The organism is Shewanella schlegeliana (assembly GCF_016765635.1).
GTDB lineage: Bacteria > Pseudomonadota > Gammaproteobacteria > Enterobacterales > Shewanellaceae > Shewanella > Shewanella schlegeliana.
The window spans coordinates 1-57,671 of sequence record NZ_JAESVD010000015.1 but is presented as its reverse complement, the minus strand read 5'-3'; the positions used below and the strand labels follow the sequence as shown (position 1 = coordinate 57,671).

Annotated in this window: 53 protein-coding genes and 1 rRNA gene (1 of these 54 running past the window's edge); 23 read left to right on the top strand and 31 right to left on the bottom strand. The window is 44.3% G+C overall.

What is annotated here, in order from left to right; genetic code table 11:
* From atpB to mioC, 7 genes are all read right to left on the bottom strand, one after another.
* On the bottom strand, nucleotides 1-598 hold the 5' portion of the coding sequence (atpB, locus tag JMA39_RS19905) for a F0F1 ATP synthase subunit A (protein ID WP_202723646.1). 233 nt of this gene lie to the left of the window's left edge; 598 of the gene's 831 nt are visible here — the first part of the coding sequence; the start codon lies at nucleotides 596-598; its stop codon lies off the left edge, out of view.
* A 12-nt stretch (nucleotides 599-610) separates the two neighbouring features.
* Nucleotides 611-994 (bottom strand): ATP synthase subunit I, encoded by a 384-nt coding sequence (locus JMA39_RS19900; protein WP_202723645.1) that lies wholly within the window; start codon nucleotides 992-994, stop codon nucleotides 611-613.
* Nucleotides 995-1,217: 223 nt separating this feature from the next.
* Nucleotides 1,218-2,102 carry a ParB/RepB/Spo0J family partition protein gene (locus JMA39_RS19895; RefSeq protein WP_202723644.1) on the bottom strand — a complete coding sequence of 295 codons (885 nt, stop codon included), beginning with the start codon at nucleotides 2,100-2,102 and terminating at the stop codon, nucleotides 1,218-1,220.
* Nucleotides 2,103-2,111: 9 nt separating this feature from the next.
* Nucleotides 2,112-2,900, bottom strand: coding sequence for a ParA family protein (locus JMA39_RS19890; protein ID WP_202723643.1), 789 nt, complete (start codon nucleotides 2,898-2,900; stop codon nucleotides 2,112-2,114).
* Between the two features lie 223 nt (nucleotides 2,901-3,123).
* The gene (gene rsmG, locus JMA39_RS19885) at nucleotides 3,124-3,747 is read right to left on the bottom strand and encodes a 16S rRNA (guanine(527)-N(7))-methyltransferase RsmG (RefSeq protein WP_202723642.1); all 624 of its coding nucleotides are present in this window, start codon (nucleotides 3,745-3,747) and stop codon (nucleotides 3,124-3,126) included.
* A gap of 118 nt (nucleotides 3,748-3,865) precedes the next feature.
* A complete protein-coding gene (mnmG, locus tag JMA39_RS19880) occupies nucleotides 3,866-5,755 on the bottom strand; it encodes a tRNA uridine-5-carboxymethylaminomethyl(34) synthesis enzyme MnmG (RefSeq protein WP_202723641.1) in 1,890 nt (629 codons plus the stop codon).
* 457 nt (nucleotides 5,756-6,212) lie between these two features.
* Nucleotides 6,213-6,653, bottom strand: a complete 441-nt coding sequence (mioC, locus tag JMA39_RS19875; RefSeq protein WP_202723640.1) for an FMN-binding protein MioC — start codon at nucleotides 6,651-6,653, stop codon at nucleotides 6,213-6,215.
* A 386-nt stretch (nucleotides 6,654-7,039) separates the two neighbouring features.
* Between mioC and JMA39_RS19870 the strand changes: the two genes are divergently transcribed.
* Nucleotides 7,040-8,011, top strand: coding sequence for a nucleoside hydrolase (locus JMA39_RS19870; protein WP_202723639.1), 972 nt, complete (start codon nucleotides 7,040-7,042; stop codon nucleotides 8,009-8,011).
* A 240-nt stretch (nucleotides 8,012-8,251) separates the two neighbouring features.
* A complete protein-coding gene (locus tag JMA39_RS19865; protein ID WP_202723638.1) occupies nucleotides 8,252-8,548 on the top strand; it encodes a SemiSWEET transporter in 297 nt (98 codons plus the stop codon).
* On the opposite strand, the gene JMA39_RS19860 is transcribed toward JMA39_RS19865, so the two are convergent.
* The gene (locus JMA39_RS19860; protein ID WP_202723637.1) at nucleotides 8,545-9,189 is read right to left on the bottom strand and encodes a LysE family translocator; all 645 of its coding nucleotides are present in this window, start codon (nucleotides 9,187-9,189) and stop codon (nucleotides 8,545-8,547) included. The two genes, JMA39_RS19865 and JMA39_RS19860, sit on opposite strands and share 4 nt — an antisense overlap.
* Nucleotides 9,190-9,502: 313 nt before the next feature.
* On the opposite strand from JMA39_RS19860, the gene JMA39_RS19855 reads away from it, so the two are divergent.
* Complete coding sequence (locus tag JMA39_RS19855) at nucleotides 9,503-10,033, top strand: type II secretion system protein (protein WP_202723636.1); 531 nt, start codon at nucleotides 9,503-9,505, stop codon at nucleotides 10,031-10,033.
* 1,402 nt (nucleotides 10,034-11,435) lie between these two features.
* On the opposite strand, the gene mnmE is transcribed toward JMA39_RS19855, so the two are convergent.
* From mnmE to rpmH, 5 genes are all read right to left on the bottom strand, one after another.
* Entirely contained in the window at nucleotides 11,436-12,797 is a 1,362-nt protein-coding gene (gene mnmE, locus JMA39_RS19850; protein WP_202723635.1) for a tRNA uridine-5-carboxymethylaminomethyl(34) synthesis GTPase MnmE, read from the bottom strand.
* Nucleotides 12,798-12,912: 115 nt separating this feature from the next.
* Nucleotides 12,913-14,547: a membrane protein insertase YidC gene (gene yidC / locus JMA39_RS19845; protein ID WP_202723634.1), complete on the bottom strand. Its 1,635-nt coding sequence runs from the start codon at nucleotides 14,545-14,547 to the stop codon at nucleotides 12,913-12,915.
* A gap of 3 nt (nucleotides 14,548-14,550) precedes the next feature.
* Nucleotides 14,551-14,805: a membrane protein insertion efficiency factor YidD gene (gene yidD, locus JMA39_RS19840; RefSeq protein WP_202723633.1), complete on the bottom strand. Its 255-nt coding sequence runs from the start codon at nucleotides 14,803-14,805 to the stop codon at nucleotides 14,551-14,553.
* A complete protein-coding gene (gene rnpA, locus JMA39_RS19835) occupies nucleotides 14,772-15,128 on the bottom strand; it encodes a ribonuclease P protein component (RefSeq protein WP_202723632.1) in 357 nt (118 codons plus the stop codon). The genes yidD and rnpA overlap by 34 nt, the downstream gene beginning before the upstream one ends.
* 14 nt (nucleotides 15,129-15,142) lie before the next feature.
* Nucleotides 15,143-15,280, bottom strand: a complete 138-nt coding sequence (gene rpmH / locus JMA39_RS19830) for a 50S ribosomal protein L34 (protein WP_011867659.1) — start codon at nucleotides 15,278-15,280, stop codon at nucleotides 15,143-15,145.
* A 446-nt stretch (nucleotides 15,281-15,726) separates the two neighbouring features.
* Here rpmH and dnaA point away from each other — a divergent pair, with 446 nt between their 5' ends.
* The 5 genes from dnaA to JMA39_RS19805 all read left to right on the top strand — a co-directional run bounded on the left by dnaA (nucleotide 15,727) and on the right by JMA39_RS19805 (nucleotide 23,013).
* The gene (gene dnaA, locus JMA39_RS19825) at nucleotides 15,727-17,112 is read left to right on the top strand and encodes a chromosomal replication initiator protein DnaA (protein ID WP_202723631.1); all 1,386 of its coding nucleotides are present in this window, start codon (nucleotides 15,727-15,729) and stop codon (nucleotides 17,110-17,112) included.
* Nucleotides 17,113-17,131: 19 nt separating this feature from the next.
* Entirely contained in the window at nucleotides 17,132-18,232 is a 1,101-nt protein-coding gene (gene dnaN, locus JMA39_RS19820; protein ID WP_202723630.1) for a DNA polymerase III subunit beta, read from the top strand.
* Nucleotides 18,233-18,351: 119 nt separating this feature from the next.
* On the top strand, nucleotides 18,352-19,434 hold the full coding sequence (gene recF, locus JMA39_RS19815) for a DNA replication/repair protein RecF (RefSeq protein WP_202723629.1): 1,083 nt from the start codon (nucleotides 18,352-18,354) through the stop codon (nucleotides 19,432-19,434).
* Between the two features lie 16 nt (nucleotides 19,435-19,450).
* Nucleotides 19,451-21,868, top strand: coding sequence for a DNA topoisomerase (ATP-hydrolyzing) subunit B (gene gyrB, locus JMA39_RS19810; RefSeq protein ID WP_202723628.1), 2,418 nt, complete (start codon nucleotides 19,451-19,453; stop codon nucleotides 21,866-21,868).
* A 95-nt stretch (nucleotides 21,869-21,963) separates the two neighbouring features.
* Nucleotides 21,964-23,013, top strand: a complete 1,050-nt coding sequence (locus tag JMA39_RS19805) for an HDOD domain-containing protein (protein WP_373316359.1) — start codon at nucleotides 21,964-21,966, stop codon at nucleotides 23,011-23,013.
* A gap of 63 nt (nucleotides 23,014-23,076) precedes the next feature.
* Here JMA39_RS19805 and glyS read toward each other — a convergent pair whose 3' ends face one another.
* Nucleotides 23,077-25,146 (bottom strand): glycine--tRNA ligase subunit beta, encoded by a 2,070-nt coding sequence (glyS, locus tag JMA39_RS19800; protein WP_202723626.1) that lies wholly within the window; start codon nucleotides 25,144-25,146, stop codon nucleotides 23,077-23,079.
* An 11-nt stretch (nucleotides 25,147-25,157) separates the two neighbouring features.
* Entirely contained in the window at nucleotides 25,158-26,063 is a 906-nt protein-coding gene (gene glyQ / locus JMA39_RS19795) for a glycine--tRNA ligase subunit alpha (protein ID WP_202723625.1), read from the bottom strand.
* A gap of 117 nt (nucleotides 26,064-26,180) precedes the next feature.
* Here glyQ and JMA39_RS19790 point away from each other — a divergent pair, with 117 nt between their 5' ends.
* Entirely contained in the window at nucleotides 26,181-26,759 is a 579-nt protein-coding gene (locus JMA39_RS19790) for a DNA-3-methyladenine glycosylase I (protein WP_202723624.1), read from the top strand.
* 337 nt (nucleotides 26,760-27,096) lie between these two features.
* Here JMA39_RS19790 and JMA39_RS19785 read toward each other — a convergent pair whose 3' ends face one another.
* The 7 genes from JMA39_RS19785 to fadB all read right to left on the bottom strand — a co-directional run bounded on the left by JMA39_RS19785 (nucleotide 27,097) and on the right by fadB (nucleotide 35,901).
* The gene (locus JMA39_RS19785) at nucleotides 27,097-30,288 is read right to left on the bottom strand and encodes an amidohydrolase family protein (RefSeq protein ID WP_202723623.1); all 3,192 of its coding nucleotides are present in this window, start codon (nucleotides 30,286-30,288) and stop codon (nucleotides 27,097-27,099) included.
* A 272-nt stretch (nucleotides 30,289-30,560) separates the two neighbouring features.
* Nucleotides 30,561-31,001 carry an MOSC domain-containing protein gene (locus JMA39_RS19780; RefSeq protein WP_202723622.1) on the bottom strand — a complete coding sequence of 147 codons (441 nt, stop codon included), beginning with the start codon at nucleotides 30,999-31,001 and terminating at the stop codon, nucleotides 30,561-30,563.
* A 35-nt stretch (nucleotides 31,002-31,036) separates the two neighbouring features.
* Nucleotides 31,037-31,282, bottom strand: a complete 246-nt coding sequence (gene tusA, locus JMA39_RS19775) for a sulfurtransferase TusA (protein WP_202723621.1) — start codon at nucleotides 31,280-31,282, stop codon at nucleotides 31,037-31,039.
* Between the two features lie 146 nt (nucleotides 31,283-31,428).
* Complete coding sequence (gene ybaK / locus JMA39_RS19770; protein ID WP_202723620.1) at nucleotides 31,429-31,896, bottom strand: Cys-tRNA(Pro) deacylase; 468 nt, start codon at nucleotides 31,894-31,896, stop codon at nucleotides 31,429-31,431.
* A 38-nt stretch (nucleotides 31,897-31,934) separates the two neighbouring features.
* A complete protein-coding gene (locus JMA39_RS19765) occupies nucleotides 31,935-32,396 on the bottom strand; it encodes a GNAT family N-acetyltransferase (protein ID WP_202723619.1) in 462 nt (153 codons plus the stop codon).
* Between the two features lie 169 nt (nucleotides 32,397-32,565).
* Entirely contained in the window at nucleotides 32,566-33,729 is a 1,164-nt protein-coding gene (gene fadA / locus JMA39_RS19760; RefSeq protein WP_202723618.1) for an acetyl-CoA C-acyltransferase FadA, read from the bottom strand.
* A gap of 18 nt (nucleotides 33,730-33,747) precedes the next feature.
* Complete coding sequence (fadB, locus tag JMA39_RS19755; protein WP_202723617.1) at nucleotides 33,748-35,901, bottom strand: fatty acid oxidation complex subunit alpha FadB; 2,154 nt, start codon at nucleotides 35,899-35,901, stop codon at nucleotides 33,748-33,750.
* A gap of 364 nt (nucleotides 35,902-36,265) precedes the next feature.
* On the opposite strand from fadB, the gene pepQ reads away from it, so the two are divergent.
* From pepQ to hemG (JMA39_RS19735), 4 genes are all read left to right on the top strand, one after another.
* Nucleotides 36,266-37,588 (top strand): Xaa-Pro dipeptidase, encoded by a 1,323-nt coding sequence (gene pepQ / locus JMA39_RS19750; protein WP_202723616.1) that lies wholly within the window; start codon nucleotides 36,266-36,268, stop codon nucleotides 37,586-37,588.
* 18 nt (nucleotides 37,589-37,606) lie between these two features.
* On the top strand, nucleotides 37,607-38,221 hold the full coding sequence (locus JMA39_RS19745; protein WP_202723615.1) for a YigZ family protein: 615 nt from the start codon (nucleotides 37,607-37,609) through the stop codon (nucleotides 38,219-38,221).
* Nucleotides 38,222-38,384: 163 nt separating this feature from the next.
* Complete coding sequence (locus JMA39_RS19740; RefSeq protein ID WP_202723614.1) at nucleotides 38,385-39,842, top strand: TrkH family potassium uptake protein; 1,458 nt, start codon at nucleotides 38,385-38,387, stop codon at nucleotides 39,840-39,842.
* Between the two features lie 127 nt (nucleotides 39,843-39,969).
* Nucleotides 39,970-40,497, top strand: coding sequence for a menaquinone-dependent protoporphyrinogen IX dehydrogenase (gene hemG / locus JMA39_RS19735; protein ID WP_202723613.1), 528 nt, complete (start codon nucleotides 39,970-39,972; stop codon nucleotides 40,495-40,497).
* 72 nt (nucleotides 40,498-40,569) lie between these two features.
* Here hemG (JMA39_RS19735) and JMA39_RS19730 read toward each other — a convergent pair whose 3' ends face one another.
* Nucleotides 40,570-40,878 (bottom strand): ArsR/SmtB family transcription factor, encoded by a 309-nt coding sequence (locus JMA39_RS19730; protein ID WP_202723612.1) that lies wholly within the window; start codon nucleotides 40,876-40,878, stop codon nucleotides 40,570-40,572.
* Nucleotides 40,879-41,077: 199 nt separating this feature from the next.
* Here JMA39_RS19730 and hemG (JMA39_RS19725) point away from each other — a divergent pair, with 199 nt between their 5' ends.
* Nucleotides 41,078-41,617 (top strand): menaquinone-dependent protoporphyrinogen IX dehydrogenase, encoded by a 540-nt coding sequence (hemG, locus tag JMA39_RS19725; protein ID WP_202723611.1) that lies wholly within the window; start codon nucleotides 41,078-41,080, stop codon nucleotides 41,615-41,617.
* A 58-nt stretch (nucleotides 41,618-41,675) separates the two neighbouring features.
* On the opposite strand, the gene JMA39_RS19720 is transcribed toward hemG (JMA39_RS19725), so the two are convergent.
* Genes JMA39_RS19720 through def form a run of 5 tightly spaced genes read right to left on the bottom strand, consistent with a single transcriptional unit; the run spans nucleotide 41,676 to nucleotide 47,325 of the window.
* Nucleotides 41,676-43,118 (bottom strand): TrkH family potassium uptake protein, encoded by a 1,443-nt coding sequence (locus JMA39_RS19720; RefSeq protein ID WP_202723610.1) that lies wholly within the window; start codon nucleotides 43,116-43,118, stop codon nucleotides 41,676-41,678.
* 20 nt (nucleotides 43,119-43,138) lie between these two features.
* Nucleotides 43,139-44,548, bottom strand: a complete 1,410-nt coding sequence (gene trkA / locus JMA39_RS19715) for a Trk system potassium transporter TrkA (protein ID WP_202723609.1) — start codon at nucleotides 44,546-44,548, stop codon at nucleotides 43,139-43,141.
* A gap of 7 nt (nucleotides 44,549-44,555) precedes the next feature.
* On the bottom strand, nucleotides 44,556-45,836 hold the full coding sequence (gene rsmB / locus JMA39_RS19710; protein ID WP_202723608.1) for a 16S rRNA (cytosine(967)-C(5))-methyltransferase RsmB: 1,281 nt from the start codon (nucleotides 45,834-45,836) through the stop codon (nucleotides 44,556-44,558).
* Between the two features lie 6 nt (nucleotides 45,837-45,842).
* Nucleotides 45,843-46,808 carry a methionyl-tRNA formyltransferase gene (gene fmt, locus JMA39_RS19705; RefSeq protein WP_202723607.1) on the bottom strand — a complete coding sequence of 322 codons (966 nt, stop codon included), beginning with the start codon at nucleotides 46,806-46,808 and terminating at the stop codon, nucleotides 45,843-45,845.
* Nucleotides 46,809-46,812: 4 nt separating this feature from the next.
* On the bottom strand, nucleotides 46,813-47,325 hold the full coding sequence (gene def / locus JMA39_RS19700; protein WP_202723606.1) for a peptide deformylase: 513 nt from the start codon (nucleotides 47,323-47,325) through the stop codon (nucleotides 46,813-46,815).
* Between the two features lie 137 nt (nucleotides 47,326-47,462).
* Between def and JMA39_RS19695 the strand changes: the two genes are divergently transcribed.
* The 3 genes from JMA39_RS19695 (at nucleotide 47,463) to JMA39_RS19685 (ending at nucleotide 50,214) form a co-directional block, all read left to right on the top strand.
* Entirely contained in the window at nucleotides 47,463-48,563 is a 1,101-nt protein-coding gene (locus tag JMA39_RS19695) for a LysM peptidoglycan-binding domain-containing protein (protein ID WP_202723605.1), read from the top strand.
* A 155-nt stretch (nucleotides 48,564-48,718) separates the two neighbouring features.
* Entirely contained in the window at nucleotides 48,719-49,738 is a 1,020-nt protein-coding gene (dprA, locus tag JMA39_RS19690; protein WP_202723604.1) for a DNA-processing protein DprA, read from the top strand.
* 2 nt (nucleotides 49,739-49,740) lie between these two features.
* Nucleotides 49,741-50,214: a DUF494 family protein gene (locus JMA39_RS19685; RefSeq protein ID WP_202723603.1), complete on the top strand. Its 474-nt coding sequence runs from the start codon at nucleotides 49,741-49,743 to the stop codon at nucleotides 50,212-50,214.
* A 301-nt stretch (nucleotides 50,215-50,515) separates the two neighbouring features.
* On the opposite strand, the gene JMA39_RS19680 is transcribed toward JMA39_RS19685, so the two are convergent.
* On the bottom strand, nucleotides 50,516-52,288 hold the full coding sequence (locus JMA39_RS19680; protein WP_202723602.1) for a collagenase: 1,773 nt from the start codon (nucleotides 52,286-52,288) through the stop codon (nucleotides 50,516-50,518).
* Between the two features lie 136 nt (nucleotides 52,289-52,424).
* Between JMA39_RS19680 and JMA39_RS19675 the strand changes: the two genes are divergently transcribed.
* The 3 genes from JMA39_RS19675 (at nucleotide 52,425) to hemF (ending at nucleotide 54,578) form a co-directional block, all read left to right on the top strand.
* Complete coding sequence (locus JMA39_RS19675) at nucleotides 52,425-52,988, top strand: DNA topoisomerase family protein (protein ID WP_202723601.1); 564 nt, start codon at nucleotides 52,425-52,427, stop codon at nucleotides 52,986-52,988.
* Between the two features lie 88 nt (nucleotides 52,989-53,076).
* Nucleotides 53,077-53,640, top strand: a complete 564-nt coding sequence (locus JMA39_RS19670; protein ID WP_202723600.1) for an L-threonylcarbamoyladenylate synthase — start codon at nucleotides 53,077-53,079, stop codon at nucleotides 53,638-53,640.
* Nucleotides 53,641-53,663: 23 nt separating this feature from the next.
* The gene (gene hemF / locus JMA39_RS19665) at nucleotides 53,664-54,578 is read left to right on the top strand and encodes an oxygen-dependent coproporphyrinogen oxidase (RefSeq protein WP_202723599.1); all 915 of its coding nucleotides are present in this window, start codon (nucleotides 53,664-53,666) and stop codon (nucleotides 54,576-54,578) included.
* 54 nt (nucleotides 54,579-54,632) lie between these two features.
* Here hemF and JMA39_RS19660 read toward each other — a convergent pair whose 3' ends face one another.
* Nucleotides 54,633-55,067 (bottom strand): group II truncated hemoglobin, encoded by a 435-nt coding sequence (locus tag JMA39_RS19660; RefSeq protein ID WP_202723598.1) that lies wholly within the window; start codon nucleotides 55,065-55,067, stop codon nucleotides 54,633-54,635.
* Between the two features lie 179 nt (nucleotides 55,068-55,246).
* Here JMA39_RS19660 and aroE point away from each other — a divergent pair, with 179 nt between their 5' ends.
* Both aroE and JMA39_RS19650 read left to right on the top strand, forming a co-directional pair.
* Entirely contained in the window at nucleotides 55,247-56,062 is an 816-nt protein-coding gene (gene aroE, locus JMA39_RS19655) for a shikimate dehydrogenase (protein ID WP_202723597.1), read from the top strand.
* A gap of 23 nt (nucleotides 56,063-56,085) precedes the next feature.
* Nucleotides 56,086-56,364 carry a DUF1488 family protein gene (locus tag JMA39_RS19650; RefSeq protein ID WP_202723596.1) on the top strand — a complete coding sequence of 93 codons (279 nt, stop codon included), beginning with the start codon at nucleotides 56,086-56,088 and terminating at the stop codon, nucleotides 56,362-56,364.
* 59 nt (nucleotides 56,365-56,423) lie between these two features.
* On the opposite strand, the gene JMA39_RS19645 is transcribed toward JMA39_RS19650, so the two are convergent.
* Nucleotides 56,424-56,981 (bottom strand): gamma carbonic anhydrase family protein, encoded by a 558-nt coding sequence (locus JMA39_RS19645; RefSeq protein WP_202723595.1) that lies wholly within the window; start codon nucleotides 56,979-56,981, stop codon nucleotides 56,424-56,426.
* Between the two features lie 574 nt (nucleotides 56,982-57,555).
* Here JMA39_RS19645 and JMA39_RS19640 point away from each other — a divergent pair.
* Nucleotides 57,556-57,671 (top strand): 16S ribosomal RNA (locus tag JMA39_RS19640); the annotation flags it as partial.

Here is a 57,671-nt window from a genome sequence, read left to right as displayed (position 1 = left end):
CAAAGTTGATTGGAATTAGTGCCCAATGATTGAAAGGCTGCATAGTAAGTTCTTTAGTGAACCCACCAATCCCCTTTACCTTGATACTGTAGAAAACAATTAACGCGAACACACTCAAAGCTAAGCCCAAAGTTACGTTCAAGTCAGTTGTAGGTACAATCTTTAGGTAAGGTACGCCTAATAATCTGTTTGCGGCCTCAGGTACAAAGTCAACAGGGATCAAGTCCATTAAGTTCATCAGGAAAACCCAGACGAAAATAGTTAGACCTAATGGTGCAATAACCGCGTTTTTCCCATGAAATGAGTCTTTAACGATTTTATCAACACCTTCCACGCACATTTCAACGAAACATTGAAGCTTGCCTGGAACGCCAATTGTTGCCTTTTGTCCTACTTTGTAGAATAACCACAAAAATAGAACCCCTAGACCAACTGAAAACAAAAGTGAGTCAATGTGCCAAGTCCAAAATCCCGCATCTTGACATGCATAGTTAAAAGCAATCCCACTATCCGTGGAACACATTTTCGCATTAGTCAGGTGATGCTGGATATAGTCGGAAGCCGTTATAGTTAACGTATCATCCCCAGTTGTCGCCATGATTAATCTCACTTAATTTTGTTTGAAGTATAAAGGGACTGTCCAAGGTACAATTAACACAAGTAAGTAACAGATGAATAACGGCATAAATGACGATTTCATCAAACCAAATGCAAGCGAAAATAATACAATGGTTAACAGCAACTTTACCGCTTCCCCCAGGAAAAACGATCTTACGACCTTTCCTGATGCTTGTGCCCCCGAATGGGAGAAAGCTAGGGTTGCGAACACAAAATTAGGGAATACAGCGATAGCACCACCTGCCAAGGCAGATATACCATACTGAACTCCCCACATAGCGAAAAAGAAAAGGGAAACACATCCAGCAACCGCCGCCTGCAGTAAAACTAATCTATAGGCTGACCGCCGGCCACGACGTGCTAAAACCTTGCTCAATTTACCTTCTCCGCATTATAACTTCTTGTTTCGATGACAGGATTACAAATATCCGTATAAACCCGAGGTACAAAAAGCTTGCGAAAGTATACCGTTTCAGGCTTTCAAAGCAAGTTTAAGAGGGATAAAAAGGGGACTTTTAGTGTGATCTACGCCAAAAGTCTAAAAGTGTAAGATTAACGAATGTCACAAAGTTACATAATATAGTGTTAACTTTGAGATTTTAGTGAATTTTGCTGATAATTCCCTCTAATTCAGCCAAATCTTGATAGTTTATTACCATTTTACCTTTCCCCTTTTTGTTATGCGTTAACGTAACCTTAGCACCTAGTCTTTCAATTAATTGGCTCTCTAAACGGACTACATCATGATCTTTAGCTGGCTTTTCGAGGATTTCAGTTTGATTTAAGGTTTTATTGACCAATCGTTCAGTTTCACGAACTGTTAATTCTTTAGCAACAACCAATCGAGCGAGATTCGTTTGCTCGTCTCCACTGATCGCCAACAACGCACGACCATGACCCATATCGATATCGCCATACTCAAGCATACGCTTAACAGGTTCATTTAAGCCATTAAGTCGTAACAAATTTGAGACCGTTGCACGAGATTTACCAACTGCGTCGGCTATCTGCTGGTGAGTTAGCTCAAATTCTTCAATTAAACGGTTTAGTGCAATCGCTTCTTCCATCGCATTTAAGTCTTCACGTTGGATATTTTCGATTAGCGCGATAGCGACAGCAGCTTCATCAGGAACCTGCTTAACAATACAAGGGATAGCAGCTAAGCCAGCTAATTGTGATGCGCGCCAACGACGTTCACCAGCGATGATCTCATAATTTTCAGGGGAAACTTTACGTACAACAATCGGTTGAATAATACCTTGAGCACGAATAGATTCAGCAAGCTCTTCAAGTGCCTCTGGAGCCATATCTTTACGCGGCTGGTACTTACCAGGTTGTAACCTATCGATATCTAACGTGATTAAATCATCGTTTTTAACCTTTTGCTCAACTTCTGCTGTAGGTGCAACACGCTGACTAGCCGCTTGACTGGTACTCAATAGTGCATCTAGGCCTTTACCCAAGCCTCTTTTTTTCAGTGTCATCTTTTATCCTTAAACTTGCTCAGCCTGGGTTAGCTGCTCTGCACGACGAATTATTTCGCCAGCCAATGCTAGATAGGCTTTAGCCCCTGCGCTCGATTTGTCGTAATACATAGCGGGCGCTCCAAAACTTGGCGCCTCGGCTAAGCGAACATTCCGTGGGATTACAGTACGGTAAACTTTATCACCGAAGTGTTGCTTTAACTGATCAGAAACATCGTTGGAGAGTCGATTACGTGGATCGTACATGGTACGCAAGATCCCTTCGATATGTAGACCTGAATTAACCATGGCTGCAAGTTTACTAATGGTATCCATCAAGGCTGTTAATCCTTCCAGCGCGTAGTACTCACACTGCATAGGAACCAGCACAGAGTCTGCTGCGGACATAGCATTAACTGTTAGCATGTTTAGTGAAGGTGGACAGTCGATGAAAATATAATCGTAATCATCTTTGATTGGGGCGAGGGCATTGCGCAAACGAACTTCACGAGCAAAAAACTCCATGAGTTTAATCTCAGCAGCCGTCACGTCACCATTGCCAGCGATAAGATCATACTTACCATTGGTATCTCGGCAAACAACCTCTTCGAATGGTTTCTCTTCAACCAGTAATTCATAGGCTGTATTCTCGACTTCATACTTGTCGATACCGCTGCCCATGGTCGCATTTCCCTGTGGATCAAGATCGATCAACAAAACACGACGTTTAGTCGCCGCTAAAGAGGCTGCTAAATTTACACAAGTTGTTGTTTTTCCGACGCCACCTTTCTGGTTGGCCACGGCAATCACTTTACCCACAATATCACCCTGTAAGTCGCCTGTATTATATTCCTAAGCTCGCGTTCACTTAAGAAATTAGCGCACTAAATCTAATGGTTATTAGTAACAAATTGCTTGAAGCGCTGAAAGAATGCAACTTTTCAGTGCGCTTTATAAGCTGTAGCTCACTTCATTAGGTCTTTATCTATCGCGACCCAAATAAAATTAGCTTGCGGGCACTCAAAAGAGCGCCCGCACAAAATTAATCTTGCTTGATAACTCTTAACAGATGACGCTGTTCTTCGAGTTTAGGTACGTTAAGTTCGATAGTATCGGTCACCACAAAGCCCTTAGGCATCTGTGACATCTCTTCTTCACTCAACTGTCCCTTAAGCGCGTAAAAGCAGCCATCAGCTTTAGGTAAATGCTGACACCAATGCAGCATATCTTGAATCGATGCGAATGCACGACTTAGTACGCCATCGAATAGTTCTTCAGGCTGGTAAGCCTCAACACGGCTTTCAATTGAAGAGATATTATTGATACCTAACTCAAACTGCACCTGCTTTTGAAAGCGAATACGCTTACCTAAGCTATCGAGCAGTACAAACTCTTTATCTGGATTTAAGATCGCAAGCGGGATCCCTGGTAAACCAGGGCCAGTACCAACATCGATAAAACGTTTTCCCTCAAGATGCGGTGAAACCACTAAGCTGTCCATGATATGGCGAATTAACATCTGCTCAGGATCGCGAACAGAAGTCAGGTTAAATGCCTTGTTCCACTTATTGAGCATGCCAACAAAGTCTACAAGCTGCTGTTTTTGCTGCTCGGTAGCAGTCAGGCCGACTTCGGCCAAATAATCATTTAATTGGGCAGATAACACAGTTTGTGTCCTCAAATAGAGCGAATTAAATATCAATCGGTATTATGAATCGCTGAAAAGATGAAAGGAAGCCTCAAGACTTCCCTTTATCATGTAAAACTACCGAATTAAGAGCGAACTAAGCGCTCTTTCTCAATAAACCACGTTTTTTTAGGTGAACCAGCAAAATAGAAATAGCCGCTGGTGTCATTCCTGAAATTCGTGAAGCTTGACCTATGGTTTCAGGCTTATGCTCATTCAACTTAGCAATCACCTCATTAGACAAGCCTGGAACTTCCTGATAATCAAGTTCAAGTGGTAGCAGGGTTGTTTCATGACGAATCGCTTTATCTATTTCACCTTGCTGACGCTGAATATAGCCAGAGTACTTAACCTGGATCTGCACTTGCTCAGCTGCACGTTGATCTTCAAGTCCAGGACCGAATCCATCGATAGACATCAGCTTTGGATAATCCATTTCTGGACGACGTAGCAGATCTTCAAACGTTGCTTCACGGGTAATCGGTGTATTCAAATGCGGATTCAACACATCAACCAAAGGTGAGTTAGGGTGGATCCACTGTCCACGTAAGCGCTGTAATTCAGTTTCGATCGACTCCATCTTCTCACTAAACAGTGCCCAACGATGATCATCAACCAAACCGAGTTCACGACCCTTTTCGGTTAAACGTAGATCGGCATTATCTTCGCGGAGCAATAAACGATATTCCGCTCGGCTAGTGAACATACGGTAGGGTTCTTTGGTACCCAATGTAGACAGATCGTCAACTAATACACCTAGATAGGCTTGATCGCGGCGTGGACACCAAGCTTCTTTGCCCTGAACTTGTAATGATGCGTTCATACCCGCTAATAGACCCTGTGCACCGGCTTCTTCGTAGCCAGTTGTACCGTTAATTTGTCCAGCAAAGAACAAACCACCGATCGTTTTAGTCTCTAGTGAATTTTTAAGATCGCGAGGATCAAAATAATCATACTCGATAGCATAACCTGGACGCATGATCTGTGCGTTTTCCATGCCTTTGATTGAACGAACTAAGTTCAATTGCACATCGAACGGTAAACTGGTTGAGATACCATTTGGATAGATCTCAGTCGTATTTAATCCCTCTGGTTCGATAAAGATCTGATGCGATGTTTTATCGGCAAAACGATTAATCTTATCTTCGATAGAAGGGCAGTAGCGTGGACCTATTCCTTCGATAATCCCTGAGTACATTGGGCTTCTGTCTAAACCTCCACGAATAATATCGTGAGTACGCTCGTTAGTATGCGTAATGTGACAAGAAACTTGCTCTGGATGATCGTTAACGTCACCGATAAATGACATCACAGGTAATGGATCATCACCTTTTTGTTCTGTCATCTGTGAAAAATCGATAGTATTTGCATCGATTCGTGGTGGTGTACCGGTTTTTAAGCGACCAACACGAATTGGTAACTCTCTAAGTCTATGAGCTAGGGCGATAGAGGGTGGATCACCCGCTCGACCACCACTGTAGTTTTCTAATCCAATATGGATCTTTCCACCAAGGAATGTACCAGCTGTTAAGACTACAGCTGGAGCCTCAAAGGCTAACCCCATCTGTGTAACAACACCAATAACTCTATCGTTTTCAACAACAAGATCGTCAACCGCTTGTTGAAAAATACGTAGATTAGTTTGGTGCTGCAGGATCTCTTGGATCTTATGACGATAAAGCGCTCTGTCGGCTTGTGCACGAGTAGCACGAACTGCAGGCCCTTTGCTTGAGTTCAATGTGCGAAATTGAATACCAGCAAAGTCAGTAGCTACAGCCATTGCTCCGCCTAGCGCATCAATTTCTTTGACTAAGTGTCCTTTACCTATGCCGCCGATAGCAGGGTTACAGGACATTTGTCCCAAAGTATCTATGTTATGGGTCAGCAAAAGTGTTTTTGATCCCATTCTGGCAGAAGCTAAAGCCGCTTCAGTACCAGCATGACCACCACCAACAACGATTACATCAAACCGTTCATGAAATTGCATTCGACAGCCTTCGATTAGTAAAAGGATAAATTGTTTCTGAGCAGAGCATTTTAGCATTTGCTTTGCTTAAGGTGAACGATCTATTTAGCTTGTTTTGATCAAGGGGGATCGCCTTAATAGATCTTAAGATCTTTATATAGATCTCTTATTATGTTTACTATTAGGATCGCACTTTTCGGTGGATAACTCTATTTTCTCTTTACATTCAAAGGTTAACGTTAAAACGATCTTGTGATCTGATCGCGATCTAACTGACTTAAGCTTGGGGATAGATCGGGTACTTATCCACAAGGTGGATCATTGAGCAGATCCGATGTGAATTAATGCAACAGTTGATCAGATCAAAATAATAGCTTATCCACATATTTATTAAATTAATAAGTTTTATGTGGATAAGTTAGATCTAATCTGTGAGTTGTTGGAACAATAGATCGGAAATGAGGTGGGGAATTAGATCTTAAAGTTGATCTTGCCAGACGCTAAGCCAAGCCAGTGCTGGTTCTTCAGGAATAGGATCGTATTGCACATCGATCTGGATCTTATCCACATAGACTTGTGCACCGCATTGAATAAGCTGATCCACCAGTTTTTCAGGGCCCTGACAAAAAGTGTCATAACTTGAATCGCCAATTGCACACAACGCGAATTTTACACCGCTTAGATCTGGTTTTTTACTTTGGATCTCGTCGAAAAATGGCACGATATTATCGGGAAGATCACCGGCTCCATGAGTTGAAGATACGATTAACCATAGAGAATCTTGATTTAATTCGTCTAGATTTGCAGCAAGATGGACAATAGTTTCATGACCTAAATCGCCTAATTGATCGGATATTTCATCCGCTACATATTCTGCACTACCCAGCGTGGTGCCTACTAAAATGTCTACTTTTGCCATGATCGATCCTAATAATTTCTGTCAAATAGGGGATATGTTGACTGCTAAAGCTTATATATAGGCATTATTTACAGCCAAGAATCTGTACGCATCATAAGGGAAATTGCATTTATGATCTCTAAGCTGGGTCTGTTTTGTCATGAATTCTGCATCATGTTTTCAGTAAGATTATCTTTCCATGGTCGATGTTTGGTTGACGTGAACTTAGTTTATTAGCCTAAAGATCGAGCTATAAGCTTTAGTTTGGTCTATTTTTGCCTGAATTAGCCACTTAGTTCGAAATAGTTTAATTGGCTTAAAATCTATATCACGTTAATCAATAGCTGATAAAGGTATCTTACGGCCACCTACACCAAATAGATTGTAATGATTAGGATCTGAATAAAATGACAAATAAAATAATTCTCGATACCGATCCGGGGATTGATGATGCGATGGCCATCCTGTTTGCTGAGGGCCATCCAGCAATTGAATTGAAAGGAATTACCACAGTTTATGGTAATGCTACTATCGAGAATGGTACTAATAATGCGCTGTTTTTAAAGCAGAAGTATGGATTTAGTGCTGATGTGGCTAAGGGAGCTGACAGACCTATTGTACGTGATCCTGTTGGGCCAACTGTAGTCGTTCATGGTGAAACTGGATTTGGTGATGTTCATGCGTCTACTGATTTAACGATAACTGCCGATCCTCGTCCTGCCTATCAATATATTATCGACTCGGTTAAAGCTGAGCCAGGTGAGATCACCTTGGTTGCCGTTGGGCCTTTAACTAACTTAGCTTTGGCATTAGAAGCGGCACCAGAGATCGCTGGCTTAGTAAAAGAAGTTGTTGTAATGGGTGGCGCGTTTGGTATGAACGATCACCGTGGTAACGTGACTCCTTATGCTGAGGCGAATATTCATGATGATCCCCATGCTGCAGATAAGGTGTTTACTGCACCTTGGCCGGTGGTGATTATCGGTTTAGACGTTACAGAGGAGAGCTTCTTTAGTAAAGATTACCTCGATCAGTTACGAGATGATGCCGGTGAAGTTGGACAGTTTATCTGGGATATTAGCCGTTATTATCTTAAGTTTTATTCTGAAAAAGTAGGCTTAGAGGGCTGCCATGTCCACGATCCATCAGCGATAGCCTATGTTATCGATCCGACTCTATTTACCCTGCGCGAAGGGCCTGTTCGTGTGGTGACAGATGGACCTGCTGAGGGCCTGACAATCCAGAAGTTTGATGATCGAAAGCATCAGCATGATGAGTGGGGAACTAATCCGGCTCAAAAGGTAGGGGTAGGGGTTAGAGATGAAGCATTATTAAAGCTTTATCGTGAAACAATTATTGAATATGGTCATAGAAGCTAGCTCACGCTAGATTTTTTAATGCGCTAACGACCTAAAAAGCGGGATACTTCCCGCTTTTTTATTATCTACTTTTTCCTAAATTTTTAGATAGTTAACACCAAGCTTATTCCGCTCAATTGCAGACATTTTGCTAGACGTAATTCTCCTTGTCCTTTTATCGGTGGAAAAATATAAATAATATTGTTTAAATTAAATACTTGAGCGATAAAAGAATAAGGTAATCGTTATAAGGAGCTAATAATGGTGTCAATCATTGAGCGTGTAGGTAAAGCGTTAGAGCCTCTTATGCTCGTCATGGGCCTAGTTAGCCCACTTGCCACTTTGCCGCAGCTATACAAACTTTTTTTCTCACACAGTGAACACGCCGCAGGTTTATCTCTAATTACTTGGGTGCTTTATGCCTTTATCGCACTATTGTGGACGACATATGGGCTATACCATAAAAATCCAACAATATGGGTCGGCAACTGCCTTGGTTTCATTATGTATGTTGGTATGGTGGTAGGGATTATCGTCCTAACTGGCGGGACTTTTTAACTGATATTTTGTACTTGGGAAGCCAGTAGCCAGATAGCTAAAACAAAGAAGATCACCCCCATAAACTTATTTTGATAAGTTCTGAATTTCTCATTTTTCAATAGTGGCTTACCAACTGTGCCCACCAAGGCCACCAGCAATAGATTAAAAGCCAACCCCATCACATTAAGTAACAAGCCTAGGGCTAACATCTGCTCTCCAGAGCTGGCGGTTAGTTGAGTAGATACAAACTGTGGTAAAAATAAGACAAAAAATATCAATGCTTTAGGGTTTAGTAGGTTACTGACCACCGCTCGACGATATAATAGTTTTGCTAGGTTATTCTGCTGCTCTATTTCAGGTGCTTCAGCTGCTGAGCTACGCATACAGTCCCATCCCATCTTTAATAGGTAGGCACCGCCTAGGATACGTAGTACTTCTAATGCCATCGGGTTCATAGCGATAATTGCCGATACGCCCATGGCTGCCAACAGGGTCAATATAAGTCCTGAAGTCGCATTACCAAAACTGGCGTAAACACCTACTTTTCGGCCATAACTTAAGCTTGAACTGGCTATTAATAGCATGTCTGGTCCGGGGATCAGCAGAAGGGCCACAACTGTGGTTAAATAAAGTGGCAACAGGGACAGATCGATCATCATAAATAAGCTATACAAAAGGTATGGATTCAAACAAGGCGCGGATTTTACCGTGATCTAAATGGAATGAAAGTGATACAGCTTGTAAAAGTCATCACTAAATTGGCAGGCTTTGTTTACGCTTGGGCTATTGAATCACTATATAGGTTTGAGGTTGTTAGCGACTATTCGTTTATCTGTTTGGTTCTACTTCGCTTTATAGCGGGGATTTCGATAAGAAGTTGTGTGAAATTCAAGCTTATAATAGTCAAGGGTAATGATTTTAAATTGTTCGATAATTCAATATAATAGTGTTCCTGTCTTGTAAAATATAACGATGAATTTAATGCTGAAAAATGGTTTTACTCTAATTGAGTTAGTGGTTGTTATTATTGTTCTCGCCATCCTCAGTGTTATTGCTGTCCCTCGTTTTATTGAACTTCAGTCTGACGCTAGAATATCTTCTTTGAAAGGCCTGCAGGCTGAGATGCACAGTGTGATGAGTGTGCTTTACCCTAAATCAGTGTTGCAAGGGTTACAGAACAAGCCACCACAGGATAATGATGATGTAACCGATGATGAAAATGTCATTATTATTGATGGCCAAAAAATTCATTTAGCCTACGGTTACCCAGCTGCAGACTCAAAGAAAGCCTGGAGTATGTTGATTATGGCTACTTTTACAGATTCAGTTTTCAATGCTGATGAACCAGCTGATTGGTACTTTCATAATAACGGCGGTGATAATTTCATTCGTTTTATGACTCAGACTAAGAAGTTTAGCGGGGATAACTGCTACCTCAAATACACACAGGCAACGAGTCCCACCACTCCCCCCGTATTTGAGATAGTCGATTCTGGTTGCTAGCATTTTTGGCTCTTAAAAACCGCTTTATTTAGATAATTCTACGAATCACGGCTAAGTCGTGTTTTTTGTTATGCGTCTGATTTAAAAAGTTTTATGTGGACTCATTGCTTGCAAATAGAAAATGTTTCACGTGGAACTAAGGTACTAGTTTGTAGAAGATTAATCACTATCAACCTAAACGGCAGGTTTAGAGCAAAAGGTCAAAACAGTTATTTCAAATCTACTCGCTAATACGAGCACTAATATCCTAGTTTTCTGATCGTTCCAGTTTAATTCCCTTTATTTGCAATAGAGTCGCAATTTATCCCTTCTGGGGGGCGTATCAGCTGATGTTGGTTGAAGTTATATCTGATGCTAGTCGTTATGGTGGGGAGCTCTGTATTGCTGAATTGAGCTTAGCTGCTCTTTAATTTAGTGTTGAATATCTGCCTAGGCGTACATAGGCGGTTACTATCTTTCAAGAGCTCAAGTTCTTCTCTGTCCAAACCATCAAAAGTATCACGTTGGTGGTTCTGATTAACCTTGTATCGAAAGGTAAGCGGGTTGATGGCAACGGCTAAAGTCGAGCTGCGTAGGAGTCGACTTTATTTGGTAAAACGAACTGATTTTAGCCCTTAAAAAAGGCCTTTTATTAAATAGGGATCATTGATATTTTTTTCTGAGTATAACTTATTGAGAAAGATCGATTAGTTTGGAGTAAATTCAGATTTAGATCTTAATTGTTTTTACTTAAATTTATTTATTATCAATCATTTATAGATATTGCTGTCAATCGGTTCATATTTGTCCACAGATCCTAGTTGCTTGTTGATATCTCTGTTGATACTTATATGAGCTTTAATGATCTTGATCATAGCTTTCAGTCGAAGTGGTTTATTTTGTGTGTCTCTCAGGAGGAATGTTCTTTTCTCCACATTACTCACCATAATTTATTTCAATATACACACAAAAAGGATCTTATTTATAGGTTGATCATGTTATGGATCTCAGCATATTTTTGGGGCATATCTAGTGGTTAAGGGATGAAGTGATTTTGGTGGTGAGACTTGTCAGTTATTGCGCTAGGAGCCGGTATTTAACAATCAGTACAGATAGGCTTGGGGCTTTACGTAAATTTGTTATGACCGGGAGTCTTTATATTGCTCCTATGAAGCGTGAGCTTATCGAGATAACTGAAGGCCTACTGAGTGACCATGATAGCCGTTCTGGTCACTTGTTTGATAATATTGGTTAATTGGGGATTTTACGTTTTGGTGTTAGCTCGTTCTAATAAAGACGCTACCAAAAGTAAAAAAGCCACTAGTTTCTCTAGTGGCTTCCAATTGTATTATTTACGTTGTTTATAGCATTAGTAACCTGCTCATTGCATGTTATTGCTATTAATATAATGGGAATTAAACTTTTACTTACCGATGCAAAATGAGCTAAAGATCTTACCAAGTAGATCATCTGAGGTGAACTTACCTGTGATCTCAGAGAGTGCCATCTGACACATGCGCAACTCTTCGGCGAGAAGCTCGCCCGCTTGATACACTTCTAGCTGCTCTTTACCCAGTAATAGGTGGCTGCTAGCCAAGTCTAACGCTTCTAAGTGGCGACGACGGGCAATAAAACCGCCTTCAAGGTTACTCTGGTAGCCCATTAATGATTTCAGATGCTGTTTTAGCTCTTCAACGCCTAAGCCCGTTTTGGCAGAGATCCGGTAGACGCTGTGTCCAGCTTCATGAGTCATCGCAAGATCTTCACCCGTTAGATCGGCTTTGTTGCGCACTACGGTAACACCTAAGTTATTTGGTAGGCGATCGATAAAGTCTGGCCAGATTTCGTGGGGATCAACTGCATTTGTGGTAGTGCCATCGACCATAAACAGCACGCGATCGGCTGTTTTTATCTCATCCCAAGCACGCTCAATACCAATTTTCTCCACCGTATCGGCGGTATCGCGCAGACCTGCAGTATCGATAATATGCAGTGGCATACCGTCTAAATGGATATGTTCACGTAGTACATCACGAGTGGTACCAGCAATTTCGGTGACAATAGCCGATTCTTTGCCTGCGAGAGCATTCAATAAACTCGATTTACCTGCATTAGGGCGACCAGCGATAACCACTTTCATGCCTTCGCGTATGATAGAGCCCTGCTTGGCACTGGCTTGAACTCCATCGAGTTTGCCTATAATGCCATTCAAAGAGGCGGCAATTTTACCATCAGATAGGAAGTCGACCTCTTCATCTGGAAAATCAATCGCAGCCTCGACGTATAGGCGTAGGTTTGTGACCTTTTCTACCAGATCATGTACCTGAGTTGAGAATTCACCCTGAAGTGAGTTTAGAGCGCTTTTAGCGGCCTGCTCGCTGGTAGCATCAATCAGGTCGGCAATTGCTTCAGCCTGAGTCAGGTCAAGCTTGTCATTCATGAAGGCCTGTTCGCTGAACTCACCCGGCTTTGCGATACGCAGTCCATCGACTTCCATCACGCGTTTAATCAGCATGTCCAGAACGATTTGGCCGCCGTGGCCTTGTAGCTCGAGTACATCTTCACCGGTAAAGGAGTTTGGACCCTTAAAGAATAGCGCAATGCCTTGGTCAATCACTTCACCTGAGTTGTCTTTAAAATCACAGTAATCGGCGTAGCGGGTTTTAGGGATATGTCCTAAAACGGCCATAGCAACATTACTCGCTAAGTCGCCAGATACGCGAATAATACCTACGCCACCACGCCCAGGAGCGGTCGCTTGTGCCACGATAGTATCTGTAGTCATTACTGTGTTTCCTAATCTGATTTCAGGTGTTGATAAAAATACTGCTTCTACATAGAAAGCAAAAAAGCGGTCAATACTCAGTATTAGACCGCTTTTTGTTAGTCAGAGCTAAAGGTTATTTTAACCCTTTTTTCTCCAGACCAGCATAGATAATTTTCTGCTGCGTAATCGCCACTAAGTTACCTACCAACCAGTATAGAACCAGACCTGCTGGGAACCATAGGAAGAATACGGTAAAGATCACTGGCATCCACTGCATCATCTTAACTTGCATTGGGTCCATTGTCGGTGCCATTGGCTGCATCTTCTGCATAATGAACATCGAGATACCCATTAGAATAGGTAGTACGTAGTATGGATCTTGTACTGACAAGTCAGTAATCCATAACATGAATGGCGCATGACGCAATTCAACACTTTCTAGTAGTACCCAGTATAGTGCGATGAAGATAGGCATCTGTAGCAAGATAGGAAGACAGCCACCCATAGGGTTTACTTTCTCTTTCTTGTACAGTTCCATCATAGCCTGACCCATCTTCTGACGGTCATCACCAAAACGCTCTTTCAGGTCGGCAAGCTTAGGCTGTAGATTACGCATTTTCGCCATAGAGGTGTATTGCGCTTTCGTTAGCGGATATAGCAAGCCACGAACAGTTAGCGTGATTAGGATAATAGCAACACCCCAGTTACCAACGATTGACTGGAAGAACATCAATAGTTTGTAGATAGGTACTGCTAACCACCATAGGAAACCATAATCAACTACTAGGTTTAGCGATGGAGATAGTGCTGATAGCGCTTTTTGATCTTTAGGGCCAACATAGAACTCAGCTGAAATAGTTTGTTCAGTACCCGGTGCGATATCTTGTAGCTCACCACGGAAACCAATATTCGCGAGTCCATTTTTTACGCTAGAGAAAATAATATTCTTTTCTGTTGCTGGTGGTACCCAAGCCGATACGAAGTAGTGCTGTAGCATTGCAACCCAGCCACCTAGAGTTGTGTCATCTAGGTTTTTATCAATCATATCGTCGAAGCTGTACTTCTCATAGCGAATGTCTGCAGTCGAGAATGCTGCGCCACGGTATGTAGGCATCATCATGCTGCTTTCGCTCTTCTTGATGCTGTGCTTAATCTGTCCATACATTTGAACTTGAAGCTGCGCATCTGAAGTGTTGTTAATTTTGTAATCAACAGCGATGTTGTATTTGCCACGAGTGAAGACAAATACTTTTGTGTAAGTAACACCTTTGTCACTAACGTAAGTCAAAGGCACGTTTAGTGTGTCTTGACCATCAGTCAATTTGTACTCACGTGAAGCACTGTCAAAGTGAGCTCGACCTTTTACGCTGCTATCGATACCATCACGACCAATAAGGCCACTCTGTGCGATGTAATAGATATCGTTTGTCTGCTCTAGAAGAACGAATGGGTCGTCTCCATTTTCCTCAAGCTTATGAGCTAATAGGGCTGAGTAAACAATATCGCCGCCAACTGGATCAATTTTGATCTCTAGTTGGTCAGTAATAACAGTGATTAGCTCTTTTGATGCGGTAACCGCTTCCGGTATAGCTGAATCGGCATCAGGTACGTCTGAGCTATGAGCGTCAGCAACCGTTGAAGCAGGGATTGAAGATTGAGTTTGAGCTGCTGCTACCGGTTGAGGAGCTTTATCTGCTTGCCACTGTTGCCACAGTAGAAAGCTGACAAACAGCAAACCGATCAGCAATATATTGCGTTGAGATTCCATAACCTATTTATCGCACCTATGTTTTTTGTTAGGGACGGGGTCTTCTCCGCCCGGATGTAAAGGGTGACATCTTAATATGCGTTTACCTGCAAACCAACACCCTTTCACCACTCCATGCAAACGAATTGCTTCGATTGCGTAATGTGAACACGTTGGATTGAACCTACAACGAGGCCCCAGCATGGGGCTTATGAGTAGTTGGTAACCACGAATAATCGTGGTTGCTAGCCATTGTAACGGCGACTGAGTTTTCGCCATAGCTTTTCTACTAATTTTTTAAGTTCTGCGTTTTCCATATCAAGCACGCCATTTCTTACAAGCACAACGATATCCACAGCGGGTAGATCATGCTGGTGTAAACGGAAATTATCTCTAATTATGCGTTTAATACGGTTACGTTGGTTTGCTTTTTTGACATAACGCTTGGCAACAGTTAGTCCTAAACGAGGATGTTGTTCAGAATTAGGAATTGCAAGTAAGGTTATTTCAGCGGAGGACGCTTTGATAGGTTTGGTAAATACAGATTTAAATTGCGCGGGAGTTAACAAACGTAACTCCCGCGTAAAGGTGTAGCTAGTCACTTGCATTTCTACGATTACGCAGAAAGACGAGCGCGACCTTTAGCACGGCGACGTGCGATGACCTTACGGCCACCTACTGTAGCCATACGAGCGCGGAAGCCGTGAGAACGCTTGCGCTTCAGGTTGCTAGGTTGAAAAGTACGTTTACTCATTATGGCAATCCGTCTTTGTTAGGTTAATAATCCTTACACTCTATAAAATAGAGCTAAGGGCAAAAAAGAGGCCGAATTGTAATCACTTTAGTTATCCTCGTCAACAAGGAAAGCACTCAAGTGATGAAATATTGGCATCTCTGAATATTCTTCGACGGTTTAACGCTACTATAATGTGTGGATAACTCTGTGAGTTACCACTACATCTTGTGGTTTAGCAGATCAAAAAGCAGATCGAAGGCAATCTATTATAGATCGATCTGGATCGCTTTATAAAGCTGGATTTGAAGCTTAGCTGAATATTTTTGATCTCAAGGGATCTTTTAAGATCGAGATCTTAATGATTAGTTGATCTATCTGGGGATAAATATATTTAAAGGATAGCGATCAGCGTGATCTCACTATAGAATAGACCTCTTTTGTATGATCTTCTGGGGATAACTACAGTGGCGGTTTCACTTTGGCAACAATGTATCGCAAGGCTGCAAGATGAGCTTTCTGCTCAGCAATTCAGTATGTGGATAAGACCGTTACAGGCAGAAATGGAAGGCGATACACTCGTCATCTATGCACCTAATCGTTTTGTGTTGGATTGGGTTAGGGATAAATACCTTAATATCATCAACCAATTTTTTACTGAACAAATGGGTAACGATGCGCCAAGTTTGCGTTTCGATATCGGTAGCCGTCCATCGGCTAAACCTGTTGTTCAGGCCACAGCAGCAGTAAGAACTAGCAGACCTGCGAGTAGAGAAGTTGCCAAACCTTCTTTTAATACTCCGCATGCCGAGCCAATGGCGAATGCTAATCACCGTAGTAACATTAATCCGACTTACCAGTTTGATAACTTCGTAGAAGGTAAATCAAACCAATTAGGTAAAGCGGCTGCTTTGCAGGTGGCTGAAAATCCTGGTGGTGCGTATAACCCGTTGTTCCTTTATGGTGGCACCGGTCTAGGTAAGACTCACCTATTGCACGCTGTTGGTAATGGCATTATTAAGAATAAGCCTGATGCAAAAGTGGTTTACATGCATTCTGAGCGCTTTGTGCAAGATATGGTTAAAGCATTACAAAATAATGCTATCGAAGAATTTAAACGTTACTACCGTAGCGTCGATGCACTGTTTATTGATGATATTCAGTTCTTTGCTAATAAAGACAGATCTCAAGAAGAGTTCTTCCATACCTTCAATGCGCTACTAGAAGGTAATCATCAGATCATTTTGACTTCGGATAAATACCCGAAAGAGATCGATGGTGTGGAAGATCGTCTAAAGTCTCGTTTTGGTTGGGGTCTAACGGTTGCGATTGAGCCACCAGAATTAGAAACCCGTGTGGCGATCTTGATGCGTAAAGCACAAGAGAGTGGCATCAACTTACCGGATGAAGTGGCATTCTTTATTGCTAAGCGTTTACGTTCAAACGTTCGTGAACTTGAAGGCGCATTAAACCGTGTTATTGCTAACGCTAACTTTACCGGCCGTCCGATCACTATCGATTTTGTACGTGAAGCACTGCGTGATCTATTGGCTCTACAAGAGAAGCTAGTCACTATCGATAATATCCAAAAGACGGTGGCGGAATACTACAAGATTAAGATGGCCGATATGCTGTCTAAGCGTCGTTCACGTAGCGTGGCGCGTCCAAGACAGATGGCTATGGCATTATCGAAAGAGTTAACTAACCAGAGCTTGCCAGAAATTGGCGATGCCTTTGGTGGGCGTGATCACACAACTGTTTTACATGCATGTCGTAAAATTGCGCAGTTGCGTGAAGAAAGTCATGACATTAAAGAAGATTATGCTAACTTGATAAGAACTTTATCTTCTTAAGATCAGGGATATTGAATCAATGAAATTCTCAATTGATAGGGATGCCTTATTAAAACCGCTTCAACTCGTTAGTGGTGCGGTAGAAAGGCGACACAACTTGCCTATACTGGCAAACCTTTTAGTTGAAGTGAGTAATCACTCACTAAAGTTGACCGGAACCGATTTAGAGGTCGAATTAGTTGGCGAAGTTCAGCTAGAAGGTGAGATCCTTGAGGGGCGTACAACTGTCCCAGCAAAGAAGTTTTTAGATATTGTTAAGTCACTACCGGATCAGGTAGAGCTTAAGATAGAACAGCAAGAAAATCGTCTGTTGTTACGTTCTGGCCGTAGTCGTTTTACTTTGGCTACTTTGCCGGCTGAAGAGTATCCCAATGTTGATGCCTTTGAGGCTGAGATTGAGTTTACTCTGAAGCAAGGCACCATGAAGTCGTTGATCGATGCGACACAGTTCTCCATGGCTAACCAAGACGTGCGTTATTATCTTAACGGTCTGTTATTGGAAACCGAAGGTAATGTGCTGCGTGCGATTGCGACAGACGGACACCGTTTGGCATTGAGTCATCGAATGATCGAAGCTTCACTGCCTGAAAAGCAGGTGATCGTGCCGCGCAAGGGCGTGTTAGAACTAATGCGCTCGTTTGAAGCTGATGATTTAGATGTGACCATTGCGATTGGCGATAATGCGATTAGAGCGACCACGGCTACAGCTGTATTTACCAGTAAGCTTGTAGATGGTCGTTTCCCAGATTACCGTCGCGTATTGCCAAAAGGCGGCGATAAAATCGTTATTGCTAGTCGTCAGCAGTTAAAGCAAGCGTTACTGCGTGCTTCTATTCTGTCGAATGAGAAGTTCCGTGGCGTACGTGTACAGCTGGAAAACAATTTAATTAAGATCACTGCTAACAACCCTGAACAGGAAGAAGCGGAAGAGATCTTAGATGTTGAATATGAAAATGCGCCATTAGAGATAGGTTTTAACGTCAGTTACTTACTCGATGTACTTAATAACCTACCTTCAGACGATGTACGCATTACTTTGATAGACGGTAACTCAAGTGCGCTGATTGACAACCACATAGAACAAGACTCTATGTATGTTGTTATGCCAATGCGTTTGTAGATCGGACCTTTCCTATCTCAACTTAAGGTTAACCAAGTAAAAGCGTCAAACACACTTTATCTGGTTAACCTAAGTGACTCAGTAATAGAACACTCCCCCGTTGTCATAAAAGGTCATCAATGAGTCTTAGCCGTCTCCATATCGAATCTTTTCGTAATATATCTTCTGCACAATTGCAGCCGGGTGACGGCCTGAACTTAATTTATGGCCACAATGGCAGTGGCAAAACCAGTATCCTCGAGGCGATTTACTTCCTCGGCATGGGGCGCTCCTTTCGCAGCCATCTTTCCCAGCGTGTCATTAAGAATGACGATGATGCTTTGACTCTGTTTGCCAATATGGAAAGCGGTGATGAGCAAAGTAAGATAGGTTTAAGGCGTTTTAGAAGCGGTGATATTGAAGTTAAAATCAATGGTGATAAAGTAAAGCGTTTATCGACGCTAGCGGAAACATTACCGATCCAAGTGATCACCCCTGAGAGTTTTTCATTGCTGTTCGAAGGTCCCAAATCGAGACGCCAGTTTATCGATTGGGGAGCATTTCATTCCGACCCACGTTTTTATGCTGCATGGGTGAATGTTCGTCGAATTTTAAAGCAGCGAAATCAATTGCTCAGAGATGGATCTCCCTATAGTTCGATTCAGTTTTGGGATAAAGAATTTATTCGTTATGCTGAACTGGTTACCGAGATACGAAAGCAATATGTAGACTCGTTAAATGGGTTACTTAAGGGTATAATCGGAGAGTTTTTACCTCAGGTTGATGTTAAGGTTTCTTTTACTCGAGGATGGGATAGTAAAACCGAGTATACGCAGCTACTTGAGACGCAGTATCCCAGAGATTTAGCCACAGGCTATACCGTCAGTGGACCACATAAAGCAGACTTACGTTTGCGGGTAGGAACCCTACCTGCACAAGATGCTCTATCTCGTGGCCAGTTGAAGTTATTAGTTTGTGCGTTGCGTATTGCACAGGGAAAGTTGCTTAAACAACAAATAGATAAAAAAAGTATTTATCTGGTGGATGACCTTCCATCGGAATTGGATGCACAGCATAGAAAACTATTGCTACAGCAATTAGCGGATACCGGGGCACAAGTTTTTGTCACGGCTATTGAGCCTGCAGCGATAGTGGATTCGTTAATCACGCCACCAAGTAAGATGTTCCATGTGGAACAGGGTCGTGTAACGGTAATTGAATAACCGACGAGAGAATAATATGTCAGAGAATAGTTATGATTCTTCGAGTATTAAGGTTTTAAAAGGCCTTGATGCGGTACGTAAGAGACCAGGTATGTACATCGGTGACACCGATGATGGCACAGGTCTACATCACATGGTATTCGAAGTAGTCGATAACTCTATCGATGAAGCGTTAGCGGGCCACTGTAATGACGTCATTATTACCATTCATGCCGATGGTTCTGTGTCGGTTCGAGATGATGGCCGTGGTATTCCTGTATCTATCCACGAAGAGGAAGGTATCTCTGCTGCTGAAGTTATTATGACCGTACTTCACGCCGGCGGTAAATTCGATGATAACTCTTATAAAGTATCGGGCGGTTTGCACGGTGTAGGTGTGTCGGTTGTAAACGCACTATCTTCTAAGCTGCAGATGACTATTCGTCGTGACGGCAAGGTATATGAGCAGTTTTATACCCACGGTGTACCTGATGCGCCAATTACCGCAATTGGTGAAGCGACTAAGACGGGTACTGAAATCCGTTTTTGGCCAAGCGCAGAGACCTTCTCTGATGTCTTGTTCCACTTCGATATCCTAGCTAAGCGTGTTCGTGAGCTGTCATTCCTAAACTCTGGTGTGGGTATTCGTCTTGTGGACGAACGTGATAACCGTGATGAGTTCTTTAAGTATGAAGGCGGTATCAGTGCATTTGTTGACTACTTAAACGTTAACAAGACGCCAGTAAACAAAGAAGTATTCCACTTTATCCAAGAACGAGAAGACGGTATTACCGTTGAAGTTGCGATGCAGTGGAACGATGGCTTCCAAGAAAATATCTTCTGCTTCACTAACAACATTCCACAGCGTGATGGTGGTACTCACTTAGCGGGCTTCCGTGGTGCGTTGACTCGTAACCTGAACAACTACATGGAGCGTGAAGGCTTTAACAAGAAGGGCAAGACGGCTGCTACGGGCGATGATGCTCGCGAAGGTTTAACTGCTGTTATCTCTGTTAAAGTGCCAGATCCTAAGTTCAGTTCACAGACTAAAGACAAGTTAGTTTCTAGCGAAGTTAAGTCTGCTGTAGAGCAAACTATGGGTGAGCAATTAGGTGATTACCTAATGGAGCATCCAAACGAAGCTAAGCTGATTGTTGGTAAGATTATCGATGCTGCTCGTGCTCGTGAAGCGGCGCGTAAAGCCCGTGAAATGACTCGTCGTAAAGGCGCATTAGATTTAGGTGGTTTGCCTGGTAAACTTGCTGACTGCCAAGAGAAGGACCCTGGTCTTTCTGAAATTTACATAGTGGAGGGTGATTCTGCGGGCGGTAGTGCTAAGCAGGGTCGTAACCGTAAGAATCAAGCGATTCTTCCACTTAAAGGTAAGATCCTAAACGTAGAAAAAGCGCGTTTTGACAAGATGCTATCTTCGCAAGAAGTGGCAACACTGATCACCGCACTAGGTTGTGGTATTGGTCGTGATGAATACAACCCAGACAAGACACGTTACCATAACATCGTTATCATGACCGATGCTGACGTCGACGGCTCGCACATTCGTACACTGCTGTTGACCTTCTTCTTCCGTCAAATGCCAGAGCTTATTGAGCGTGGTTATGTTTATATTGCACAGCCACCTTTGTACAAAGTGAAGAAAGGTAAGCAAGAGCAGTATCTGAAAGATGATCCTGCATTGACAGAATACCTAACAACTCAAGCACTAGATAATGCCAACATCTATCCGTCTCAAGGGGCACCAGGCATGTCTGGTCAGCCACTAGAGCGTTTAGTTAATCAATATCGTGAAGTTGAATCTGTCATTGCTCGTCTAGAGCAGCGTTACCCGAGTAATATTACTGACTTAATGCTATATCACCCAGCGCTTACAAATGAGATGTTGAGTGATGAAGCACAAGTTAAAGCATGGGCCGATGTGTTTGTTGCTGACTTAATTGAGAAAGAGACTGGCGGTATCTTATATAGTGCTGAACCAGTTCTGGATCCAGAGCGTCAATCTTACCTGCCTAAGATCACTATTCGTAAGCATGGTATCGATACGCACTATTTGTTCTCATATGACTTCTTCCAGTCTACTGATTACCAGCGCATCGTTAAGATGGGTAGCGAAATCAATGGTCTAATCGAAGAGGGTGGCTATGTTCAACGTGGCGAGCGAACTAAAGATGTCGTTAGTTTTGTTGAAGCATTAGATTGGTTGATGAATGAATCTAAGCGCGGCCTATACATTCAGCGTTATAAGGGACTGGGTGAGATGAACCCTGAGCAATTGTGGGAAACTACAATGGATCCAGAATCTCGCCGTATGTTGCAAGTAACGATTGAAGATGCGATTGCCGCCGACCAACTATTTACCTGTTTGATGGGTGATCAGGTTGAGCCGCGTCGTGATTTTATCGAAGCTAACGCTCTGAATGTAGCGAACCTAGACGTTTAAGTTTATTCTTACTCCTATAAACTTATAAGTTGATTAGAATCGGTGCTATATGCACCGATTTTTTTGTTAATAACTCGGTGTCCGGTCATAATAAATTGTTTAGTAAAGCATTAAAAAAACTGTTTAATATCAGAGAACAAGTTGTCATCGAAAAGCCAAAGAGCTTCAATGGTTCGATGGAACAGTTTCAACCTAGGCAAAGCCAACCTACATCAGCTAAGAGCGCCACGCAGCAACAAAGTTGTACACCAATAGTGGCAATCGATCTATCGGCTCTATTTTATAGCCTACTGTTTCCTAGCACACAGCTTAGTGGTACGGCAAACGAGTTAGAGAAGAATGTGTTTAGGCGAGTAGAGGCAGCACTAGCATCCCCCAAGGCCATTGCCGAAAGAGTATTAAAATTACCGACGCAAATCGCAGCATTAGATCAGCAACTCGCTGATGAGAACACAGACACTAAGGCACTGTTACTCTTAATCGAGAGAGATCCCGTATTGAGTGTTGAAGTATTAAAGCTATGTAACTCGCCTCTTTTTAGACGTAGCGATAAAGAAGTTACTAGTTTACAGCAGGCATTAGTGCAGCTCGGTCGTGAGCAGATGCGACGCTTTGTCACGACGGCTATGATGCGTAAAGTTATCGATATCCAACCCATCTATTTTCGTCGTTTCGGTAGCCAAGTTTGGCGCCACTCTATGCAGGTGGCTTACCTATCGAGTGAGCTTACTCAAGAGGATCCTGATACGGCCTTCCTGCTTGGATTACTACACGATGTAGGTAAAATTGCGATTTTCAAACTCTTGTTAGAGGCCTTTAAGCAAGCCGAACCCGGTGAGCAACCCTGTTCGAGTCTATTTAGGCAGGTCATGACGGCAAAGTCTTTAAGTTTAAGTGCGTTATTGGCTCGTTATTGGGAGTTACCATCACTATTTGAAGCTGAGCTTAGTCGTCTTGCGGTCGTGGACTCTAAGCCTGCTGGTGGCCTTGCTGAAGTGGTTTGGCGAGCAAATCTTATCAGTGAGTGTTCTATGTTATTTGAAGCGGGAAAACTACAGCCAGGACAGTTAGATAGATTGCTATTTGATGCTGCTATAGACCGTGAAACGTTTGAACAATTGCATCAGAAACTGGTGCTGTTTTAGACTGTAAGAGACATAAAAAAAACGCGCCTTTTGGCGCGTTTTTTTGTTTCATCAACTCAGTGATTACTGGAGTAGTGAAATATCTGCAGCGTGCAGGAACTGCTCACGTAGGCTAGAAAGTAGCGCTAAGCGGTTGTTCTTAAGCGCTTCATCATCAGCCATAACCATCACATCTTCAAAGAAGGTATCTACGCTTTCACGTAGGCTAGCAAGTAGTGCTAGGGCTTCTTGGTAGTTAGCTGCTGCAAATAGTGGTGCCAGCTGTGGTTGAAGTTCTGCAAGTTTAGCTGCAAGCGCCTTTTCTGCCTCTTCAACAAGTAGCTTGTTGTCGATAGCCGCTGGTAGCTCACCTTCAACTTTAGCCAAGATGTTTGAAACACGCTTGTTAGCTGCCGCTAGTGCAGAGGCTTGTTCAAGGGTTCTAAAGTGAGCAACGGCTTTAATGCGGCTTTCAAAATCAGCTGGTGCAGTAGGGCGACGAGCCAATACGGCTAGAATCACGTCTACACTGACACCTTGATCTTGATACCAAGCACGGAAACGGCCCATGAAGAACTCAAGTACTTGCTCTGCAACGTTTTCGTTAGTGAGGTTTTCACCGTGAAGCTCTTGTGCTTTGGCAATCAAATCAACAAGATCAAGCGGCAAGTTGTTCTCTAAACAGATGCGGAGTACACCAATAGCTGCACGACGTAGTGCAAATGGATCTGCTGCGCCTTTTGGAGCTTGGCCAATACCAAAAATACCGACTAGCGTGTCTAACTTTTCAGCTAATGCAACACAGATAGAGATTGGTGCTGTAGGCACTGTATCGCCAGAGAACTTAGGCTTGTACTGTTCAGCTAAGGCTACGGCAACCGCTTCTGTTTCACCGTTTAGGCGTGCGTAATGCATACCCATGGTGCCTTGAAGATCGGTAAACTCCATCACCATGTTAGTCATCAAGTCTGACTTAGATAGTAGGCCTGCGCGCGCAGCTTCTTCGCTATTAGCTTCGATGCTGGTGGCGATATAACCTGCCATAGCAGAGATGCGTTCTACGCGCTGCTTAATGGTGCCAAGTTGCTTTTGGAATACAACTGTTTCTAGGCTAGCAAGACGAGATTCAAGGCTGTTTTTCTTATCTGTTTCGAAGAAGAACTCAGCATCGGCAAGGCGTGGGCGAACCACTTTCTCGTTACCAGAAATAATCTGCTGTGGATCTTTCGACTCAATGTTAGTCACGAAGATAAAGTTAGGTAATAGCTGACCGGCATTATCAAATACTGGGAAGTACTTTTGGTCACCTTTCATGGTGTAAACCAAAGCTTCTGCTGGTACGTCTAAGAATTTCTCTTCGAAGCTTGCCGTTAGTACTACTGGCCATTCAACTAGAGAAGTCACTTCTTCAAGCAGGTCATCTTCAAGATCCGCTACGCCGCCAATTTTGGCTGCAGCAGCTTCAGCATCTGTTTTAATGATGGCTTTACGTGCTTCGTAATCCGCTAATACTTTACCTTTTTCTTTTAGTGCTACAAGGTAGTTGTCTGCGTGATCTAGCTCGAAGCTAGACTCACCCATAAAGCGGTGGCCACGAATAACGCGATCAGATTTAATGCCTAGTAGCTCGCCTTCAACAACTTCGCTACCCAGTAGCATAGTTACTGTGTGAACAGGACGGATAAATTGAGTGGTGTTGCTACCCCAACGCATAGGCTTAGGGATAGGTAACTTGTCTAGTGAGCGCTGCGCCATATCGGCGATAAGGCTCTTAGTTTCAACACCGACAACACGTGCTTGGTGTAGTAACCACTCACCTTTATCTGTCTTTAAACGTTCAGCTTGCTCAACAGTAATACCATTACCACGAGCCCAGCCCATAGCCGCTTTTGTTGGGTTGCCATCGGCATCGAAAGCTTGTGCTACTGCTGGACCACGTTTCTCAACCACTTTGTCAGCTTGAGCTAGTGCTAGTTGGTTGATACTGATAGCCAAGCGACGTGGCGCTGCGTGCCATACTGCCGATTCAAAGCTCAATTCTGCTTTGGTTAGCTCTTCGGTAAAGTTAGCTAGAAAAGATTCTGCTAATTTACGCAGTGATTTTGGTGGTAACTCTTCAGTGCCTACTTCAATCAGTAAGTTTTCAAAATTCATCTGTTATTCCTCTACTTACACATTGGGAAGCCAAGAGCTTCACGGGCCTGATAGTAAGATTCTGCAACACCTTTAGCCATGGTACGAACGCGTAAGATATAACGCTGGCGCTCAGTAACAGAGATGGCGTGGCGAGCATCAAGCAGGTTAAATGCATGAGAGGCTTTCATTACTTGCTCGTAAGCAGGTAATGGAAGTGGCTTTTCAAGCGCTAATAAACGCTGGCAAGCTTGCTCACAGTCGTCGAACATCTTGAATAGCACATCAACATCAGCATATTCAAAGTTGTAAGTTGATTGCTCAACCTCATTTTGATGGAAGATGTCGCCGTACATGACTTTGCCCATAGGGCCATCGGTCCAAACAAGATCGTAGACGCTATCTACTTCTTGAATGTACATTGCAAGGCGCTCAAGACCGTAAGTTATTTCACCAGTCACGGGCTTACACTCAAGGCCACCCACTTGCTGGAAGTAAGTAAACTGAGATACTTCCATACCGTTAAGCCAAACTTCCCAACCTAGACCCCAAGCACCCAGTGTTGGTGATTCCCAGTTGTCTTCTACGAAGCGAACGTCATGCACATTCATATCAACGCCTAGGGCTTCGAGTGAGCCTAGGTAAAGCTCCTGAATGTTGCTTGGTGATGGCTTAAGTACTACTTGGAATTGGTAGTAGTGCTGAAGACGGTTAGGGTTTTCACCGTAACGGCCATCAGTCGGACGGCGACATGGTTGGACATAGGCACTGCTCATCGGCTCTGGGCCTAATGAACGTAAGAATGTCATAGGGTGGAATGTACCAGCACCTACTTCCATGTCCAATGGTTGAACGATTGCGCAACCTTGCTGCGCCCAGTATTCCTGCAGGGTCATAATGAAGCCCTGGAATGTTTTCACATCGTGTTTCGTCGTCATATCCGCTTGTCTACTGCCTGGAAGCCTTAATAGAAAATGGTATCGATTATACCTTGTAGAATAACGCTTATGTAGGTTATTTTTTATCTGGTTGGTTAAAAATTTAGGAATCAAGCTATGAAAGTAACGCGTTGCGGCTGGGTTGGTAATGATCCCCTCTACCAGGAGTATCATGACAAGGTATGGGGAAGGCCGGTTTTTGATAGCCAGGAGCTATTTGCTAAGCTCTGCCTCGATGGCCAGCAGGCTGGCTTATCTTGGATTACAATTCTTAAAAAACAGCCAAATTATGAGGCGGCATTTGCTCACTTTGACCCTAAAATTATTGCCACATTTGATGATGAAAAAATTGAACAGTTGCTACAAAATCCAGGCATAGTGCGCAATCGTTTAAAGGTAAACTCGATCATCAGAAACGCCAAAGGCTATATCGCTTATATTGAGCAGGGTAATGATTTTTCTGAGTTTTTATGGAGTTTTGTCGGTGGTTCGCCAAAGGTCAATCACTTCACATCTATGGATGAATTACCCGCACAGACTCCAGAGTCAGAAGCCATGTCTAAGGCGTTAAAGAAGTTAGGCTTTAACTTTGTTGGTCCCACAATTTGCTACGCATTTATGCAAGCTGTGGGCATGGTTAATGACCATACTACAGACTGTTTTTGTTATGGTGAAGAAGGTACTAGGAAAAGCTAAGAAAGATCCTAGGGACTAGGAAAGGCAAAAGCAGAGGCGAACGCTTCGCTGACGAGTAACGGAACACTCGCAAGCTCACTCACGGGAAAGGCGAAAAGATTAGAGCATATAAAAATCCAAAACATAACAATAAAAATTAGAAATAAAGGCTAGGGGTGTTAGGTTGATATTAGAACCTAGAAATAAAAAAGGATGTTCCACGTGGAACATCCTTTTTATATGTAGAGGACAATATTAGCAATGTAGTCCTTTTCTGATTTTTTGAATCAAAAAATAATTTTCCTGAAATATTAAAACCTGAGCTGAGTTACTCAGATTTTAAATTTAAAAATAGACTTTATTTTTCAAAAAAGAAAGCTTCTCTCTGCTTGCCCTTGTTTTTTGAACCCCCATTGAGCTGGTCCATGGTTTCTGCATTGAACAGCTTGCCGTTAACCATAGTGTAGGTTACGCGATCGGTGACGCGAATATCTTCAAGTGGATTACCATCGATAACAATTAGGTCTGCTAACTTACCTTGCTTGATCGAACCGATTTGATGATCCATGGCAAAGTGCTTGGCCGGATTGATGGTTGCCGTTTTCAATACTTCAAGGTTAGTCATGCCACCTTGAGCAAACATCCACATCTCCCAGTGAGCCGCTAAACCTTCACGCTGACCGTGAGCACCGATGTTGGCTTTTATACCCACTTCATTTAATTCGTTGGCGACACGTGCCACATTGAAGTGATTGTAATGTTCATCGGGCGCAGTAGGTCGACGCATTGAGCGGGCATCCAAAATGTCCGATGGTACATACATAGACAGACGAGGGTGAGCCCAAACGTCGGTTTTGTCATACCAATAGTTTTCACCTGAGATACCACCATAGGCGACAACCAGTGTTGGGGTATAGCCAACATCAGTTTGTCCCCAGAACTGTTTTATGTCGTTATAAACATTAGCGGCAGGCAGTGAGTGCTCTATGCCTGTGTGACCATCGGCAATCATGGTTAGGTTATGCTGTAGTAAGCTGCCACCTTCCGGTACTACCATCATCTCTAATTCACGAGCGGCGGCGATAACTTGTTGGCGTTGGTTACGACGTGGTTGGTTATAACTCTTAACACTGAAAGCACCGACTTTCTTTAGACGCTCAAGATGGAATTTAGCATCGTCTAGAGAGTCGATATGTGAAGTGTAACCCGGTGCGTTGGCACCATACAAAATGGTACCGGTTGAGAAGATACGTGGGCCTGCTATATTACCTGCTTTCTGCTGCTCCGAAGCGGCGAAAATCTCGGTTGTGTCGTTCGATGGATCATGAATGGCTGTTACGCCTAAAGATAGGTTAGAGTATAGCTCCCAGTTCTGCTGGGGGATGATTTCGTTCTCACCTTGGGCGCCATGTGCATGGGCATCAAATAAGCCAGGCATCAAAGTTTTACCTTTGATATCGATGACCTTAGCGTCACTAGGAATATCGATAAAAGAAGCAGGGCCAACGCTGACAATATGGTTGTCTTTAACGATTACCGTACCGTTTTCGATAACTTCATCGTTTTCCATGGTAATGATGTTGCCACCAACAAAGGCGATTGTTCCACGTGGAACATCTGCTTTTTGAGTGAAACCAAGATCGGTAATTGTTGGTTTTACTTTGTTGTCGTCAGCTTGTTGTTGATATTGAGTATCGACTTTGACTTGATAAAGCTCTGGGCCAAGGGTCCAATAAAGTTGGTTACTATCAGTGTTCCAGCTAATACTTTCACCAGCTCTTACACTTAGCTGTTCAACGGGTAGGTTGCTTGCCTTAGGGCCAATCTGAATCGTTTCGCCATGCTTAGCAAACGGTGTGACAAACACCTTAAAGCGCTCGGCAAAGGCTAACTGCTTACCATCTGGAGAAACCCTAAACTCGGTTGCATGCTTACTGGTGTAATGTACGCGTTTCTCAAAACCGTTAAGACCTATAGAAGCGAGTTGTGGCGTTTCACCACTTTCCATAAAGTAGACGCGGTCGTTATCGGCGCCAAATTGCGGCTGATAACCAGTGGCTGTGATCTTGATATTTTTATCGCCATCGATATCGACTTGATAGAGACCTGTTTCTTGTGACCAAGTACGAGGAGTGATGTAACCGCCTTTAGCCTTACGGTAAACCACGGTTTCACCATCTGGTGAGAAGGTGGGTTCTACATACTTTCCCGGCTCGTTAGTGAGTACCTTTACTCGCTTATTGCGCACGGTTGCTAAGCTAACTGTGCCTTGCTTTTGGTCATCCCAAGTCGTGAAAACAATATGTTTACCGTCACGAGACCACTGCGGGAATAGCTCTCGTAGGTCACTATCGAGTTTAGTGAGTCGGGTCATCTTGCCATCGGGTAAACTCTTAATCCAGATTTTACCTAATGCTTCAAAAGCTACTTTCTTACCGTCAGGTGACACTTGTGCCATGCGTAGCATTTTCACATCGAAAACATCTTTATCGAGATCTTGCTGGAAACGAACCGCAGGTTGAACCGCACGCTCGGTCTTAACCGTAAATGGAATTTGTTCTACTGACTTAGACTCAACCTCAAGCTTATTGATTTTACCGTTAGCCCAAAACACGATCTCTTCGTTGTCGGCTGTCCAGCTCATGGTGGGATATACACCGTGAATAGCCCACGTTTCTTGCATGTCTCGGTCGAGGTCACCATATAGCTTTGTTGTTTCACCTGACTTCAGATCGAGTAGATAAAGTGAAGATTGAAAACCATCGCGCTTGATGTAGGCAAGCTTTTTACCATCAGGACTCGGTGTTGGCCTGATAGCGCCACCTGTACCTTGGATAAGTACTTCTATGTCACCAGTCTGGGTGTCGTAACGCTTAATCTTATAGATGCCTTTTACTGAGTCCTTTGAGTAATGGAAGGTTTTTCCTGGAGTGGCATCTTGGCTGAAGTAGATGTAGCGGCCATCAGGTGAGTATGCGGGCTCGCCTAAATCTTTCTGTTCGTTAGGGCGTTCGGTGAGCTTGACGCCATCACCACCAGCAACGTGATACATCCATACTTCACCCGCTCCTAAACTGCGACTACCGGTAAAGTGTTTGCGCGCAACTAGGTATTGGCCGTCAGGACTCCAAGCTGGGCTATTCAACAGGCGGAAAGTTTCTTTGGTGACTGGGCGAGGGTTATTACCATCGGCGTCCATTATCCAGATATTATCGCCGCCATCTTCATCTGAGGTGAAGGCAATGTGTTTACCATCTGGGCTGTAAACGGGCTGCATCTGCCATGCAATTCCCTTAGCTAATGGTTTTGCATCACCACCAGTGATAGGCATTTGGTAAATGTCACCTAAGAGGTCAAACACCACATGTTTGCCATCTGGACTCACACTGACATTCATCCAGGTGCCTTCATCTACTTCAATTTTTATCTGTTTAAGTGGGGCATTGGCTGGCGCGTTAACTTGCCATGATGGTGTTTCTTCAGCTAATGATGGCGCGCAGATACTCAGAGCAATAGCGGCATATAGGGGAGTTAATTTGTTCTTTAGCATGATAATCCTATGATTATTGTTATCGTTATAAAGGAGTAATTTTTAGTTCAACAATTGATTGTTAGTGCTAGCGTTTAATTGGAACTTAAATTGTGCAACAGTTATCGCACAATTTACTTAACAGTAAAACAAAAAATCTGTTTCAATTAGTTAAGCGGATTTAAGTTGAAAAAATATTGAAGAGTGGGGAAATAGACGAGTTGTAGCAGGGAATACTTTGTTTGTGTTAGTCGGCTTTTTGGGAAGGTTTATAGTTTAGCGTTTAAAGAGAGTTAATAAGTTAAGCTAACACTATTATTGAGCTGGATATGGGCACCTTGGATAACGCGGCAAGTGACACCGCCTCGCCAATCGGACTGTAGTGCTTTTTCGAGTCCGGGGTAAGCGAGATCCATCTTATTGCAGGGATCGGTTTCGCCAGTTATTTCCAACACTAGTTCACCAATGGCTAGCCGTTTGCCAAGATCTTGTTGAGAGAAGCTTAAACCATCGATGAGTAGGTTGGCACGGCGAGTTAGCCAAGAAAGGTGTTTATCGAGCTCCTCACAGGCTTGTTGCCACTGTTGACTGGATAGTAGGGTAACTTGACGATTGCCTGGGCGACCATAGATATCCTCTTCGACGCCTTTAGCTTGAGTGACCTCGGCTTGTGCTGCCGAGATCATTGCTCCATCTTTCTCGGTTTTAAATGCAATACCGATTAATGTTGCCATGATAATTCCCTTTATCTATCTTCGCCCGCTAACGACTACAGACCCTTTTTTATAAGGTACTGGTATGGCGTTGACTCTGTTTGGCTGGCGATCAAGGTGTGATCCATAAACTCACAAAAGCTTGGGATGTCACGAGTTGTTGCTGGATCGTCAGCAATAATCAATAGGGTTTCGCCTTCGTTCATGCGTCTTACTGACTTGCGTACCATCATCACAGGCTCTGGACAGCGTAGGCCTAAGGCGTCGAGTTGATGTTGTGCAGCACTAAATGGGTCGTTCATATTACCTCGGCAGAACGATTAAACAGAAGTGGCTAATATTACTCCAGCGTCTTAGTTTATCCAAGCCGCGAGCCATAATTTGTGAGCCTAAGATCATTTACTATCTATAGTGTTCCACGTGGAACACTATAGAGTCTGACATGGTTTTATGCCGTCAGCGGAGCAAAATCAGCCTTTAGCAGTTGCTTGATATCTTCTGGAGCTAAGGCTATATCCAATCCGCGGCGTCCGCCACTAACATACATCTGCTCTAGTTGAGATGCAGAGTCATCAATAACAGTAGTTAGTAATCGCTTTTGACCTAAGGGACTAACACCTCCAAGTACATAGCCACTACTGCGTTGCACCTCGGCAGCTTCAGCCATCACCGCTTTTTTGGCTTTCGCCGCTTTGGCGATAGCCTTCATACTAAGCTTTTCTGCAACAGGAATAATCGCTACCGCAAGTTGTTTACCATCCAACTTAACCACTAAGGTTTTAAAAACCAACTCAGGTGCAACGCCAATCTTTTCGGCAGCTTCTAAACCATAAGCTTGGCAAGCTGGGTCGTGGTGATATTCATGAACTTGATGGGCTATTTTGTGTTTAACGAGTAGGTCGATAGCGGGGGTCATTAGGTTACCTAGCTTATATGAGATTACGCTGTTTTCAATTATAGTGATTTTTCCATAACCAGCACTTTAATACCGTGATAAGTCACTTGTTCTACAGGTTGCCAGCCTAGCGTACTATACAGGCCGCCAGAAAGATCTTCGGTCTGTAAGTTAATGCTGTTAATCCCAAGCTCTTTAGCCTTATCGATAATGGCGCTTACCAATGCTTTGGCTATACCTTCGCCTCTATGCTCTAAGGCTACGTAAACACCACCGAGCCAATGTTCTCGTTCGGGGTAGATATCCATCTCATGGAAACGAAGTTGAGCGGCACCGAGCAGTTCATTGTCATCTTGAGCCAAGATGATCAAGGGGAGTTTGTCGTGATTAAGGTAATCTCTGAGTTTGAGTTCTAGGTCTTTAGTACTGCGCCCCTCACCAATATATCCCCACTCATCGCTATACCACTTGGCTATCTGTGGCAAAGCTGATTCGTTGTCGGCAAGAAATTGCAGTTTCATCGAGAGTCCTAATGAGTTAACTGATAGCTTCAGAGTAATGTACTGGCCGGCGTTAGGCTAGACGGTTTGGTTTTGAGTTACGTATGACTTCTTGTTTAGGATATTGTAGGTCGATGATAAAAAGAAAAAAGCCAGCTTACGCTGGCTTTCATTACTCGTAAATCGAGACTTATGGGCGTTCGAAGATGGTCGCGATTCCTTGGCCTAGGCCGATACACATGGTCGCAAGACCATACTTAGCATCTTTAGCTTCCATCAGGTTGATCAGCGTTGTTGAAATACGAGTGCCTGAGCAACCGAGTGGGTGACCCAGTGCAATCGCACCACCATTAAGGTTAACCTTCTCATCGACTACATCCATTAAACCTAGGTCTTTTACACAGGGTAAAGACTGGGCGGCAAAGGCTTCGTTAAGCTCGATTACATCTAAGTCATCAACGGTTAGGCCTGCACGCTTCAGGGCTTTTTGAGTCGCGGGAACTGGACCGTACCCCATAATGGCGGCATCGCAGCCGGCTATCGCCATAGAGCGAATACGAGCACGAATCGGAAGACCTAACTCTTTGGCCTTTTCCTCTTCCATCACTAGCATGGCAGATGCACCATCCGATAATGCAGAGGAGGTGCCTGCGGTAACGGTACCGTTTGCTGGGTCAAAAGCTGGGCGTAGACCCGATAGTGACTCCATAGAGGTTTCTGGGCGAATCACTTCATCGTGCTCGACTTTAATTAATGCGCCATCGGCATCATGACCTTCAATCGCTACGATTTCGTTAGCGAAGCGACCTTCAACGGTTGCTGCATGAGCGCGCTGATGTGAGCGTACGGCAAAGGCATCTTGTTGCTCACGGGTAATGCCATGCATCTTGCCTAGCATCTCAGCCGTTAGTCCCATCATGCCTGAGGCTTTAGCGACGTTGTTGGCAAGGCCTGGGTGAAAGTCGACGCCATGGTTCATTGGCACATGGCCCATATGCTCAACGCCACCAACGATAAAGGTATCGCCTTGACCTGTCATAATGGCACGTGCGGCTTGATGTAGCGCATCCATGGATGAGCCACACAAACGGTTAACAGTAACTGCACCAACTTGCTTTGGAATACCTGCAAGTAGGGCGGCATTACGAGCAATATTAAATCCTTGCTCTAATGTTTGCTGCACACAACCCCACATCACATCTTCGATGGTGTTTGGGTCAAGCTTAGGGTTACGCTCAAGCAGTGACTTCATTAGTTCTGCAGAAAGGGTTTCTGCACGTACATTTCTAAATACACCAGCCTTTGAGCGGCCCATTGGAGTACGAATGCAATCTACGATAACGGCATTTTTCATTGTTCTAATCCTTCCTGCTTAAGCCTGCTGGTAGTAGCTGCCATTGTTGGCGGCAAGTTCACGCATAGTATCGGTTACTTGGTATAGACCACCTAGGTGTGCGTATTTGTCGGCGAGTGCGACAAAGTTAGCGACCCCCATAGTATCTAGGTAGCGGAACACACCGCCTCTAAACGGTGGGAAACCAAGGCCATAAACTAAGCCCATATCCGCTTCAGCAGGCGAAGCGATAATACCTTCTTCAAGACAACGAACCGTCTCGATAATCATTGGGATCATAGTGCGAGCGATGATCTCATCAGCCTCAAATGTCTTTTGCTCACCAAACTCTGCCTGTAGTAACTCATAGCTAGCTGGATCTAAATCTTTCTTTGGTTTACCGCGGCGGTCTACCGAGTATTGATAGAAGCCTTTACTATTTTTCTGACCGAAACGCTCGGCTTCAAACATGATATCAATAGCATCTTTACCTGACTTACCCATGCGGTCAGGGAAGCCTTCAGCCATAACTGCCTGAGCATGATGACCCGTGTCTAGACCGACCACATCAAGTAGGTAAGCTGGGCCCATTGGCCAGCCAAACAGCTTTTCCATCACTTTGTCGATAGCGGCGAAATCAGCACCATCGGCAAGCAGACCGCTAAAGCCAGCAAAGTAGGGGAAGAGTACACGGTTAACAAAGAAACCTGGGCAGTCATTAACTACGATAGGCGTCTTGCCCATCTTGCTGGCGTAAGCCACAACAGAAGCAATGGTTTCATCTGAGCTGTGCTCACCGCGAATGACTTCTACCAATGGCATCTTGTGTACCGGATTGAAGAAGTGCATACCGCAGAAACGCTCAGGCTTTTTAAGGCTCTTGGCTAGCTGGTTAATTGAGATAGTCGAAGTGTTTGAGGTGATGATGGCATCTTCGCTAACGTGCTCTTCAACCTCAGCAAGTACCATAGATTTAACTTTTGGATGCTCAACAACAGCCTCTACTACTACATCTGCATCTTTTACTGGCGCGTAGTCGAGTGCGGGAGTGATGTTGTTGAGTACCGCAGCCATCTTGGCAGGTGTCGAACGGCCGCGCTTAACTTGGGCTGTTAGTAGCTTAGCGGCTTCACCTAGACCTAAATCCAGTGCTGGTTGAGCTATGTCCTTCATCACTATCGGTGTACCTTTGCTAGCACTTTGGTAAGCGATACCGCCACCCATAATACCTGCGCCTAGTACGGCTGCCGAGTCTACTTTCTTAGCCTGCTTTGAGGCTTTCTTTGCTTTACCTTTCACAAGCTGATCATTAAGGAAGATGCCAATCAGTGCTTGTGCGACTTCGGTTTTAGCTAGTTTTACAAAAGCTTGGTATTCAACCTGTAATGCACCTGTGCGATCACATTGCGCAGCTTGCTCAATAACACTAATGACAGCCATAGGAGCAGGGTAATGTTTACCTGCAACCTTAAATACCATGCCTTTAGCTGTTGCAAAAGACATCATGGCTTCAAGCTTTGGTAGTGTCAGTGGTGCTTGCTTCTTGGCGCGTCGAGACTGCCAATCTAACTTTTCTGCTAGGGCATCTTTTAGCATTTTGAGCGCAACAGATTTTAACTGTTCAGGAGCGACAACCGCATCGATTACACCGACCTTCAGCGCGGCGTCCGGGCGTTGATCTTTACCTGTAGTGATCCACTCTAGTGCGTTGTCGGCACCTATCAATCGGGGTAAACGTACTGTGCCACCAAAGCCAGGAATAATACCTAGCTTAGTTTCTGGTAGGCCTATACGGGCTGTTGTGTCTGCTATACGGAAGTCTGTAGCAAGAATCGTTTCGCAACCGCCACCGAGTGCAAAGCCGTTAATGGCTGAAAGCGTTGGGAAAGGAAGATCTTCAAGTTTATTGAAAACATCGTTGGCTTGTTCAATCCAAGAATGTAATACCGCATCGTCTTCAGCGAAGAGTCCTAAAAACTCTGTGATATCAGCGCCAACGATAAAAGCATCTTTTGCTGAGCTAAGCATCAATGCTTTGATACTTGAATCTTGTTTGATGCTGTCGAGTGCAGCATTTAACGAGTCGATGGTTTCTCTGTCTAATTTGTTAACCGAACCTTGCGCCTTAAAGCACAGGTGAGCGATGTTATCTTCGAGTAACTCAACCTCAATTGTAGGGCTTTGGTAGATCATTGCTTGCTTCCTTATAGCTTAAGTTCACGCTTCAGATCATTAGTGATTTTATTATCTGAATATGACTTTCTTTGTCACGGCAGCCTAGGCCATCATTTGACCAGTTACTGTTCAGTGTGCGACTAATCACAAAAAAATACAACACCCAATTTAAACGGTCGTTTGGTTTTTGTCGTTTGTGAAATTCTAATACCTAGAAATCAGCAGGTTATCTTTAATGTTGCTTGTGGTTTATTTTGAGTTTGTCGTCGAGAATATAGGCAAAAACGGCAATGATATGTTTGAAGAAAAAATTTATTTGGTGATGTGATAGACTGAGGCGATGTCGAAAATTTGGCTAAATAATAACAATAGGGTAACTCTCATGGAACAGTTAGCGCGCCTCTATCATGACCATCTTCGAGTGCTAAATCAGCGTGTCAGCGAAATCATCTCTCGTGAAAACCTATCGGGGCTCATCATCCATTCTGGTCAGCCTCATAGACAGTTTTTAGACGATATGGATTACCCTTTTAAGGTGAACCCTCACTTTAAGGCGTGGTTACCCGTTACCGATAACCCTAACTCTTGGTTAGTAATTAACGGTAGAGACAAACCGCAGTTGATTTTTTATCGCCCAGTGGACTTTTGGCATAAGGTTGCCGATGAACCAAGTGATTTTTGGGCTGAGCATGTTGATATTAAATTTCTAACTAAGGCTGACAAGGTCGCCGAATATCTTCCTGACAACATCGATGAATGGGCCTATATCGGTGAGCACTTAGATGTAGCCGATGTGTTAGGTTTTTCGCGGCGAAATCCCGATTCTGTTTTGAGTTATCTTAATTATCACCGAGCAACAAAGACCGAGTATGAGTTGGCTTGCATGCGTAAAGCTAACGAAATTGCGGTGACCGGGCATCAGGCTGCAAAAGCCGCATTCTATAATGGTGCTAGCGAATTTGAGATCCTGCAGGTCTATTTATCGGCCATTTCTCAAGGCGAAAATCAGGTGCCCTATAGTAGTATCGTTGCGCTTAATGAAAACTCGGCCATCTTACATTACACCGCTCTTGAACATGCGAGTCCCGCACAACGTCGCTCATTCCTAATCGATGCGGGGGCTAACTATAATGGTTATGCCTCGGACATTACCCGTAGTTATGCCTTTGAGAAGAATATTTTCGATGATCTGATAACCGCAATGGATAATATGCAGCTACAGATCATAAGTATGATGAAGCCTGGTGTGAGCTATGCTGAATTACACATACAAACTCATTATAAGCTAGCGCAGATCTTGTTGGATTTTGATATTGTCCGCGGCGATGTGCAGGGGCTTGTCGAGCAGGGAATAACCCGCGCCTTCTTTCCCCATGGATTAGGGCATATGCTGGGGATTCAGGTGCATGATATGGGAGGTTTCCTTAGTGATGAAAATGGGACCCATGTTGCAGCGCCAGAGGCACATCCATTCTTACGTTGTACCCGAGAGCTCGATATTAACCAAGTGCTGACGATAGAGCCGGGCGTTTATATTATCGATTCTCTGTTGGCCGAGTTAAAACAAGAGCGGTGTCAATCACAGGTCAACTGGAATATGGTTGATAGCTTACGGCCATTTGGTGGGATCCGTATTGAGGATAATGTGATTGTTCATGGCGATCGTATTGAAAATATGACCCGTAATTTAGGTCTGAGCCGTTAACCTAGTGAGAGAAATGTTTTGAGTGAGAGTTATCTCATCCCAGCAACAGACTTGCTGTTTGAAGAGGAGATAAAGCATAGCCGCTTTATCTCTTTTCTGTTTCACTGCCAGTCGGTAGAAGAGTTGAAGTGTGTACTTACCAACCTTAAGGTTGAATATCCAGGAGCCAACCATTACTGTTATGCCTTCGTTGGGGGCTCACCTACCGATAGTATCAATATTGGCTCAAGCGATGATGGTGAACCCTCGGGAAGTGCGGGACGACCCATGTTAGCTGCTTTACAGGGGGCGAATATCGGTGAAATTGGTGTGATAGTTGTCCGCTACTTTGGTGGCACAAAGCTGGGTGTAGGTGGTTTGGTTAGGGCATATAGCTCAGGTATTAAGCAGGCGATTCCTCAACTCGAAACCCAATTAAAGCAGATCCGTTATCCGGGTAAGCTAGTGTGTGAATATCACCAGTTAAAAGATGTTGAGCATCTATTAGCTCAATTAGATGTGTTGATTGAAGATAAGCAGTTTACAGATCATATCGAAATCCACTTTGCCATTCCTAAGGCTTTTAAAAAGCAGTTGAACCTTGATTTGGCGACCATGAGTAAAGGTTTGCTTAAAGCAGAGTTTGAAGAATAAAAGTTAACTTAGCTCTAGGTTAGGTTTGTTAAAAGCGATTGATACCCGCTGGGCGTTTTTATTGATGAGTAGCAAGAATCTTCAGCCTTGCTATTCGGTTGTGAACATTAATTAATAAGTGTGCGAGAATGCGCTATAGCATAAGCGCTAGTGATGGGAACCAATGCAATATCGAACAATAATAAGAATTACAGGCCTGTTGATGGGATTGTTTTCTTTATCTTTACTTCCACCAGCCCTAGTCGCTGTTATCTATAAAGATGGCGGTGGCATGGCCTTTATTCAGGCGTTTGTATTGTGCCTGATCTTAGGTTTTGGACTCTGGTATCCTAATCGCGCACACCATAAGGACTTACGTACCCGAGAAGGCTTCCTGTTGGTGGTGCTCTTCTGGGTGGTACTCGGTTCCATCGGTGCTGTGCCATTTATCTTCTCTGGCCAACCTTCTTTGAGTTTAACCGACAGTTTTTTTGAATCCTTCTCTGCGCTAACAACGACAGGGGCAACGGTTATCGTTGGCCTCGATAGTCTGCCTAAGGCGATTCTATTCTATCGACATCTACTGCAATGGCTCGGTGGTATGGGGATCATCGTTCTCGCGGTAGCCATTCTTCCAGTGCTCGGTGTTGGGGGGATGCAGCTGTATCGAGCTGAGATGCCTGGGCCGGTAAAAGACAGTAAGATGACGCCGAGGATTGCCGAAACCGCCAAGGCGCTGTGGTATATCTATTTGGCGCTAACGGTCGCCTGCGCCGTTGCATATTGGCTTGCAGGGATGGATGTTTTCGACGCTATCTGTCACTCATTCTCCACTATTGCTATTGGTGGATTCTCTACCCACGATGCCAGTATGGGATACTTCAACAGCCCTACTATCAACATGATCTGTGTGGTGTTTCTGCTCATTGCCGCACTGAACTTTAGCCTTCACTTTGCAGCATTCTCTCGTCGTGGCATTAACTTGCGAGTCTATTTCCGTGATGCAGAATTTAAGGTGTTGATAGCCATTCAGTTGGTACTAACAGCTATCTGTTTTGTTACCCTTTATGGCTCAGGGATCTATGATTCAGCAGAAGAAACTTTTGATTACGCGTTGTTTCAGGCGGTATCTATCTCTACTACGGCGGGCTTTGGCACAGAAAGCTTCCATGCTTGGCCACTGTTCTTACCAATCCTATTAATCTTCTCCAGTTTTATTGGCGGTAGTGGAGGCTCTACTGCAGGCGGCATTAAAGTGATCCGAGTGATCTTGCTGTTACTGCAAGGATCGCGTGAACTGAAGCGCTTAGTCCATCCTCGTGGCATGTTCTCAATTCGGATCAGTGGTAACGCGCTGCCGGATAGAGTCATCGATGCCGTGTGGGGCTTCTTCTCTGCTTATGCCCTGGTCTTCGTTATCTGTATGCTTATTCTGATGGCGCTAGGAATGGATGCTATTACCGCCTTTAGTGCTACAGCGGCCTGTTTGAATAACCTTGGCCCGGGATTAGGTGAGGTGGCGAGTAACTATGCCAGTATTGGTGATGGTGAGAAATGGGTGCTGCTGTTTGCGATGTTATTCGGTCGTTTAGAGGTATTCACCTTGCTGATCTTGTTTACCCCTACTTTCTGGAAGAACTAAATCAGCGCAACAATATCAGGGCATGAAAGACGCGGTTAGTGTTAATGATTGCTCCGTATACTGAACATAAGATCGGCCTTTGGCCATAGTTTGAAATCAGTTTGAACCGAAAAATAGTGAGGGGTCAATGAGCAACACACTAATCATTTATTCAACAGTCGATGGCCAAACCAAAGCGATTTGTGAGCAGATAAAGAAGATTAATCAAGAGCAAGGAGCCAAGGTAACACTGGCTTCTCTCGATGAGGCTGAAGCCCTAGGTTTAGCTCAGTTCGATAAGATCCTCGTTGCTGCAAGTATCCGTTATGGTAAGCATAGACCGGCACTTTATCAGTTCATTAATCGTCATCACGCGGTGCTGGATGCCAAGAAAAATGCATTTTTTACTGTCAATGTAGTGGCTCGCAAACCTGAGAAAAACACGCCAGAAACCAATCCTTATATGAAGAAGTTTTTGGCACTGTCATTGTGGCAGCCACAGCAGTTAGCCGTATTTGCCGGTAAGATTGATTACCCTAAATATCGTCTGTTCGATAAGGTGATGATCCGCTTTATTATGTGGATGACCAAAGGCCCAACCGACACCTGTGGCACCTTTGAGTTTACCGATTGGAATAAAGTCGATGATTTTGCCCGTGCCTTTTCCGAACGCTAGACTTCAGCGAACAAAAAAGCCTGCTAATTAGCAGGCTTTTCTCTATTTTAACTTGGCTCTAAAGGTGATCTCTTAGGCGGCGCAATACTTGCGATGCAGAATAGAAATAACTTCGGTGACCTGCTCATTCTTTAATGTGTAGTAGACCACTTGTGAGCTCTTGCGGGTTGCAACTAGGTCTTCTGAGCGCAGCACTGCTAAATGTTGTGATAGTGCTGATTGGCTAAGGGGAACTGTTTTATTTAATTCGGTTACGCTTAACTCTTTATCCAGTAACAAGCACAGAATCATTAACCGATATGGATTCGCGATAGCCTTAAGCCATTTTGCTGCGCTCTCGGCATTGGTGACCATTGCACTGGCATCGATTTCTTTTTGCATACGGTTACTTACTCCATCGCCTTTAATTAGTTTATTCTAATTGAGATGTCCTGATAAAACAATATACTCATGGTTTCTCATTATCACAATTTTTGATGCCGATAATATGAGCTACACCTAATTTGTGATCCATTATCCTTTAAAAACTGCGATTTGCTGTAACAATGGATTTAATAGCAAATCCTCAATTGGAATACAGATGAAATCAGTTCTGGTACTTTATTATTCACGTGGCGGCCATACTGCCAGAATCAGCCGTGCTATCGCCGACCACTTAGCTAGTCAAGGTCACCAGTGTGACATGATGCATATTAGTGAGGCGAAAGCTGAAGGTGTCGATTGGGCTAAGTATGATGTTGTTGCGCTTGGCGCATGCGTGCTTTACGGCAGTTATCATAAGTCGGTGTTTGAGTTCGTTGCTGCACATCAAGTCGAATTAAGCGCGAAAGCCTCAAGCTTCTTTAGTGTCAATGTAGTTGCACGTAACCCAGAAAAGCGCGTGCCTGAAAACAATAAATATCTACAGAAGTTCATTGAGCTATCAGCGTGGAAGCCAAACGATGTGAAGGTGATTGCTGGTAAGGTCGATTACCCCGCTTGGCGCTGGTACGACAGAATGATGATCCAATTGATCATGAAAATCACCAATGGGCCAACCGATCCAAAATCTGTTATCGATTACACCGACTGGGATGATGTGAAGGTCTATGCAGACCACTTGGTAAGCTTAGCTAAATAAGTATACGAATTAAAAAGCCGCATTTGATGCGGCTTTTTTGTATTTTAAAGTTGGTGATTTAGTACTTCCAGAAACTAGGGTGAAACAACACCGCGACGGTTAAGATCTCTAAGCGTCCCAGTAGCATGCCTATTGCTAGTGCCCATTTAGCGACATCGGGTAGCGATGAAAAGTTACCTGCTGGGCCTATGGTGTTACCTAATCCGGGGCCGACATTGGTAACGGCGGTGATTGCCCCAGTGAAGCTAGTGACAGGATCGAGCCCTGTGAGTACCAACACGATTGATAGCAGCACTATCACCAATACAAACAGCAGAATAAAAGTGACCAGCGAACGGACAATATCGCCTCTAATAATGTGGTTGTTATAACGCTCTTTGAAAACACCGTTTGGGTGAAACTGCTGCTTAAGTTGCTCACGCATAATTACGCCAGCGATTTGAAAACGGAAGATTTTAATGCCGCCAGAAGTAGAGCCTGAGCAGCTACCGACAAACATTAAAAACAGAAAGGCAATATTGGCTAATGCACCCCATGCTGAGTAATCAGTCAGTCCGTACCCGGTAGTTGTGACCACAGAGACCACATTAAAGCTGGCCAAGCGTAGGGCGTCGAGTGGGTTTATTTCTCTGGTGCTCCATAGCCATAAGGCCAGTGAGCAAGAAACAAAAACCACAAACTTTAAGAAACCTTTGACTTGGGCATCGTCCCACACGCCGACAGATCTGTGTTGCACCATGTGGACGAACATCAGCAAGGGCAATCCACCGGCAAGCATAAAGATGGTGCCAACCCAATGAGCCTGATTAGAAAACGCAGCCATAGATTTGTCTGAGGTGGAGTAGCCGCCTGTCGATAGCGTTGTCATGGCATGGTTGATGGCTTGAAACCAGTTCATTCCACTGCTGTGATAAGCCAATACGCATAGGAAGGTGAGTAGGCAATAAACGATAAACAGGTTCTTTGCCATATGCTGGGTGCGTGGGGTGGTTTTATCACTCCAGTCAGAAGACTCGGTTCTAAACAGTCGCATACCACCGACGTTTAAGAAGGGCAGCACGGCTACGGCCATTACGATAAAGCCTATTCCCCCTAGCCACTGTAGCAGTGAGCGCCAGATCAGAATACTGTGATCCATGGTATCGAGCCCTGATAACACGGTAGAGCCAGTTGTGGTTATGCCGGACATGGTTTCGAAAAAGGCATCGGTATAGTTGATACCGTGATACAGAGTAAAGGGCATTGCTGCAAACAGGCTTACGATAAGCCATGTGAGACAGGTCAAAAGGAACATATCTCGAATGTTGAGATGGAGTTTACGGCTCTGGCCTTGGTGCATACAAAAGCTGGCTGCGCTGCCCGCAACCAGTGAGGAGATCATAAATGCACCGACTGTTTCTTCGCCATAATAGAGAGCGAAGGCTCCGGGAATTAACATAAACGCGGTGAGCGTCGACAGGAAAACTCCCAGAATAAACAATAAAGGACGATAGTTCAGCAATATTACGCTCCTGAACGTTTTTAAAAGAAAAAAGCACTCGGTTGGAACAGCTTCTCAACTTCACCAATGAATTTCTTGTTTACTAAGAAGAGAATGACATGGTCGCCCTGTTCAATAACGGTTTTATCGTGGGCCATTAATACTTCTTCATCGCGCACGATAGCGCCAATGGTTGTGCCGGGTGGTAATTTGATTTCGCTGATCTGCTTACCCACAACCTTTGAGGTGTTGGAGTCTCCGTGAGCAATCGCTTCGATAGCTTCAGCTGCGCCACGGCGCAGTGAGTAAACGTTACAAATGTCACCTTGACGAATATGCGTCAGTAGGGCTGAAATGGTGGCTTGTTGTGGTGAGATGGCAATATCGATATTAGCTTCTTGTACGATATCAACATAGGCTTCACGCTGAATCAGCACCATGACTTTTTTGGCTCCCATGCGCTTAGCGAGTAAAGCTGCCATGATGTTGGCTTCATCATCGTTGGTAACCGCAATAAACACATCGGTTTGATCGATATGTTCTTCGAGTAGTAGCTCTTGATCCGATGCATCACCACAAAATACCGTGGTGTTTTCAAGCTTTTCTGATAACTCTTCGGCGCGCTCTTGTTTACGCTCAATCAGCTTGACCGAATGGTTACGTTGTAACTGCTTAGCCAAACCTAAACCGATATTACCGCCACCTGCAATCATGATGTTGCGGTAAGAGTTATCCAGTTTTTGCATCTCACTCATTACCGCACGCACATGGCGACTGTCGGCGACGAAGAATACTTCGTCGTCGGCTTCGATAATGGTGGTGCCGCGGGGCATGATTGGGCGACCTTGTCTAAAGATAGCCGCAACCCGGGTATCAATATTAGGCATATGCTCGCGCAGTGCGGCTAATGCGTTACCCACGAGTGGGCCGCCATAGTAGGCTCGCACAGCAACGAGACTGAGTCTGCCTTCGGCAAACTCAAGTACTTGTAGTGCCCCTGGGTATTCAACTAAGCGGCCAATATAGGCCGTAACTAGCTGCTCTGGCGCAATTAGCTCATCGATAATGAAACCACCACGAGGGCGATTGTCTGCGTGTTTAGTTTCGCTATCGATAAACAGTTTGTCACGAAGACCTAAATACTGCTCAGAACGAATACGGGCAATTTTAGTCGGCGTGCCATAGAGTGAATAGGCAATCTGGCAGGCGGCCATATTACATTCGTCGCTATTGGTGACCGCGATCAGCATATCTGCGTCTTCGGCCCCCGCCTCCTTTAACACACTTGGGTGAGCACCGTGACCCACCACTACCCTTAAGTCGTACTTATCTTGCAAGGTACGCAGGCGGTTTTTGTCGTTATCGACAATAGTGATGTCATTGTTTTCGCCAACTAAGTTTTCGGCTAATGTGCCGCCAACTTGTCCTGCACCCAAAATGATAATTTTCATTGCCGTACTAATCCTTCACTAGGCGAGCGTAATAAAAGCCGTCCATGTTGTCTTGGCCGGGAACAATCTGCCAACCGATATCGTCTGGGTTAGCTTGCTCTTCGATAGGCACTAAGGTCGCATCGGGTGTTCTGGCTAAGAAGGCACTGACTTGATCTTTATTTTCCTGTGGCAAAATCGAACATGTGGCATATAAGAGTGTGCCACCAGGCTTTAGCCACTTCCAGCAATGATCGAAAATTTGCGACTGTAACTGCGCTAACTCTTCGATGTCGTTGTTCTTTCTCAGCCACTTAATATCTGGATGGCGGCGGATAACCCCCGTTGCTGAGCAGGGCGCATCTAGCAGAATACGGTCAAATTTCTCACCATGCCACCATGAATCAATATTGGCGGCATCACCATGTACTAACTCAGCTTTGAGTGACAATCTATCTAGGTTTTGTTGTACACGCTCTAGACGCTTGGCATCAAAATCTACCGCTACTAGCTTGATGTTTGGTGCCAGTTCCAATAGATGACAGCTTTTACCGCCGGGAGCGGCACAAGCATCGAGTACTAGCTCATCACCTTGTGGTGCCAGCAATGTGGCTGCCCACTGGGCTGCGCCATCTTGCACAGATGCTGCGCCCGTTTCAAAACCCGGTAGCTGCATCACATCTCGTGGACTGCTTAATAGGATTGAGTCGGGGCTATTACCTGCTTGAGCCTCGATCTCCATACCTGCAAGTGCTTGTAGGTAGGTCTCTCTTGTTTGAGATTGCTGGTTGTTACGCAGCCACATAGGCGGGCGTTCATGGCTTTGCTCAATAACTGCTTGCCAGTTTTCTGGGTAAGCCTCTTTTAAGCGCTTAATGATCCAAGCTGGGGTGTTATAGGCCAAGGTGTCGTTTTCGGTCGATAAAGGCTTCTCTTGGCGCTGAATGTTACGTAAGACACCGTTGACAACCTTCACTAGGCCTTCGAATTTTAGCTGGCGACAGGCTTCGGCGGTTTCAGATATTGCCGCATGGCTAGGAATGCGGGTGAAGTAAAGCTGGTAGCAGCCTACAAGCAATAGCTGGTGGACGATGCGTTGCTTCCCCTTCATCTGCTTACTCATGCAATCACTGACTTGCTTGTCGAGTTGTGGCAAATGGCGCATCACACCGTAGCAAAGCTCGGCAAGTAGCGCCTTATCTTTTCCACTGTCTAAATGCTTCTGCTGTTCAGGCAGAGCCACTGAAAGTGACACACCTTTTTCTAGCACTTGGAAAATGACCTTAGCGGCCAAAGCTCTTAAATTCATTAGCGATTAAGCCTCTAGGTTATCTGTACCAGCAAGTAGGGTTCCCGGAGTAAACCAGTCGCCTCTTGCATTTAGGATGTCGGCAACGCTTAAAGGCTTCTTACCTGGAAGTTGCATCTGGGTGATGGTTAACACACCTTCGCCAGTTGCGATGCTAATGCCATTTTTGTCAGCAGATAGAATCGTTCCAGGCTGCTTTGAACTGGTTTCATCACTGACATGACTTTGCCATACCTTGATGGTGTTGCCTTCGTGATCGTAGTGGCTCACTGGCCACGGATTAAAGGCACGGATTTCACGCCATAGGGCTGTTGCCGATTTAGACCAATCTAAGCGTGCTTCCTCTTTTGATAGCTTCTCTGCATAGTTGGCTAGGCTTTCATCTTGCTTCTCTGCAGGTAAACGATCTTCTGCTATGCCAGCAAGTGCTTCAACTAAAGCGGTTGGGCCTTGCTCTGCAAGCTTTTCATAAAGGGTTGCGGATGTGTCACTGTCTTCAATTTTAAGCTGTGTTTTTAACAGCATATCGCCAGTATCTAGGCCGATATCCATCTGCATGATGGTGACGCCTGTTTCGCTGTCGCCAGCCCATAGCGCGCGTTGAATCGGCGCCGCACCACGCCAGCGTGGCAAGATTGAACCGTGCACATTGATGCAACCTAGGCGTGGAGTGTCGAGCACCACTTTTGGCAAGATAAGCCCGTAAGCCACAACAACCATAATGTCGGCGTTTAGCGAAGCAAGCTCGGCTTGCGCGTCTTCGTCACGTAGCGACTTTGGCTGAAAAACTGCGATGTCATTTTCAAGGGCTAACGCTTTGACTGGGCTTGCTTGTAATTTCTTACCACGGCCAGCGGGTCTATCTGGTTGGGTATATACTGCAATTACGTTGTGCTCTGAGTCGATTAGCGCTTGAAGATGGCGTGCAGCAAAGTCAGGTGTTCCTGCAAAAATGACATTTAATGGTTTCAAAGATTTATCCTTGTTTAGCTTCGAGGCGAGCCGCTTTTTCCAGCTTCTGTTTGATACGCTGGCGCTTGAGTGGTGACAAGTAGTCAACAAACAGCTTGCCTGCTAGATGATCTAATTCATGCTGTAAGCAGATAGCAAACAACCCATCGGCTTCCAAGGTAAACTCTTTGCCGTCACGATCGAGTGCCTTAATGGTAACAAATTCGGCACGGTCGACTTTGGCGTAAATACCTGGCACAGACAGGCAACCCTCTTCGTTCGAAAATTCACCACTTTTGGCTGTGATCTCTAGATTGATGAACACTTTTGGGCGTTCAACTTCATCTTGAAGGTCCATCACAATAAGTTGATGGTGATAATCGACCTGTGTTGCCGCAAGACCAATTCCCTTTTCTTCGTACATAGTTTCGAACATATTGTCGATCTGTGTTTGAAGTGCAGGGTTAAACTCTGTTATCGGCTTGGCAACAGTGCGTAATCTCTCATCTGGAAACTGTAAAACTTTTAATAAACTCATACCTAAACTCTTAACAAGTCTGTCAAATCTGAGTCAGTTGGTTATACTGACTTTGGCTAATGGCTCAATTTTAGTCGTTAGCGGCATTCAATAACAGCAAAAGCTCTACTTATTACTCTAATAAAAGAGCAAATAGCATGGATACCCAGATGAAACGGTTAATATTACTTGCTTCACTCATAATTGGTTGCACCTCCGTATTTGCCGATACGCTAACCTTGAAGTCGGGGCATCCCGATTCTTATGTGGTTAAGAAAGGCGATACCCTTTGGGATATTTCGGCGTCTTTCCTGAATGATCCTTGGCGCTGGCCTAAGCTTTGGGGGGCAAACCCACAAGTGGCTAATCCGCACCTTATTTATCCTGGTGACAGGCTCACTTTGGTCTTTATTGATGGTGAGCCTCGTCTGGTGGTTAAGCCCCATATTCGAAAGAGTCCTGAGGGACGTATTTCACCGAAAGATGGTGCTATCCCTGCAATCGATCTCTCCTTAATTCGTCCTTATCTATTACAAAATCGTGTGGTCGATGAACAGTGGTATGAGTCTCAGCCGAAAGTGATGGGAGGAGAAAGTCCCTCTCAGTTCCATGTGATTTCTGACATTATCTATGTCCAAGGTGAGCTTACTGTCGGTGATAAATTAGGTGTTTATACCGATGGCCGCACTTTTCAGAATAGCGATGGTGAAAATTTAGGTTTAGAGGTGATCTTGTCTGCCAGTGGTCGAGTGGTGGAGTCAGGATCTATCTCTAAAGTAGAGCTGCTCAGTAGCTTGCAGGAGACATCGGCAGGCTATCGGGTATTACCCATCGAAGATGACTCACTAATGTCAGCCTATTTTATGCCTAAGGCTGCAGAAATCGACGTACCAACGACAGTACTCGCCTCGGGTAAAGATATTCGTGAGATGGGTAAACGTGATGTGGTCTATTTAGACAGGGGAGCGACCGATGGGCTTGAGCCTGGGCATGTGTTTTCTATCTTTAAAGATGGCAAGGTCGTTGTTATAGACGGTGATGGTATACCTGTACAGCCTCACGAACGAAATCGTTATGAGAAGATGCTAGCTAATATCTCTTCCGACAGCGCTGTTAAGATGCCCGATCTTTATCGTGGCAAATTGATGGTATTTAAAGTGTTCGATAAAACCAGTATGGGGATTATCTTAGTCAATGAGCGGCCAGTACGAGTCGCCGACAAGCTGGCGATTCCCGATTCGCTGATCCGCAGTGAGTAGGCTAGAGTTAGTTATAGTGTTTCTTTCGATGCAACCTTAATGGTTGCATCGCACTTTTAAAGGGACGAACTATTAACGATACACTGGTCGATTGGCTAGTTGTTTCTGCAGTATCTGGGCTAGGACCGGCTCGGGTTAAACAACTGATAAATTACATGGATGTAGCCGAATTAAGGCAAAGATTGACGCATGAGCCACAAGCACTGCCTTTACCAGAGTCGTTACTACAATCTCACTTATCTCCAGATCATGCTTTAGTTGATGCGGCTTTGGGGTGGCAGCAAGCCGAAGACAATCATCACCTTATCTGTTTTGATGACCTCCATTATCCACCACTGTTGAAACAGATTAACGATCCGCCACCATTGCTTTTTTTAAAAGGTAACCGAGATGCCTTGCTGTTTCCCAGTCTTGCCATTGTCGGTAGTCGGCGGGCAACGCCTGGCGGCTTAAGAGTGACTTATCAATTAGCGACAGAGCTGGCGATAAATAGTATTGGCATAACCAGTGGGATGGCCTTAGGTATCGATGGTTCAGCCCATCAAGCAGCTATCGATATTGATAAGCCTAGTGTTGCCGTTCTGGGGACTGGAGTCGATGTTATCTACCCCAAGAGGCATCGTCACATTTATAATGATATTCAAAAAGATGGCTGTATTGTTAGTGAGTTTTGGCCCAACGTTAAACCATATTCTGGTAATTTTCCGAAACGAAATCGCATCATTAGCGGTCTAACTATAGGAACCTTGGTGGTTGAAGCAACCCTGAAAAGTGGCTCATTGATCACGGCTAGGTTGGCTAATGAACAAGGGAGAGAGGTATTTGCAGTTCCGGGAAGTGTGCTTAGTGAGCAGAGTGAGGGTTGTCATCAATTGTTGCGTGATGGCGCTAAGTTAGTCGAGTCTGTTAGTGATATTTTGGAAGAAGTTACCGCTTTATCGCATTTTCACCTTGAAGAACTTAAGGCTCGTCACCATATAGGGGGGGAGAACGCTTCTGATTTGCCATTTTCCTCGCTGTTAGCTAGTGTAGGCTATGAGGCTACAACAATAGATGATGTAGTCGAGCATAGTGGAAAAACCATAGAGCTAGTATTAGAGCAATTGCTTGAACTCGAGCTGCAGGGTTGGATTTCTGCAGTCCCTGGTGGTTACATAAGACTAAAGAGGAGCTAGCCATGTTTGATATCCTCATGTATTTATTTGAAAACTATGTTCATAGTGAAGTTGAACTATTGGTAGATGAAGACGAACTCACAAAAGAACTTACTCGCGCCGGATTTCACCAGAGCGAAATCATTAAAGCACTTTCTTGGTTGGAGCGTTTAGCTGAACTTCAAGAAGCAGGCACGCCTTATCTTTGTAACCATGATCAGCACTCATTCCGTATTTATACCGATGCCGAAATGGAAAAGATTGACGTCGAGAGTCGTGGTTTCTTACTATTTTTAGAGCAGATTAAAGTGCTTAGCGTTGAGACCCGTGAAATGGTGATCGACCGAGTTATGGAAATCGATGAGCCTACCCTGAATCTTGATGATCTGAAGTGGGTTATCTTAATGGTGCTATTTAATGCACCGGGTCATGAGTCTGCCTACGAGCAGATGGAAGATCTTATCTTTGAACAGCCCGACGGGCGCCTGCACTCGTAGTCTATAAAGAACCTAAAACAAAGGAGGCCTAAGCCTCCTTTTTTGTGTCTGGAACATTTATGCCTATTTGCCATGGATGGACACAAATAGGCGTTGTACATGGATGTACTTATCCCTGAACGCAAGGATTGCGTAAGAAGGGATTTGTGTCAGGCGATAAATGTTCCATCGGTAACTGCGTCCTGCGTTACTCTGACCTCCTGAATCCATTCAGTCGTACATTTATTCGCACTTCCTCTATCTCTAGAGGTCAGAACACTTATGCCAATTTGCCATGGATGGATACAAATTGGCTTTATGCCTAGAATTTCAGATGGTTTTCACCATGGGCTAAGTGCTGTGGCTGCAGGTAATCTCGGTAGTCGTAACGACCTTGCTTGCGCAGTCTTGGCTTCGCTTCCTCTTCGCTATCATTAAAGGCGTTAACCTGAGTGTTTAACCAGTCGGCGAATTGCGGTTGATGTGTGGTTAACGACGCCATCAGTTGCTCATAACCCTCAAAGTAGTCGGTTTTTAGGTATTTGCTTAGTTGTACAAAATCAGCATGATGATTTTCGACTAGGAAACGAATAGCCATATAGCTCCACTTATAGGTTCTGTCTTGGCCATCTTTATATTCAGTGGCAAAGATCTCCTCCAGTGTTGGCGCCTCTTCAATATCACGCTTGATAACTCTAAGGGCTGAAGGGTTATCATTGCCTTTAGAAACATACTCGGCTAAGCCTTCTGACCACCACACCATTTTAGATGGGAAGTGTCCAAAACCAGCATATTTTACAAAGTGACCATCGAGGTAGTGCACATATTCATGGTTGAGATTCCAGACTCTAAACTCGGGTTCAATCCACCATTGGCGGTAGGCAAAGAAGGTTGCCTGATTACCGGGTTTAGAAGGGGTGCCTTCGATGTACATGCCACCGTTATCTGTGTTGATATCAAAGATCAGCTGGCCATTGAGGTGGTATTGGCTCCAGTTCTTAAAGGCGACAACCCTAAGCGCGGTATTAAAGTCATTAGGTGTGGGTTTTAGCTCGGTCTCTAGTACGCTATGGAAGTCAGATTCTTGAGATGTCAGCTTAGTACAGCTCTCGGCTAACTCTTGCTCATTCAGATCTTGAGTAAGAATGAACAAACTATCGGAGCAGTGATGCTCAATGGGGAGAGCCGTTTTAAGCTCTGGAATACGACATATTTCGCTATTCTCTTCACACAGCTCCTGGCCACCAAATACGTTTACGTGAAAACCAGCGGTATAAGCATCTTTTGCTATATCACCACGTTGCGCGACATCGGCTTTTGCGATTGCAGCAACTGCGGCATCTACGGCAAGTTCTTGCTCGGTCTCTTCACCATCTTCTGATGATGGGAGGGCTAGGCGGTAGAGAGCAAGTGCCCAGTATGCATTGGTGCGCGGCCAGTCACTTTCGGCGCGAATACTTGCTGGGCTGGCTGCAAACTCCAATAGCGGTGTATTTAGATCGGCTGCTAGTAATATCTTGTTTAGCTCGCCATCAACATCTTTACGGCTTTTATTAAGTAAGAAACCATAGGCTTTGAGTGTTTCTAGTAAGCCGTAGTCGTTAGTTTTATTTGGTGTCGATGTTGCTAGTTGCTGTAGCTGGGTTTCTAGCTGAGGAAGTAGTGGTTCCAGGGCCGATGCGGCATCATTATTAGCGAAGTAGCGATATATCGTTACCGCATATTGTTCTTGCAGGCGGGCGTGATTGTTGAGTATGCCAGAGTCACTTAACTCCTCAAGTGCTAACGCTAAAGCAGAGATATCTGCAGCCTTAAGATCATCTACGGGGCCGTAATAGCTAAAGGCGCGGAAGAAGTAGAGTAGCTGATTAGCCGTATCGACATTTTGAGTTGTACTCAGAGCTGAGCTGGCTTGTAAAAAGGTATCTCGTGTTAAGAGTGAGCTTTGGGCGTTAAACAGAGCAGTTTCTGAGGCTGCAGCGATTTGGCTAATGGCTTGTGGGTTGGCAGCTTGCTGCTCGACACTGGCACAACCTGAGAGAGAAGTGAGCAGACCCGCTATAATAGTCATAGCGAACTTTGAGGATGTATTCATTTTTATTCCTTTATTTTTATCCCTTTTATTTATTGAATACAATATATCATTGCTTTTTACGAAATTCTAACACTGGAATATAAAACTTAATCGATTCCTTGGTAGAATAGCGGCATAGAGATGAATTGAGACGATCATGACCAAAATAGATCAGCAACTGTTTACTACGCATGAGCACGCTCTTGAGAAAGAGTTTGAGCTTTGCCCAAAATGTGGCTGCGAGTTGTCGGTAAAGCACAGTAAGCACGGTGGTTTTATTGGGTGTAATAACTATCCAAGTTGTGATTACACAAGACCGTTGGTGCAGCACGAGTCGATTGAGACGCAAGTCATTGAGGGTTCTGTTTGCCCTGATTGCGGCAATGAGCTAGCGGTTAAGTCTGGGCGTTTTGGTATTTTTATTGGCTGCACTAATTATCCTGAGTGTAGTCACATCGAAAAGCACGATCAGGCTGATAGCAAAGATGAGATCCCTTGCCCTAAATGCAAAAAGGGACATATTGAGCATAGAACCAGTCGATTTGGTAAGTCGTTTTATGCTTGCAGTGCTTACCCAAAATGTAAGTTCTTAGTTAACTATCCACCTAGAGCTGAAACTTGTCCTGATTGCGGCTTTGGGATCTTAGTCGAACGTAAGGGCGCAGCAGGAATGCGTTTAGAGTGCCCTGAAAAGGCATGCAAATATAAACGGCCTGTTTAAGTATTCATATTGTCTTTCGCTAATATTACTTTTGAGTAATCATAGTGACATTACACTGCGCGGATTAAATAAGGTTAAGAGATAAAAAATGTTAGAAGTATTGCCGGCGGACGTAGCCGCACTGGTCGAGAAAGGTGGAGTGATAGCCTACCCAACTGAAGCGGTTTATGGCTTAGGTTGCGATCCTGATAACGATGACGCCATCAATCAGTTACTGCTGATAAAACAGCGACCTTGGCAGAAAGGGCTGATCTTAGTTGCGGGCGACTATCGACAGTTGCAACCTTATATCGATGAGTCTCAATTAACTGCAGAGCAATTAGCTTTTGCTCAGAGTAAATGGCCGGGTCCGTTTACTTTTATTATGCCAATTAAACCTGGGCTATCTAAGTTACTCTGTGGCACCTTTGACTCTATAGCGGTACGCGTTACTGATCATGGCGGGGTAAAGGCATTATGTGACGCAATTAATAAGCCGGTTGTTTCTACCAGTGCAAACCTATCGGGTCAGGAGCCAGCACTTACGCCAGCAACCATTAAAGAGCAGTTTGAAGGAATGATTGCCGCACTAGTTGTTGGAGAGTTAGGAAGCCAAACTGCGCCATCCACGATTATCGATGCCAAGAGTGGCAATATTATTAGACAAGGTTAATCCGCCTCTATAAAAGGAATATTATGAGCACACCAGATTCAACAGTAGTAAAAGCTTTCTTGCTCGATCTTCAAAATCGAATTTGTAATGGACTCGAAGCATTGGATGGCACTGCACAATTTGCAGAAGACTCCTGGAAGCGTGAAGAGGGCGGTGGTGGACAGAGCCGCGTACTGACTGGTGGTGCTGTATTTGAACAAGCTGGCGTTAACTTCTCACATGTTATGGGCGCCTCTATGCCTGCCTCTGCAACGGCACATCGCCCAGAGCTTGCTGGTCGCAGTTTTGAGGCGATGGGCGTTTCTTTAGTTATTCATCCCAATAACCCACATATTCCAACCACACATGCCAACGTACGTTTTTTTATTGCCCATAAAGAGGGGGTTGATCCCGTTTGGTGGTTTGGTGGTGGTTTTGACTTAACTCCTTACTATCCCTATTTAGAAGATGTGGTTGAGTGGCATCAGAGTGCTAAGTCTTTATGTGAACCCTTTGGCGATGAGATTTATCCTAAATATAAAAAGTGGTGTGACGAATACTTCTTCCTTCCCCATCGTAGTGAAACCCGTGGTGTAGGCGGACTCTTCTTTGATGATCTGAACCAGCAAGGTTTTGATGACAGTTTCGCCTTTATGCAAGCTGTGGGTAATGGGTTCTTAACGGCGTACGCCCCAATCGTTGAGCGTCGTAAAGATACTGAGTATGGTGAGCATGAACGCCAGTTCCAGTTATACCGCCGCGGGAGATATGTTGAATTTAACTTGGTTTATGACCGTGGCACCCTGTTTGGTCTACAGACTGGTGGTCGTACAGAGTCTATTCTCATGTCGATGCCACCACTGGTACGTTGGCAATATGCCTACACACCAGAAGAGGGTAGCCCAGAGGCACAGCTTTATAGTGATTACCTAAGGCCAAGAGATTGGTTAAACCTTTAACGGGCTTTATCACCAGCATCGCTATAGCAGCGAAACCAATCATGTTCTTAAACGTTATTGGTTTCGCATATGGTCCGCAAGCGTCGCAATAGCACTATATATAGCCTGTTGATGCTGCGGATCTTTCACTTCTATCTCTATCGCCGTTTTCATACAGAGCAACCATTGGTCACGCATATCTTCATCGACCTTAAATGGCATATGCCTAGCTCGTAATGCTGGGTGACCATGTTTCTGCAGATATAGTTGTGGCCCACCAAGCCAACCGCTTAGAAATTCAAATAGCTTTTGTTCCGACTCCTTGATTGGGGCTCTATGAATTGACAATAACTCTTGGGTCGCCTGATTAGTTTGCATCTGCAGATAAAACTGATGGGCTATCGCACGGATCACTTCCTCTCCACCGATGCGATCATAAGCGTTAGATTGGCGTGAGTCTCTATCTTGACTCGATTGTTTATTACCTAAAATTTGTTTTAACCAGTTCATACAGCTCTAGTTCCATTGCTCTAATATGTGGAGCAGTCTAGCAGGCGACTGGCCATATTTATCAAGCTAATTAAATGAGTCACATTAGAAATGAGAGTTGAAAATAACTCGTCTGGAAGTGATTGCGAGTTAGCGGAAGCAGGTTACACTAGTATTTTTGCACGGCTAGAGAAGTAAACATGACTGAACGATATGCAGTATTTGGCAATCCTATTGGCCACAGTAAGTCCCCAAAAATTCATACGATGTTTGCCAAGGAAACGTCTCAGTCATTAACCTATGAAGCCATTCTTGCACCTGTCGGTGGTTTTGAGCCCAGCTTTAGCGCATTCGTCGCGGCTAATGGTTTAGGAGCCAATGTAACAGTGCCTTTTAAAGAGCAAGCGTTTGCACTCTGTGATGAGCTTAGCGAGCAAGCACAACTCGCTGGAGCTGTGAATACGCTGTCTGTATTGGCCGACGGTAGGATCCGCGGTGATAATACCGATGGTCTAGGGTTAGTTGCCGATCTAGAAAGGAACCTAGGGAGTCTTACAGGGTTAAATGTTCTATTGGTGGGAGCGGGTGGTGCGGCAAGAGGTTGTATTCTGCCGCTACTAAATGCGGGAGTTAAAAAACTGACGATAGTAAACAGAACTCAATCGAAGGCTGAGGCTCTGGCCGAGCTATTTGCCAGTTATGGCACGGTTATCGCTTTACCAATAGCGCATGCAGGCCAAAGCTACGACCTCATTATTAATTCAACTTCTTCCAGTTTAAGTGGTGAGGTGCCAAATATAAGTGGTGATGCCATTACGTCTGAGACAGTCTGCTACGATATGATGTATGGCAAAGAAGCAACGGCTTTTAATGAATGGGCGAAGACGCAAGGGGCGAGTCAGACAATAGATGGTTTAGGCATGCTGGTGGGGCAAGCAGCCGAAAGCTTCCAAATCTGGCGTAAGATAAAGCCAAGTGTGCAGCCTGTTTTAGTTCAGCTTCGAGCCGAGCTTTAAATTGAGATAAGTTTGAGATAGAAATGAACCAAAGTATTTTATTTCCTGATCTACAAGATTGGGACACGCAAACACAGAGCGTTGTTTTTCCTGTTCAGGTACAAGGCGCTAATATTGAATGTCGTATTAGCCTAAATAAGCTCGTTTCACTTGCTGCTGCCCCGATGGCTGGAGATGATGGCGATAAAGCAGCAAAAGCGCTAGCGCTATTTGAAGAGTATCGTTTTGATATCGAGGAAGAGGTGGAAGAACTCATCGAACAAGAGACGTTCGATGAGTTGGGAAGGGTTGTTCTTTTATAAGGCTCTATCTACGAGATATCGCATAAGACAATAGAAACGATATTAAAGATAAGTTTTCACTATTGGCTCTCTAGTAAGTACTCGTTCTTTAGTCTGACATAGTTGTCAGCAGACTGGGGTAGGAAGGCAAGCTCCGCTTCGGTTAATGGCCGAGCCTGTTTCGCGGGGCTACCCACATACAGATAACCACTCTTTAGCACCTTACCTGGGGGAACTAAGGAACCTGCGCCTAAAATCACATCGTCTTCTAGAATGGCACCATCTAAAATGATGGCACCCATACCGACTAAAATACGGTTGCCGACTTTGCAGCCATGTAGCATAGCTTTGTGACCAACTGTCACATCATCACCAATGATCAAAGGGTGACCTTCGGGTAATGATGGAGATTTACGAGTTACATGTAGAACCGTACCGTCTTGGATATTTGAGCGCTTACCTATATAGATACGGTTTACATCACCTCGAGCGGCAACTAACGGCCAAATACTCGAATCATCATCTAAAGTAATATCGCCGACAAGAACGCAGTCCTGATCAACATAAACATCATTCTTAAGCTCAGGAACTATCCCTTTATATGAGCGCAGTGACTTATTGTTTCTCGAGTTAGTCATCTAAAAGTCCTTAAATGGCAGTTTTTTGCATTATAAAGCCTAAAAAGTGGCTAGTCAGGGGGTTTTATAAGCAAACAGTAATAAAACTAGAGTTTTATTCATTTTTGCCCTTGTGCTTTAATCTCACATCCCTATAATGCGCATCCACTGACACGGCACAGCAGGCCAACTACCTAGGTAGAAAGGGACTTGCAGCGGTGTTAGAGATTCGAAAATCGAAAGAGATTTGAATCTGGTGACAAGCGGTTTAAGGACCTTCGGTGACGACTTCTGATTAAGAAATCAACGCTTGAAAAACTTCTTAAAATAAGCGCTTGACGCCAACAACGGGAAGTGTAGAATACGCCTCCTCAGCCAAACGACCTAAGCGTCTAAGGCGAAGTCTGAAAGACGACTTCACGCTCTTTAACAATATGACAAGCAAATCTGTGTGGACACTCACAGAGATTAAGTTATTCGAAACTGTCTTCTAACGAAGCAGTCAAAAATTTACTTAATGAATGAGTGTTCATAGCAATATGTAATACAGAATTCGTTGAGCCGCTGACCCTTTCGAGGTGAAGCAAAAAAACTTTAATTGAAGAGTTTGATCATGGCTCAGATTGAACGCTGGCGGCAGGCCTAACACATGCAAGTCGAGCGGTAACACAAGGGAGCTTGCTCCTGAGGTGACGAGCGGCGGACGGGTGA

What these genes read in the sequence shown, in the direction of transcription:
- JMA39_RS19660 (WP_202723598.1), bottom strand. Translation starts at nt 55,067, where the DNA reads ATGAACTGGTTAAAACAAATTTTAGGTAATAAACAATCGAGTCAAGAT.
- JMA39_RS19680 (WP_202723602.1), bottom strand. Translation starts at nt 52,288, where the DNA reads ATGAATACATCCTCAAAGTTCGCTATGACTATTATAGCGGGTCTGCTC.
- JMA39_RS19685 (WP_202723603.1), top strand. Translation starts at nt 49,741, where the DNA reads ATGTTTGATATCCTCATGTATTTATTTGAAAACTATGTTCATAGTGAA.
- JMA39_RS19695 (WP_202723605.1), top strand. Translation starts at nt 47,463, where the DNA reads ATGGATACCCAGATGAAACGGTTAATATTACTTGCTTCACTCATAATT.
- rpmH (WP_011867659.1), bottom strand. Translation starts at nt 15,280, where the DNA reads ATGAGTAAACGTACTTTTCAACCTAGCAACCTGAAGCGCAAGCGTTCT.
- pepQ (WP_202723616.1), top strand. Translation starts at nt 36,266, where the DNA reads ATGGAACAGTTAGCGCGCCTCTATCATGACCATCTTCGAGTGCTAAAT.
- yidD (WP_202723633.1), bottom strand. Translation starts at nt 14,805, where the DNA reads ATGGCGAAAACTCAGTCGCCGTTACAATGGCTAGCAACCACGATTATT.
- JMA39_RS19740 (WP_202723614.1), top strand. Translation starts at nt 38,385, where the DNA reads ATGCAATATCGAACAATAATAAGAATTACAGGCCTGTTGATGGGATTG.
- dprA (WP_202723604.1), top strand. Translation starts at nt 48,719, where the DNA reads ATGGATGTAGCCGAATTAAGGCAAAGATTGACGCATGAGCCACAAGCA.
- JMA39_RS19785 (WP_202723623.1), bottom strand. Translation starts at nt 30,288, where the DNA reads ATGCTAAAGAACAAATTAACTCCCCTATATGCCGCTATTGCTCTGAGT.
- tusA (WP_202723621.1), bottom strand. Translation starts at nt 31,282, where the DNA reads ATGAACGACCCATTTAGTGCTGCACAACATCAACTCGACGCCTTAGGC.
- JMA39_RS19650 (WP_202723596.1), top strand. Translation starts at nt 56,086, where the DNA reads ATGAACCAAAGTATTTTATTTCCTGATCTACAAGATTGGGACACGCAA.
- fadB (WP_202723617.1), bottom strand. Translation starts at nt 35,901, where the DNA reads ATGATCTACCAAAGCCCTACAATTGAGGTTGAGTTACTCGAAGATAAC.
- JMA39_RS19645 (WP_202723595.1), bottom strand. Translation starts at nt 56,981, where the DNA reads ATGACTAACTCGAGAAACAATAAGTCACTGCGCTCATATAAAGGGATA.
- hemF (WP_202723599.1), top strand. Translation starts at nt 53,664, where the DNA reads ATGAGCACACCAGATTCAACAGTAGTAAAAGCTTTCTTGCTCGATCTT.
- glyQ (WP_202723625.1), bottom strand. Translation starts at nt 26,063, where the DNA reads ATGACGACGAAACACGATGTGAAAACATTCCAGGGCTTCATTATGACC.
- recF (WP_202723629.1), top strand. Translation starts at nt 18,352, where the DNA reads ATGAGTCTTAGCCGTCTCCATATCGAATCTTTTCGTAATATATCTTCT.
- JMA39_RS19860 (WP_202723637.1), bottom strand. Translation starts at nt 9,189, where the DNA reads ATGATGATCGATCTGTCCCTGTTGCCACTTTATTTAACCACAGTTGTG.
- JMA39_RS19670 (WP_202723600.1), top strand. Translation starts at nt 53,077, where the DNA reads ATGTTAGAAGTATTGCCGGCGGACGTAGCCGCACTGGTCGAGAAAGGT.
- def (WP_202723606.1), bottom strand. Translation starts at nt 47,325, where the DNA reads ATGAGTTTATTAAAAGTTTTACAGTTTCCAGATGAGAGATTACGCACT.
- JMA39_RS19780 (WP_202723622.1), bottom strand. Translation starts at nt 31,001, where the DNA reads ATGGCAACATTAATCGGTATTGCATTTAAAACCGAGAAAGATGGAGCA.
- rsmB (WP_202723608.1), bottom strand. Translation starts at nt 45,836, where the DNA reads ATGAATTTAAGAGCTTTGGCCGCTAAGGTCATTTTCCAAGTGCTAGAA.
- JMA39_RS19675 (WP_202723601.1), top strand. Translation starts at nt 52,425, where the DNA reads ATGACCAAAATAGATCAGCAACTGTTTACTACGCATGAGCACGCTCTT.
- hemG (WP_202723611.1), top strand. Translation starts at nt 41,078, where the DNA reads ATGAAATCAGTTCTGGTACTTTATTATTCACGTGGCGGCCATACTGCC.
- JMA39_RS19790 (WP_202723624.1), top strand. Translation starts at nt 26,181, where the DNA reads ATGAAAGTAACGCGTTGCGGCTGGGTTGGTAATGATCCCCTCTACCAG.
- trkA (WP_202723609.1), bottom strand. Translation starts at nt 44,548, where the DNA reads ATGAAAATTATCATTTTGGGTGCAGGACAAGTTGGCGGCACATTAGCC.
- hemG (WP_202723613.1), top strand. Translation starts at nt 39,970, where the DNA reads ATGAGCAACACACTAATCATTTATTCAACAGTCGATGGCCAAACCAAA.
- fadA (WP_202723618.1), bottom strand. Translation starts at nt 33,729, where the DNA reads ATGAAAAATGCCGTTATCGTAGATTGCATTCGTACTCCAATGGGCCGC.
- JMA39_RS19865 (WP_202723638.1), top strand. Translation starts at nt 8,252, where the DNA reads ATGGTGTCAATCATTGAGCGTGTAGGTAAAGCGTTAGAGCCTCTTATG.
- yidC (WP_202723634.1), bottom strand. Translation starts at nt 14,547, where the DNA reads ATGGAATCTCAACGCAATATATTGCTGATCGGTTTGCTGTTTGTCAGC.
- mioC (WP_202723640.1), bottom strand. Translation starts at nt 6,653, where the DNA reads ATGGCAAAAGTAGACATTTTAGTAGGCACCACGCTGGGTAGTGCAGAA.
- JMA39_RS19730 (WP_202723612.1), bottom strand. Translation starts at nt 40,878, where the DNA reads ATGCAAAAAGAAATCGATGCCAGTGCAATGGTCACCAATGCCGAGAGC.
- JMA39_RS19855 (WP_202723636.1), top strand. Translation starts at nt 9,503, where the DNA reads ATGAATTTAATGCTGAAAAATGGTTTTACTCTAATTGAGTTAGTGGTT.
- gyrB (WP_202723628.1), top strand. Translation starts at nt 19,451, where the DNA reads ATGTCAGAGAATAGTTATGATTCTTCGAGTATTAAGGTTTTAAAAGGC.
- JMA39_RS19765 (WP_202723619.1), bottom strand. Translation starts at nt 32,396, where the DNA reads ATGAAACTGCAATTTCTTGCCGACAACGAATCAGCTTTGCCACAGATA.
- mnmE (WP_202723635.1), bottom strand. Translation starts at nt 12,797, where the DNA reads ATGACTACAGATACTATCGTGGCACAAGCGACCGCTCCTGGGCGTGGT.
- ybaK (WP_202723620.1), bottom strand. Translation starts at nt 31,896, where the DNA reads ATGACCCCCGCTATCGACCTACTCGTTAAACACAAAATAGCCCATCAA.
- dnaN (WP_202723630.1), top strand. Translation starts at nt 17,132, where the DNA reads ATGAAATTCTCAATTGATAGGGATGCCTTATTAAAACCGCTTCAACTC.
- JMA39_RS19870 (WP_202723639.1), top strand. Translation starts at nt 7,040, where the DNA reads ATGACAAATAAAATAATTCTCGATACCGATCCGGGGATTGATGATGCG.
- glyS (WP_202723626.1), bottom strand. Translation starts at nt 25,146, where the DNA reads ATGAATTTTGAAAACTTACTGATTGAAGTAGGCACTGAAGAGTTACCA.
- JMA39_RS19895 (WP_202723644.1), bottom strand. Translation starts at nt 2,102, where the DNA reads ATGACACTGAAAAAAAGAGGCTTGGGTAAAGGCCTAGATGCACTATTG.
- aroE (WP_202723597.1), top strand. Translation starts at nt 55,247, where the DNA reads ATGACTGAACGATATGCAGTATTTGGCAATCCTATTGGCCACAGTAAG.
- mnmG (WP_202723641.1), bottom strand. Translation starts at nt 5,755, where the DNA reads ATGCAATTTCATGAACGGTTTGATGTAATCGTTGTTGGTGGTGGTCAT.